This is a genomic window from Kordia sp. (assembly GCF_045105435.1).
Taxonomy (GTDB): Bacteria; Bacteroidota; Bacteroidia; order Flavobacteriales; family Flavobacteriaceae; genus Kordia.
Genome location: NZ_JBGCDL010000263.1, coordinates 1 through 45,026, shown reverse-complemented (window position 1 = coordinate 45,026; position 45,026 = coordinate 1). Strand labels below are relative to the sequence as shown.

At 34.1% G+C, this 45,026-nt stretch carries 38 protein-coding genes; 23 read left to right on the top strand and 15 right to left on the bottom strand.

The features are described 5' to 3' along the window. Positions 1-105: 105 nt before the first annotated feature. Positions 106-498: a hypothetical protein gene (locus tag AB8B65_RS13555; RefSeq protein ID WP_405301646.1), complete on the bottom strand. Its 393-nt coding sequence runs from the start codon at positions 496-498 to the stop codon at positions 106-108. Positions 499-517: 19 nt separating this feature from the next. After that, complete coding sequence (locus AB8B65_RS13550) at positions 518-859, bottom strand: hypothetical protein (protein ID WP_405301645.1); 342 nt, start codon at positions 857-859, stop codon at positions 518-520. A 128-nt stretch (positions 860-987) separates the two neighbouring features. On the opposite strand from AB8B65_RS13550, the gene AB8B65_RS13545 reads away from it, so the two are divergent. Further along, entirely contained in the window at positions 988-1,446 is a 459-nt protein-coding gene (locus tag AB8B65_RS13545) for a nuclear transport factor 2 family protein (protein WP_405301644.1), read from the top strand. A 126-nt stretch (positions 1,447-1,572) separates the two neighbouring features. Here the strand turns inward: AB8B65_RS13545 and AB8B65_RS13540 are convergent, their stop codons facing one another. Both AB8B65_RS13540 and AB8B65_RS13535 read right to left on the bottom strand, forming a co-directional pair. Next, positions 1,573-2,991: an L-serine ammonia-lyase gene (locus AB8B65_RS13540; protein ID WP_405301643.1), complete on the bottom strand. Its 1,419-nt coding sequence runs from the start codon at positions 2,989-2,991 to the stop codon at positions 1,573-1,575. A 186-nt stretch (positions 2,992-3,177) separates the two neighbouring features. Further along, on the bottom strand, positions 3,178-4,059 hold the full coding sequence (locus tag AB8B65_RS13535; protein WP_405301642.1) for a Brp/Blh family beta-carotene 15,15'-dioxygenase: 882 nt from the start codon (positions 4,057-4,059) through the stop codon (positions 3,178-3,180). 100 nt (positions 4,060-4,159) lie between these two features. Here AB8B65_RS13535 and AB8B65_RS13530 point away from each other — a divergent pair, with 100 nt between their 5' ends. After that, positions 4,160-4,891: a bacteriorhodopsin-like gene (locus AB8B65_RS13530; RefSeq protein ID WP_405301641.1), complete on the top strand. Its 732-nt coding sequence runs from the start codon at positions 4,160-4,162 to the stop codon at positions 4,889-4,891. A 281-nt stretch (positions 4,892-5,172) separates the two neighbouring features. Continuing rightward, positions 5,173-7,083 carry a molecular chaperone DnaK gene (gene dnaK / locus AB8B65_RS13525; RefSeq protein ID WP_405301640.1) on the top strand — a complete coding sequence of 637 codons (1,911 nt, stop codon included), beginning with the start codon at positions 5,173-5,175 and terminating at the stop codon, positions 7,081-7,083. Between the two features lie 125 nt (positions 7,084-7,208). On the opposite strand, the gene recQ is transcribed toward dnaK, so the two are convergent. Both recQ and AB8B65_RS13515 read right to left on the bottom strand, forming a co-directional pair. Continuing rightward, entirely contained in the window at positions 7,209-9,314 is a 2,106-nt protein-coding gene (recQ, locus tag AB8B65_RS13520; RefSeq protein WP_405301639.1) for a DNA helicase RecQ, read from the bottom strand. Between the two features lie 358 nt (positions 9,315-9,672). Beyond that, positions 9,673-10,317 (bottom strand): alpha/beta hydrolase, encoded by a 645-nt coding sequence (locus AB8B65_RS13515; protein ID WP_405301638.1) that lies wholly within the window; start codon positions 10,315-10,317, stop codon positions 9,673-9,675. Positions 10,318-10,393: 76 nt separating this feature from the next. Here AB8B65_RS13515 and AB8B65_RS13510 point away from each other — a divergent pair, with 76 nt between their 5' ends. From AB8B65_RS13510 to AB8B65_RS13490, 5 genes are all read left to right on the top strand, one after another. Further along, entirely contained in the window at positions 10,394-10,813 is a 420-nt protein-coding gene (locus AB8B65_RS13510) for a hotdog fold thioesterase (RefSeq protein ID WP_405301637.1), read from the top strand. Positions 10,814-10,824: 11 nt separating this feature from the next. Further along, on the top strand, positions 10,825-11,916 hold the full coding sequence (locus AB8B65_RS13505) for a chorismate-binding protein (protein ID WP_405301635.1): 1,092 nt from the start codon (positions 10,825-10,827) through the stop codon (positions 11,914-11,916). Between the two features lie 34 nt (positions 11,917-11,950). Continuing rightward, positions 11,951-13,699: a 2-succinyl-5-enolpyruvyl-6-hydroxy-3-cyclohexene-1-carboxylic-acid synthase gene (gene menD / locus AB8B65_RS13500; RefSeq protein ID WP_405301633.1), complete on the top strand. Its 1,749-nt coding sequence runs from the start codon at positions 11,951-11,953 to the stop codon at positions 13,697-13,699. Positions 13,700-13,792: 93 nt separating this feature from the next. Beyond that, positions 13,793-14,137: a DUF2853 family protein gene (locus tag AB8B65_RS13495; protein ID WP_405301632.1), complete on the top strand. Its 345-nt coding sequence runs from the start codon at positions 13,793-13,795 to the stop codon at positions 14,135-14,137. 116 nt (positions 14,138-14,253) lie between these two features. After that, positions 14,254-15,084: a S1 RNA-binding domain-containing protein gene (locus tag AB8B65_RS13490; protein ID WP_405301631.1), complete on the top strand. Its 831-nt coding sequence runs from the start codon at positions 14,254-14,256 to the stop codon at positions 15,082-15,084. 80 nt (positions 15,085-15,164) lie between these two features. Here AB8B65_RS13490 and AB8B65_RS13485 read toward each other — a convergent pair whose 3' ends face one another. The 4 genes from AB8B65_RS13485 to AB8B65_RS13470 all read right to left on the bottom strand — a co-directional run bounded on the left by AB8B65_RS13485 (position 15,165) and on the right by AB8B65_RS13470 (position 18,709). Next, a complete protein-coding gene (locus AB8B65_RS13485) occupies positions 15,165-15,335 on the bottom strand; it encodes a hypothetical protein (protein ID WP_405301630.1) in 171 nt (56 codons plus the stop codon). Between the two features lie 172 nt (positions 15,336-15,507). Continuing rightward, positions 15,508-16,239 (bottom strand): LamG domain-containing protein, encoded by a 732-nt coding sequence (locus AB8B65_RS13480; RefSeq protein ID WP_405301628.1) that lies wholly within the window; start codon positions 16,237-16,239, stop codon positions 15,508-15,510. A gap of 72 nt (positions 16,240-16,311) precedes the next feature. After that, positions 16,312-17,556, bottom strand: a complete 1,245-nt coding sequence (locus tag AB8B65_RS13475) for a hypothetical protein (protein ID WP_405301627.1) — start codon at positions 17,554-17,556, stop codon at positions 16,312-16,314. Between the two features lie 31 nt (positions 17,557-17,587). Continuing rightward, complete coding sequence (locus AB8B65_RS13470) at positions 17,588-18,709, bottom strand: C1 family peptidase (RefSeq protein WP_405301626.1); 1,122 nt, start codon at positions 18,707-18,709, stop codon at positions 17,588-17,590. Between the two features lie 92 nt (positions 18,710-18,801). Here AB8B65_RS13470 and AB8B65_RS13465 point away from each other — a divergent pair, with 92 nt between their 5' ends. Both AB8B65_RS13465 and AB8B65_RS13460 read left to right on the top strand, forming a co-directional pair. Further along, positions 18,802-19,641 carry a 1,4-dihydroxy-2-naphthoyl-CoA synthase gene (locus AB8B65_RS13465; protein WP_405301625.1) on the top strand — a complete coding sequence of 280 codons (840 nt, stop codon included), beginning with the start codon at positions 18,802-18,804 and terminating at the stop codon, positions 19,639-19,641. A 234-nt stretch (positions 19,642-19,875) separates the two neighbouring features. Next, positions 19,876-20,478 carry an outer membrane protein gene (locus tag AB8B65_RS13460; protein WP_405301624.1) on the top strand — a complete coding sequence of 201 codons (603 nt, stop codon included), beginning with the start codon at positions 19,876-19,878 and terminating at the stop codon, positions 20,476-20,478. A gap of 163 nt (positions 20,479-20,641) precedes the next feature. On the opposite strand, the gene AB8B65_RS13455 is transcribed toward AB8B65_RS13460, so the two are convergent. Next, on the bottom strand, positions 20,642-21,460 hold the full coding sequence (locus tag AB8B65_RS13455; RefSeq protein WP_405301622.1) for a DUF695 domain-containing protein: 819 nt from the start codon (positions 21,458-21,460) through the stop codon (positions 20,642-20,644). 141 nt (positions 21,461-21,601) lie between these two features. Here AB8B65_RS13455 and menA point away from each other — a divergent pair, with 141 nt between their 5' ends. The 6 genes from menA to AB8B65_RS13425 all read left to right on the top strand — a co-directional run bounded on the left by menA (position 21,602) and on the right by AB8B65_RS13425 (position 26,286). Further along, the gene (gene menA / locus AB8B65_RS13450) at positions 21,602-22,540 is read left to right on the top strand and encodes a 1,4-dihydroxy-2-naphthoate octaprenyltransferase (protein ID WP_405301621.1); all 939 of its coding nucleotides are present in this window, start codon (positions 21,602-21,604) and stop codon (positions 22,538-22,540) included. Positions 22,541-22,648: 108 nt separating this feature from the next. After that, positions 22,649-23,326 (top strand): metal-dependent hydrolase, encoded by a 678-nt coding sequence (locus AB8B65_RS13445; RefSeq protein WP_405301620.1) that lies wholly within the window; start codon positions 22,649-22,651, stop codon positions 23,324-23,326. Between the two features lie 93 nt (positions 23,327-23,419). Further along, positions 23,420-23,758 carry a four helix bundle protein gene (locus AB8B65_RS13440; RefSeq protein WP_405301619.1) on the top strand — a complete coding sequence of 113 codons (339 nt, stop codon included), beginning with the start codon at positions 23,420-23,422 and terminating at the stop codon, positions 23,756-23,758. A 48-nt stretch (positions 23,759-23,806) separates the two neighbouring features. Continuing rightward, the gene (locus AB8B65_RS13435; protein ID WP_405301618.1) at positions 23,807-24,853 is read left to right on the top strand and encodes an o-succinylbenzoate synthase; all 1,047 of its coding nucleotides are present in this window, start codon (positions 23,807-23,809) and stop codon (positions 24,851-24,853) included. 3 nt (positions 24,854-24,856) lie between these two features. Next, positions 24,857-25,795 carry a CPBP family intramembrane glutamic endopeptidase gene (locus tag AB8B65_RS13430; RefSeq protein WP_405301617.1) on the top strand — a complete coding sequence of 313 codons (939 nt, stop codon included), beginning with the start codon at positions 24,857-24,859 and terminating at the stop codon, positions 25,793-25,795. 89 nt (positions 25,796-25,884) lie between these two features. Beyond that, positions 25,885-26,286 (top strand): DUF2500 domain-containing protein, encoded by a 402-nt coding sequence (locus AB8B65_RS13425; protein WP_405301616.1) that lies wholly within the window; start codon positions 25,885-25,887, stop codon positions 26,284-26,286. 1 nt (position 26,287) lies between these two features. Here AB8B65_RS13425 and AB8B65_RS13420 read toward each other — a convergent pair whose 3' ends face one another. The 3 genes from AB8B65_RS13420 to AB8B65_RS13410 all read right to left on the bottom strand — a co-directional run bounded on the left by AB8B65_RS13420 (position 26,288) and on the right by AB8B65_RS13410 (position 32,785). After that, positions 26,288-28,771 (bottom strand): hypothetical protein, encoded by a 2,484-nt coding sequence (locus AB8B65_RS13420; RefSeq protein ID WP_405301615.1) that lies wholly within the window; start codon positions 28,769-28,771, stop codon positions 26,288-26,290. 179 nt (positions 28,772-28,950) lie between these two features. Continuing rightward, positions 28,951-30,879, bottom strand: coding sequence for a hypothetical protein (locus AB8B65_RS13415; protein ID WP_405301614.1), 1,929 nt, complete (start codon positions 30,877-30,879; stop codon positions 28,951-28,953). Positions 30,880-30,889: 10 nt separating this feature from the next. Next, a complete protein-coding gene (locus AB8B65_RS13410) occupies positions 30,890-32,785 on the bottom strand; it encodes a DUF3857 domain-containing protein (RefSeq protein WP_405301613.1) in 1,896 nt (631 codons plus the stop codon). A gap of 166 nt (positions 32,786-32,951) precedes the next feature. Between AB8B65_RS13410 and AB8B65_RS13405 the strand changes: the two genes are divergently transcribed. Together AB8B65_RS13405 and AB8B65_RS13400 are read left to right on the top strand one after the other, a co-directional pair. Then, entirely contained in the window at positions 32,952-34,040 is a 1,089-nt protein-coding gene (locus tag AB8B65_RS13405; RefSeq protein ID WP_405301612.1) for an AMP-binding protein, read from the top strand. Positions 34,041-34,543: 503 nt separating this feature from the next. Then, positions 34,544-36,466, top strand: coding sequence for a von Willebrand factor type A domain-containing protein (locus AB8B65_RS13400; RefSeq protein WP_405301611.1), 1,923 nt, complete (start codon positions 34,544-34,546; stop codon positions 36,464-36,466). 821 nt (positions 36,467-37,287) lie between these two features. Here AB8B65_RS13400 and AB8B65_RS13395 read toward each other — a convergent pair. Next, positions 37,288-38,916: an acyl-CoA carboxylase subunit beta gene (locus tag AB8B65_RS13395; RefSeq protein ID WP_405301610.1), complete on the bottom strand. Its 1,629-nt coding sequence runs from the start codon at positions 38,914-38,916 to the stop codon at positions 37,288-37,290. Positions 38,917-39,097: 181 nt separating this feature from the next. Here AB8B65_RS13395 and AB8B65_RS13390 point away from each other — a divergent pair, with 181 nt between their 5' ends. The 5 genes from AB8B65_RS13390 (at position 39,098) to AB8B65_RS13370 (ending at position 44,867) form a co-directional block, all read left to right on the top strand. Further along, positions 39,098-39,634, top strand: coding sequence for an NADPH-dependent FMN reductase (locus tag AB8B65_RS13390; protein WP_405301609.1), 537 nt, complete (start codon positions 39,098-39,100; stop codon positions 39,632-39,634). A gap of 20 nt (positions 39,635-39,654) precedes the next feature. Further along, a complete protein-coding gene (locus AB8B65_RS13385; RefSeq protein WP_405301607.1) occupies positions 39,655-40,095 on the top strand; it encodes a MarR family winged helix-turn-helix transcriptional regulator in 441 nt (146 codons plus the stop codon). A gap of 700 nt (positions 40,096-40,795) precedes the next feature. Continuing rightward, a complete protein-coding gene (locus AB8B65_RS13380) occupies positions 40,796-41,512 on the top strand; it encodes a pirin family protein (protein ID WP_405301605.1) in 717 nt (238 codons plus the stop codon). 163 nt (positions 41,513-41,675) lie between these two features. Continuing rightward, complete coding sequence (locus AB8B65_RS13375; protein WP_405301604.1) at positions 41,676-42,623, top strand: hypothetical protein; 948 nt, start codon at positions 41,676-41,678, stop codon at positions 42,621-42,623. 219 nt (positions 42,624-42,842) lie between these two features. After that, on the top strand, positions 42,843-44,867 hold the full coding sequence (locus tag AB8B65_RS13370; RefSeq protein WP_405301603.1) for an FAD-dependent oxidoreductase: 2,025 nt from the start codon (positions 42,843-42,845) through the stop codon (positions 44,865-44,867). Positions 44,868-45,026: the final 159 nt, after the last annotated feature.

The following is a 45,026-nucleotide window of genomic DNA, read 5'->3' as shown; positions in this document are numbered from 1 at the left end:
TGAAACTTTTTCTGTTGTGAAAAAGCATCATCTTGATTTTGAGCTGTTAGTGTAAAACTAATACAGAAAAAGAAGAGTAGATATTTGTACATATATTTTTATAATTTAATTAGCATCGATTCGCTTGTAAACAGCCGATCTTTTTAAAATTCCTCTTCTATTCGGATAGAAAAAGAGTAACTTTTTGTCTTTTATTTTTACTGTCCAAGAGAAAAATGATTCTGGATTATCTTTGTTTTCTGTTAGAATGAAAAATTTCCCTTTTCGAATAATGAAACCTTTTGAAACTCTAGGTGTATACTGTTTGTAGTTTTTCCATTCTTTTTTATTGTCAACTTGATAATTTTTACTTGTGTAAGTTGAATCTGAATGAATACTAATTTCTCTAATAGAATATGAATAATCTGGACCGCTACTATGACCGTGCGCCAAATAAGTTCTGTCTTCATTTTGACTGAAACTATGAGTGAAGAACAATAAAAATAGGATTGATAGCATCGATTTCATTCAAAATTAATTACTGAATATATATCACAACTTCATAATAATAGCTTGCATACAACCAAGTAAGAAACATATATGGAAGTGTTCCAAAAACAAAAAATAAATGGCGAAATTGAAAAATATTGAGTTTTCCTTTCAAATAATACTGATTCGCTATTTCGAGTAAAATTCCAACAGAATATAAAATATTAGCCATAATTGCCCATAAAATAATTCCAAAAAAATCTTCCAAGCCAAAAGTATGCGGAATGAAAGTAGCTACTGAGGCAGCGCCGACAATTCCGAGAAGAATATTAAAAACAATCCGTTTCTTTTCCCACCAAGAAATAGTATTTTGTAATGCTAAAGAATCCATATTCATATACTTAATAGAAGTAAAACTAGTTAAATTGCTTGTGAATTGATCTGTTAAAATCTTAAAACTATGGTAAAATTTGACTGATTTTGATTTATTTACGCTAATTTTCTAAAAAATCAATCCACATGAAACCTTATATATTCCTTTTAATTTTAATAGTAAGCTTTCGCTTGAATGCACAAACGGACGACGAAAAAGCGGCAAAACAAGCGGTTATTCAATTCTTTGAAGGCTTTCATAAAAAAGATTCAGTCATGATGCAAGCTGTGGTTCACAAGGATTTAATTCTACAAACTACATTCACTACAAAAAGTGGAGAAGCTGTATTGCGAAATCAACCCGCGGATGGTTTTATAAAAGCGGTTGTCACCAGACCAGACAGTCAAACGTGGAATGAAAAAATTCTTTCCTATAATGTACAAGTTGATGGCAATATGGCAAATGTTTGGACACCGTATGAGTTTTGGCTCAATGGAACGTTTTTACACTGCGGCGTAAATTCGTTTCAATTATTCAAAGACAACGGACAATGGAAAATTATCTATCTAATTGATACGCGACGTAAAAAAGGATGTAAGGAGTAGCGTTTAGATTGGCTTTGCCATATAAACCACTTTGCTGTTAGATTGTTTCAAACACGATTTGGATTTTTGTTTGAAACTTCTTCGATACATTTACAAATCAACAAATCAACAAATCAACAAACAAACCTAACAATCCGCAACATTCACACCAACGGCCAATCCGCCTTCGGAAGTTTCTTTATACTTAGAATTCATGTCTTTTGCAGTTTCCCACATGGTATTGATAACTGTATCCAACGGCACTTTTACATCTTCCGGATTGGTTTCCATAGCTAATTCTGCTGCATTAATTGCTTTAATAGCGCCCATAGAATTTCGTTCAATACACGGAACTTGTACCAAACCGCCAATAGGATCGCAGGTCATTCCCAAATGATGTTCCATGGCAATTTCGGCAGCAATCATCACTTGTTCTGGCGAACCTCCATACAACTCTGTCAATGCGCCAGCTGCCATGGCAGACGAAACACCAATTTCAGCTTGACAACCGCCCATAGCAGCAGAAATTGTTGCGCCTTTTTTGAAAATACTTCCAATCTCACCAGCAACGAGTAAAAAACGTTTGATATGACTAAAATCTGCTTTGTGATTTTCAATCACCAAATAATACATTAAAACGGCAGGAATAACGCCTGCACTACCGTTTGTTGGAGCAGTTACGACACGACCTAAAGAAGCATTTACTTCATTTACAGACAGCGCAAAACAACTTACCCATTTAAAAATTTGACGAAATCGCACGGTAGTTTTCCGAATTGTTTGCAGCCATTCTTCTGGAGAAGAATACGGCAAATCACCTTTTAATTTTTGATGAATATCATACGCTCTGCGTTTCACATTCAGTCCGCCAGGCAAAATACCTTCTGTATGGCAACCTGTATACATACATTCTAACATGGTTTTCCATACGCGACGCAATTCGGCATCAATTTCTTCTGGAAAGCGTAATAAAGTTTCATTCAACAGTACAACTTCAGAAATCTTCTTTTGTTCTTTCTCACAAAAATTAAGTAAATCAGTTGCTTTATTGATTGGAAAAGGAAAAATACGAATTGGATGATCGGTGTCATCGTGCGTTTCATTTTCTTTAATTACAAATCCGCCTCCAATAGAATAAAATGTAGAAGAATGTATCTTATGGTTTACAATGGCATGAAATGTAATTCCGTTTGGATGAAATGGTAAAAAATCACCATTAAAAATAATGTCTTTACTTGGTGTAAATGGAATATCTTTCTCTTGATTAAAAGATAGCATTTGTTTTTCAGTAATAGTTTCTACAATCGTTGGAATACTTTCGGTAGGAACGGTTTCAGGATCGGCACCGTACAAACCTAGGAGCACTGCCAAATCTGTGGCATGTCCTTGTCCTGTTAATGACAACGAACCAAATAAGTCAACCTTAATAGAGGTTACATTATCAAAAAGGTCAGCAGCTTTCAGTTCTTTAATCCAACTTTCGGCAGCACGCCATGGACCTAAAGTATGTGAACTCGATGGACCCACACCAATTTTTAGCATATCAAAAACACTAATATATTCCATAATTAATATAATTACTTCTGTGCGGTAAATATACTTTTATTGTTTGAAATTAGCGAAGATTTATTTTTTTTTCAAACGTTTTCGTAAAATAGTAATGCTGACTGCTATTTTACGCGGTTTTACAAGAGATTGTCAATAGATTTAGTAGTGATTTTACAGCAGAAAATTGCAAAGGTATTTTTCAAGTTATTCCTTCATTCGCTTCATTACCCATGTATGTGGAGCGGTAACAGCAAATAAGATTAAAAATAGAACCGTATTAAAAAGCTGTGTATCTAAAAAATAATAGGCAGTAACCAATCCAACAATACTTAAAACCCAATAAAAAAAGGCGGCTTTAAAATATTTGGTAACTGAATGTTTACTCTCTTTACCAAATAAAAATCGTATTTGATCGGTAATGGAAGGAATACTATGCCAAAACACAAAATAAACAGCAAAGCCAAAAATTAAAGATCCAGTTTTAAACACTAAAAACAAAACGAATAAGTACAGTAACTCTTTAAAGTAATTAATCTTTATCGGAATCTTTTTATAGTTTGAATACACAGGAATTAAAAGAAGAAGAACAGACAAAACGATCAATACATACTGAACTAGTTTCAAGCTTATTTCAGTAGCAGTCAAATTTGAAAGAATATTATTTACATCTTCAATATTTTCGTGAAAGAGTAATGCAAAAATAAACAATCCATAAATTGCATATACAAATCCTCTCAACTTTTTAAATGATACGATCTTTTTTTCTAAATGTTGCTCTCCAAAATGATACGCACTTAGTAAAATAAAAGCAAGCATTGCAATAAAAGGAACAACTGCATAGGTGAGCATGCAAAACAGAATAATCATCAAATAAACAAATAACGACTGCCCAAAGCTATTTTTCTTCACTTTCTTTTTTTGCAGGATATTCAAATCATTTGCGCCATGAATAATTCCTAAACTCAAAACAAAAATATAAGCAATAGTATCTTCAATTACCTCTCCAAACTGAATACTGATCCAGAATAAGAAAAACGTAATAATTATCATAAAATCTTGATAATCTACCTTAAAAAACTGCTTCATATTGTCAAATTTACATTTTTTTTACTTTTGTTTAAGATTTTAAACCAATAGTTAAACAAAAACTAGAAAAATCAATTATTAATTAATCAAATATATAGTTATGAATTATTTATTAAACTTACCTTTTGTTGCTAAAATGGCACCGGACGATTACGTAGGGTTTACATTTTTTGTAGGATGTATGGCTATGATGGCTGCTTCAGTTTTCTTCTTTTTATCAATGAATAATTTCGATAAAAAGTGGCGTACTTCAATCCTAGTGTCAGGACTTATTACATTTATTGCGGCTGTACATTATTGGTATATGCGCGATTATTGGGCTGCCTTTGAGGATTCGCCAACATTTTTCCGTTATGTAGACTGGATTTTAACAGTACCTTTAATGTGTGTTGAATTCTACTTGATCTTAAAAGTTGCAGGAGCTAAAAAATCACTTATGTGGCGTTTAATCCTATTATCTGTTGTCATGTTAGTTACAGGATACTTAGGAGAAGCAGTATACAGAGAGCAAGCTCAAATTTGGGGACTTATTTCTGGTATAGCTTATTTCGTAATTGTGTATGATATTTGGCTTGGTAGTGCAAAAAAATTGGCAGTGGAAGCTGGAGGATATATTTTAAAAGCACACAAAACTTTATGTTGGTTTGTATTGGTAGGTTGGTCAATTTATCCAATTGGATATATGGCAGGAACACCAGGTTGGTATGATGGAATCTTTGGAGGTTTATCATTAGATGTTATATATAACATTGGAGATGCTATTAACAAAATCGGTTTCGGTTTAGTAATTTATACTTTAGCAGTAAATGTGTCTTCTAAAAAAGAAGCATAAAAGTTACGTAAATACAATATATAATAAGGTCTCGAATTTCAATTTAGAAATTCGAGACTTTTTTTATCATACTTTTCAAAGAAGAAATCATGCTAGTGTACATTCCTAATTACAATTTATGACAACCTGTCATTAATTTTTGCCACAATCAGACAGCAATCTGACAAAATTTATTCATTTAAGTGTTGGCATAGTCATTGACTTATTACAGACAAATTAGAAAAGCAAAAAGTTAAAATAAAGTATAACACAACACAATAGATAAAAGTTTAAAATAAGTTATGAGTAAAATTATTGGAATCGATTTAGGAACTACGAACTCATGTGTTTCTGTAATGGAAGGTAACGAGCCAGTAGTAATTGCAAATGCTGAGGGAAGAAGAACAACTCCTTCTGTTATTGCTTTTGTTGAAGGTGGAGAAATTAAAGTTGGAGATCCTGCAAAAAGACAAGCAGTAACCAATCCTACAAAAACAGTTTATTCAATTAAGCGTTTTATGGGGAACAAATTTTCTGAATCTTCAAGAGAAGCAGGACGCGTTCCTTACAAAGTAGTAAAAGGAGACAACGATACACCTAGAGTTGATATTGACGGACGTTTATACACACCACAAGAATTATCAGCAATGATTCTTCAGAAAATGAAGAAAACTGCCGAAGAATTCTTAGGACAAGATGTTACGGAAGCTGTAGTTACCGTTCCTGCATACTTTAATGATGCACAACGTCAAGCAACAAAAGAAGCTGGAGAAATTGCCGGTTTAAAAGTAAGAAGAATTATCAATGAGCCAACTGCTGCGGCATTAGCTTACGGATTAGATAAAAAAGGGCAAGATCAAAAAATTGCTGTTTTTGACTTTGGAGGTGGAACGCATGATGTTTCTGTCTTAGAATTAGGTGATGGAGTTTTTGAAGTATTAGCTACAGACGGAGACACACACTTAGGAGGTGATGATGTTGATGAAAAAATCATTAACTGGTTAGCAGATGAATTCAACAAAGATGAATCAATGGATTTACGTAAAGATCCAATGGCGTTACAACGTTTGAAAGAAGCTGCTGAAAAAGCGAAGATTGAATTATCTAGTTCTTCAGCTACAGAAATCAATTTACCTTATATTACAGCAACTGCAAGCGGACCAAAACACTTAGTGCGTTCATTATCAAGAGCTAAATTTGAGCAATTAATTGACGATTTAGTAAAAAGAACAATCGAACCTTGCCAAACTGCCTTAAAAAATGCAGGTTTATCCACAGGAGATATTGACGAAATTATCTTAGTTGGTGGATCAACACGTATCCCAGCAGTACAAGAAGCAGTAGAAAAATTCTTCGGTAAAAAACCAAGTAAAGGAGTAAACCCAGATGAGGTTGTTGCCGTTGGTGCAGCAATTCAAGGAGGAGTTTTAACTGGAGATGTAAAAGATGTATTATTATTAGACGTTACACCACTTTCATTAGGAATTGAAACAATGGGGAATGTAATGACGAAATTAATTGATGCGAATACTACAATTCCAACAAAAAAATCGCAAGTATTCTCAACTGCAGCAGACAATCAACCATCTGTGGAAATTCACGTATTACAAGGTGAACGTCCAATGGCAGCACACAATAAAACAATTGGTCGTTTTCATTTAGATGGAATTCCACCAGCACAAAGAGGAACTCCTCAAATTGAAGTAACATTCGATATTGATGCGAACGGAATTATCAATGTTTCTGCAAAAGATAAAGGAACAAATAAAGAGCAAAACATTCGTATTGAAGCTTCTTCAGGATTGACAGAAGAAGAAATTGCGAAAATGAAGCAAGAAGCAGAAGCAAATGCAGAAGCGGATAAGCAAGCAAAAGAAACGGCTGATAAGTTAAACAGCGCAGATTCTATGATTTTCCAAACAGAAAAGCAATTGAGCGAATTTGGTGACAAATTATCTGATGATAAGAAGAAGCCAATTGAAGACGCTTTGGAAGAATTAAAGAAAGCGTACGAAAGTAAAGACATCGCTGTAATTGATCCTGCTTTAGAGAAAATCAATGAAGCTTGGAAAGTAGCAAGTGAAGAAATGTACAAAGCACAAGCGGATGCACAAGGTGGCGCAGGACAACCTGGACCAGATGCTTCTGCTGGAGGAGATGATGATAAAGATGGAGAAGACGTACAAGACGTAGACTTCGAAGAAGTCAAGTAGCCTGTCTTGAGCGAAGTCGAATAGATAGACTTCGAAGAAGCCAAGTAATCCTAACAATATATACAAGTAGAAAAGCAGCTCAATTGAGCTGCTTTTTTTATGAATTTAAAGTTTTGAATGAAAAATTATGCTTTTTCTTCTTCTTGTAAAATTGCCAAACCAATTCGGATAACATCATACGAAATGGCTTCCTGAAAATGTTCAAAATAGGGTTTTAAAGCTTCTGGATTTTCGAGTTCACTTTTTGCTTTTCGGATGCTTTCCAAGTCGTGCTTGTCAATAAACTGATGCATATTTATATTTTTTCCAGCATTGTATAGTTTGAAAATATGTGAAAAAATAGTTCCGTTAGCAAGTTTTCGTTCTTGAGCAATTTCTTCAACAGATAAACCTAATTGGTGCAATTCAAATGTTTTTTGTGTCGTATCAACTTTGCGTTTTCGTTTCTTTTCGCTTGTAAAATTGATAATTTCTTTGATAAAATCGTGTCCGTAATTCATCATTTTGGTACGACCAACACCACTAATTCTAATAAATTCTTCGTCAGACATTGGGCGTTCGGCTTCCATTTCACGCAAAGTGGCATCATTAAAAATTTGATACGCAGGAACTTTTTCTTCTTTGGAAATTTTTAAACGCAATTCACGCAAACGCTCAAAGAGTGAGTTTTTAGATGCTTTTGTTTTCTTCTTTTTTGTTTCTTCTATTATTTTTTCGACTTCCACCAAATTCGCTAAATCTACTTTTTTACCTTCAAACAACACATCTTTGGCAAAATCGGTGAGTTTTAGTTTATTATTTTGATGGAACGCAATTTCCAAATATCCCAAATTGATCAATTGCGTAATGTACTGTTTCCAGTCGAGCCAAGCGATATCTTTGGCAATTCCGTAGGTTTTTAATTCTTGATAGCCTTTTTCGTGAATTGTAGCATTTTGTGCGCCACGCAATATGTCAATCACAGTGCCAATAGGTTCTTGTCCTTTAACACGCGCTACGGCAGATAAGGCTTTTTGCGCAATCATAGTTCCATCAAAAAACTGTGGCGGATTCGTGCATACATCACAATTTCCACAATCTTCACTAATTAATTCACCAAAATAACTCAGTAAAATTTTTCGGCGACAACTCAGTGCATCTGCATACTCTTTCATACGATCGAGTTTTGCCAATTGTACTTCTACATTTCCAGAACCTTCGGCAAATTTTTTTAATTGTATCACATCGCTATAACTATGAAAAAGTAAGGTGTTAGATGGCAAACCATCACGTCCGGCACGACCAATTTCTTGGTAATATCCTTCAATGTTTTTTGGTAAGTTGTAGTGAATTACCCAACGTACATTCGATTTGTCAATTCCCATTCCAAAAGCAATCGTAGCACAAATTACTTGTGTAGTATCATTGATGAAACCTTCTTGAATTTTAGTGCGAAACTCATGACCAATTCCTGCATGATAGGCAACCGCATTTATATTGGCAGCTTGTAACTTTTCGGCAACTGTTTCGGTAGCTTTTCGACTCAAACAATAAATAATTCCGCTCTCATTTGGACGTTCGTCTACAAAATTGATAATTTGCTTGACGCGATCGTTTCCAGGACGCACTTCTAGTTTTAAATTCTTTCGATCAAATGACGCAACATGTTGTGTAGCCTGCGAAATATTCAATTGATTGGCAATATCTTGTCGTGTAGCTTTATCGGCTGTAGCAGTTAAAGCAATTAATGGAACGTTCGGAAAACGGTTTTTTAAATAGCCAAGTTTGGTATACGCTGGTCGAAAATCGTGTCCCCAAGAAGAAATACAATGCGCTTCATCAATAGCAATTAAACTGATGGTTTGACTGCTGAAAATATTTTCTAAATACGTTAAACTTTCAGGAGCCGTGTATAGTAACTTAATTTCACCTTTGTCAATTCTCGTATAAATTTCTTGTTGTTCACTTTCGGTTTGACTGCTATTCAAATATGCGGCTGCAATTCCGTTTGTAGTCAATCCGTCCACTTGATCTTTCATCAAAGCAATCAATGGCGAAATGACAATCGTTAATCCTTCTAATAAAATAGCGGGCAGTTGAAAACAAATTGATTTCCCGCCACCTGTGGGCATAATTACTAAATTATCTTCCCCTTCAAAAATTGAGGTGATAATTTTCTCTTGAAGCGGTCTAAAGGTATCGTATCCGAAATATTCTTTTAAAGTTTTTGTAAGTATAGTTGGAGCTATCATAGCTTACAAAGAAAGAAAAAAAAATGTGAGTTTAGAGGTATTAATATGCTTTAGCACATTCTTTTTATTCGTTCAAAATACTGAGAATACAAAGTAATTGAAATTGCAAAAGTGTGTGTGTATTTTATTTTCAAAGATAATGTGTTGATAATGAATGAAATGAAAAACGCATCACTTATAAAAGTCATGCGTTTTTTTAGGTTGGTTGATTATTATAGATGAGACTGAGCTACTTTAGGTTTTTTAGGAAAACTAAAAATAATTGCCCAGTAGTGGATTTCTAATTGTAAAATTATATAAAAAAAATACAAATGAATTACGTGATCGCCTTACTAAAGGTAGGTAAGTCCGTTACATTTTATGACTTTAACAGCATTTCTACTACGTTTCTTGATACTTTGTGAGTGCCTTCGTATGTTTTAAAAATGTAGTTATTACCAAATAGCAATTCCATTTTTTCATGTTCTTGCTGCATGCGTGCTTCGGTAAAATACTCGTCTTGCAATCCTACGATGTTATATATTTTTGTTTTATTTGGGTTGATATAGGCAAAACCTTCCGAAGTTAATTCTGTGGGAATGCTTCCTGCATAAATATACAAGCGATCACACGGAATTTTATAGCGCGAAACCCAACGTAATGCCACTGAAACTCCTTGCGAAAAGCCCAATACATAAAAATTCACATGATCGGGAATTTTTTCTGCATGATAAATGGCGTTCAAATTTGCCATTACATTCGTAATTTCTGTCTGTGTGTTTTCGCGTGTTAGCCAGCTTGCACCAACATGTTTGTATTCGTTTTTTAAATAATATTTAGAAGCTGCTTGTGGCGCAATGATGTAATTTTCTTCGGCATTCAGTTGATCGAAATATTTAATAAAATAACGACTCAAAAAACCAATTCCGTGACATACAAACCAAACATGCTTCGTTTTTTCAGTCAAGACATTCATCGTTGAATACGTATTTGTAATTTGGTATGTAATTTCTTTTTCTTCCATTAGTACATATTATGCTTCGGGTTTCGTATTTTTGCAACTCTAAAAAGTAGTCGATAAATTTTTATAAATATATCAAATGAATTTCAATAAAGAAGCAATTTTAGCGCAACTCAATGCAATTGTCCCAAACACCTTGTTAGAAACCTTAAAAATTTCCTACACCGATGTTGGCGATGACTTTTTAACGGCTAAAATGCCCGTAAACCCAAGTGTGCATCAACCACAAGGTTTATTACACGGTGGCGCAACAGTTGCGCTGGCAGAAACTGTTGGAAGTACCGCTTCTCATTTGTTTATAGACGCTTCAAAATACAAAGTAAAAGGATTGGAAATTTCAGCCAACCATTTAAAAAGTAAAAAAGAAGGTGAAGTATTTGCTACAGCACGATTTATTCACAAAGGAAGAACAACACATCTTTGGGAAATTAGAGTTGTTGATGAAGAAGGCAATTTGATTTCACTGTGTAAATTGACCACAATTGTTTTAGCGAAGTAACTCAAAAAAATATGTTAGCAAAGCTATCAGCACAGTATCAAAAACAACTTCCTTTTGTTGCATACAGAAGCCCAAAAGCTACAGCTGTAAAACTGGTTTTTCAGCATACTAACGAATTGCATACCGTTTCAAATTTTACGGAAAGCGGCTTTGTTTTTGCACCTTTCGATGATACAAAAAGAACAATTCTGATTCCTTTTGATGAGGTGCATTTAGGTTCTTTGAGCAAGTTTGGTGCAAATGAAACGGCTAACGCGTCTATGAAACCATCTGCGGAAGCGGAAAAAAAACACTTGCAATTGGTCAAAAAAGGAGTAGAGTCAATTCGGAACTCTGAAATTGAAAAAATAGTTCTTTCACGCAAAGAAGAAATTGATTCAACAGTAGCTCCAATTATACTATTTGAACGCTTGCGCGAGAAGTATCCAACGGCGTTTGTGTATTTGTGGTACCATCCGAAAGTAGGAATGTGGGCAGGTGCAACTCCAGAAACTTTAATCAAAGCCAACGGAAATACAATTGTTACCATGTCCTTGGCGGGAACTCGGAAATTTGAAGAAAATACAACAGTTGCTTGGAATCAAAAAGAAATTGAAGAACAGCAAATTGTCACAGATTATATTGCAGATCGTTTAAAAAAATGCACAACCAATTTGTCGGTAAGTGAAGCTAAAACCCAGCAAGCAGGCAGTTTGGTGCATTTATGTTCTATAATTTCGGGAAGAATGACTTCACAAGTAAATATTGGCGATATTATTACCACATTACATCCAACACCAGCTATTTGCGGATTCCCGACAGCAGCGGCAAAATCGTTTATTTTACAGGAAGAAAATTACGATCGCACCTTTTACACAGGCTATTTGGGCGAATTGAATGTGAAAGAAGAAACGGCAAGAAACCGAAATCGTAAAAACCAAGAAAACAGTGCGTACAGAACCGTTAGAACATATTCAGAGTTGTACGTAAATCTGCGTTGTATGGAGTTAACTGACACAAAACGAATTCTTTATATTGGTGGCGGAATCACTAAAGATTCTGATCCTGAGTCGGAGTGGCAAGAAACAGTTGCCAAATCGCAAATAATGAAGCGAGTATTATAAAAAATGCGTTGAAAGTCGTATTTTTACTTTTCGAATGATGTACTCAAAAATCCCACTAGCACAAACATTAGTTTCGCTTTGTATTGCCAAAGGTATCCACCATGTTGTGATTTCCCCAGGATCGCGAAATGCGCCGTTAACGTTAAGTTTTTCGCAGCAATCAACGATACATACATATAGTATTGTTGACGAACGCTGTGCCGCTTTTTTCGCTTTAGGAATGGCGCAACAATTGGGCAAACCTGTGGCAGTGATTTGTACGTCAGGTTCGGCAGTTTTAAATTATTATCCCGCAATTGCGGAAGCGTATTACAGCAATGTTCCTGTGGTTGTGATTTCGGCAGACAGACCCGAATATTTGATTGATGTTGGTGATGGACAAACGATTCGACAGAAACATGTGTTTAAAAGTCATATTAATTATGAGGCGAATTTAAAGCAAGATATTACCCATAAAACCACAATTTTAGCAGAAACGCATCAACTTTCTCCAGAAATGGAGCGCGAACTGCAAAAAAATATCCAAGCATATAACGAAAAAGAAATCAATTTGGCATTGAATACAGCTGTTGAAAAAAATGGACCTGTACATATTAATGCGCCATTTGATGAACCTTTGTATGATATGCAAACGGAGCAAACGGTGTTTCCGAAAGTAGATGAACTTGTTGTAAACAATGCGATTGCACAGCAAGAAATAGCGAATGTCGCTTCAATTTGGAGTAATTCCACACGAAAAATGGTGTTGGTTGGTACATTGCCACCAAATACAATTGCGAAGAAATATTTAGAAATTTTAGCGAATGATCCGTCTGTATTGGTTTTTACAGAAACGACTTCTAATTTGCGTGATGACACCTTTTTTAATAAGATTGATCAAATGATTTTGCCTATTGAAAAGAGTGAAGCCATGTTGGAAAAATTTCAGCCAGAAGTATTATTGACTTTGGGCGGAATGATTGTTTCTAAGAAAATTAAGGCAATTCTGCGGAAGCGTCAACCAAAACATCACTGGCATATACATGAAAATAGCGTATTTGACACGTTTTTTTGTTTGGAACATTTCTTTAAGATGAATCCGAATCACTTTTTTGAGTTGTTTTTTGAACAGGCAAATACTGTTAAAAGTTCGTATAAATCGTTTTGGAATGCTATAAAACAAGAGCGTGAAGAAAAGCATGAAATCTATTTAAAGCAAATTAACTTTACAGATTTAAAAGCTTTTGAAGCAATTTTAGGAACATTGCCGAGTTCAATTATTTTGCATTTAGGTAATAGTTCAACGGTTCGTTATGCGCAATTGTTTGAAATTGATGCAAGTATTGAATTGTTTTGCAACAGAGGAACCAGCGGAATTGATGGAAGTACATCTACAGCGATTGGAACTGCTGTCATTGCAGAAAAGCAAACGGTTTTAATTACAGGCGATTTGAGTTTCTTTTACGATAGTAATGCGTTATGGAACAACTATATTCCGAAAAATTTTCGTATTATGCTGGTAAATAATAGCGGAGGCGGAATTTTTAGAATTCTTCCAGGAAATAAAAATACGGAGAATTTTGATACGTATTTTGAAACCATTCATCCGCACACGGCGAAACAATTGGCAGCGATGTATCAGTTTGAATATAGTACAGCTTCTGATAAAATTTCGCTTCAAACTGAATTGCAAACGTTTTATAAAGAAAGTGAAAAACCTAAGATTTTAGAGATTTTTACGCCTCGAATTGAAAATGATGGTGCGTTAATCGATTATTTTAAGTTTTTCAACGAAAATAAATGATAAGAATTTTTCAAAAAGTTAAAATATAGCATAACACTATATTTTTGTACAGATATTATTAATCAACTTTTACAATTAAAAATTAAGACAATTATGAGCAAGAGAGACGAGCTAATTACAAAGTACGTTGCTGATTTAAAAGACAAATGTGGAGTTACTCCAGATATGGATTTATTAACAAAAGTAACTATCGGATGTGGACCTGCAATTTATAACAAAGATGCAGCAACTGTTTCAGGATCAGACGAGACAGAATTAGCAACCGTAAAAAACAATTTCTTAATCAAAAAATTAGGATTAGCTGATAGCGCAGATCTAGACAAAGCCATTGACGCAGTTATGGAAAAGTACGGTCGTTCTAACAGATCAAAATATAGAGCTGTTGTATATTACTTATTAACAGTTCATTTCGGAAAAGAAGCAATCTACAACAAATAAGATTGTATTTTAATACTATTATTAAAATCCCTTTCGAAAACGCCATCTTTGTCACGATGGCGTTTTTTTATTGTAAAACATTAGATAAAACGTACCTTTGACCGAAATTTACCAATATGATTCACTTAGGACAACTTAATACATTAGAAATTTTACGAGAAACGCCACCAGGACTTTTCTTGGGCGATGATGAAGGAAATGAAATTTTGTTGCCAAATAAATACATTCCAACTTCTTTTGAAATAGGAGACAAACTGAGTGTTTTTGCTTATTTAGATAGTCACGAACGTCCCGTTACTACGACGCTAAAACCGTATATGAAAGTCAATGAATTCGGCTTACTTCAAGTAACTGCATTGAGTGATTATGGTGCTTTTTTAGATTGGGGATTGGAAAAAGATTTGTTTGTTCCGTTTAAAGAGCAAGCGCGTGATATGGTTGAGGGAAAATGGTATGTTGTGTATTGTTATTTGGATGAAGAAACAAACCGTTTGGTTGGTTCAAGTAAGACAAATAAGTTTTTGAGTAACGAAGAATTAACTGTAGAACGTTTTGAGGAAGTTGATTTAATGGTGTCTCGTTTTACCGATTTAGGTGTTGAAATGATTATCAATCAAAAACACAAAGGTTTGGTATACCAAGATGAAATTTACAAAGAGTTGAAACTTGGTGCAAAACTGAAAGGTGTTATTTCAAAAATAAGAGATGATAATAAAATAGATATTTCTTTACAACATATTGGTTATAAGAATATTGAGCCGTCTGCGCAAGTAGTGTTGGATGCTTTACAACAAAATGGAGGAAGTTTACCTTTACATGATAAAAGTGATCCCGAAGAAATTAAAAATCGCTTAAAAATGAGTAAAAAGAGCTTTAAGAAAGCGATTGGAAGTTTGTACAAGCAAGAGCAAATTATTATCAAATCTGATGGAATTGAATTGAAATAATATTTTAATGTTACTTCAGATAAAATAATTAAAATGTAAATATATAAATAAGGCGAGTTGAAAAACTCGCCTTTCTTTTTTTAGCATGCAATTACTGAGCAAAATGATGTGTAACCACTTGTTCCGTCGTCACCGTCGCCAGATGGACCATCACAATACCTCCATGTTTTAGGTGGTCTTCCTCCTGATACGTTTGCTAGGTTTCCAATTACGTTTTTACGTAAGTTCAACTTTTTAATTTGTTTTTTCATAATGCATTTTTTAAATTCATAATAACCCAAACTTACAATGGTAAATCATTTAAAAAAAACAGTATAACCTGTGGTTTATGAATTGAATGCAACGGAATTATGATGCTTTAAATTTGACATAAAAAAATGCGCGTTGTACAAACGCGCATTTTTTAAATATATAATAGTCAGTTTATTGCTCGTATAAAAACGATACAAACTCTGTTGATTTTGCTTTGCTATAAATTCGAATATCATCGATACTTCCGCTAAACGGATTTTCTCCAGATCCATCATTTCCAATTAATAATGGTAAGGTAGTTGTAGAAATTTCTCCTTTAATATATTTCATCAACGTAGGTTTTCCGTTAATGTACAAATACATCGTATCTCCTTTTAACGAGCAAGTAATCATATACCAAGTATCTTTCTCATAATCAAACTTTCGCAACTCATGCATAATTCCGTATGGTGCAATTGTAAAAACGATGTCATTCGTTACAACTTCTTCATCTTCTAATGGAGAATATCCAATAGAAATTCCGTAAGCAGCTTTTGTTTTTTGAGAATCTGAAACATTTTTATACAATACTTGTTGTAAATGAGAAGCGTTAGTTTTTACCCACAAATTAATCGTAAACTCGTCGCTGAAGTTTAAATGTTCATTCGCAGGAATGCGAATATGATCGTTAATACCATCAAATTTATAGGCTAAATCAGCGTTGCCAAAACGGTCAGCTGTAGTGCGTACACCTTTTCTGTGTGCGCTTACTTTATAAGCACTTAAATCGTCTGTATTTCCGTCAAGCGGATAGTACGCAACAAGACTTTCTGTAAGATCAAACTGTGGATCGTCTTCGTCAATACTGCAACTGCTAAAGGCTAAAAGCATTGCTAAACAGCTAATTAGATACGTGGTTTTCATGTGAAATCGGTTTTTTGTTGACTGATGATGTTAATGATTGTTTGAGTCACAAAAATGATACCAAACAGCAGATTATTTTGTTTGATGTGTGAATTCGGGAAATTTCTCCAATACATTTTTTTCAAATATTGGAATTGATGGCGGAAAAGGAATTTCTTTATTAAAAAGCGGATGATCGTATATTTTTAATTTTTGAATGTTTGGTAAAAGGAAGAAAACTTGATCATACATCTTGTAATATTCATGCGGATTGTAATCATGGAATTGATATTCTAAAATACTCATTCTATTGTGATACAGAAAACTATTATTATCACTAATCCAGTCTTCAGTTTTAAGTTTACTTAACTTATAAAACTCTTCCAAAATAAAGATCAATTCTGTCGCTTCATCAGATTTCGGAGCTACTTTTCTCAATTGCTCGTATGCTTGAAAAGGGAAAATATAAGTATATGAATCTCTTCTGCCTTTGTAATATCCTTTGAAATTGTGAATCAGTATTTTTTCAAGAATAATGGTGTCTAACGAAACTTTTTTATCTGCCTTAAAAGCCAATCGGACTTTCTCTAGCAACTCAAAAGCTCTTTTTGAACGAAATTCTTTTAGAGCATTTATAGTTTCTTCCGAAAAATGGATATTGTATTTTTCTGTAGCTTTTTTCAGTTCAGTATCTACATATTCAAATTCTTCAGCATGTATAATGTTAAAAGTTTTTTCTGAAAATTTAGTAGGCTTGATGTTCGTTATTGTAAAAAGAAATACTGTAAGTGTACCAATCAAAAAAGTACTTATAATCCACTTCTTAGCAACGAAATGTCGAGAAACTTCTGTCCAAGCAACAAAGAATAAATACAAAGGAATTGTAAAGAAGAGACTTGTGTAATTTATAGGTCTATCTGCTTCCGTAAAAGTTTTACCAAATACAAAAAAACGAATGTAAACTATCGCTGCATATAATACTAAATAAAATATGAATAGCGAATAATTCGATATTCGAAGTGATATATTTTTACAAGAACGCTGATAACGAAATGTTGGTTGCATAAACCAATGACGAATCATCATTGTAACTCCCAAACTAAATGACGTTGCTGCTAAAAAAGGTGTTTCAAAAAAGGATCTGTCTTTTGTTTGTAATGGCAAATCTCCATCCATGGAAATGTTGAATAGATTCATAAAATCTAACAAATAAAAAATAAAAAGATAGAAAACAACAGCGTTAAAAACACCCAATAAAATACCGATCCAAAATTGGAGTTTTCCAATAATAGCGATGGATAAACCTTGTTTAAATTGTATTCTTTTTTGTTGCTTCATGCAATTATATGTATGAAACAAACCATGAATGTTACAGTCCTAATTTTTTACGCAATGCTTTTGGAAGTGCATCTTTATGAACCATTACAGAGATTGTTTTCAGTTTAAAAAAAGCTTCACTCATGTGTACATGTCCATCATTTGGAATGCGTTCAGTATTACTTCCCCATGAGTTTTTTACACGAAAATATTCATTTCCGTTTTGGTCAGTAGCTATTCCTGTAATGTGCATTAAATGATCGTCTGTAGTGGTGTAATTTTCAAATTCATCTTGACGATAATTAGCTGTAATTGTTTTTTCTTTGAGCATTTTTCCTGTAAAACTCTTTCTATCTTTAATCATTTTTTCAGGAATCGTTGCTACTGCATATTTTGCAGAAAATGAAGCTTCCGACACATCGCAATCCAACTCAACAGTATAACCAGTTTTCAAAGCATTTTTAGTAGCTGCAACCAATTCATCTAAAGTAACATTGTAAAAACTTCCGTTAGAAAAGTTATCAGGAATATTTAAAACAAACGATTCATAATACGGTTGATGTGTAAAAGAAGTAATCGTTACATAATCATCCGGATTTAGCTTTGTCATTGCCAAAAATGATTGTGGCGTATATGTTTTTCCTTCAAACTTAAAAGATTCAGTTCGTTTTCCTAAATAAATATCCAACACACTTTCTATAGCAGGTTTCCAGTTTTTAGATAATTTTTTTCCAGGATTTTTAATGTATGCATTTAACATTGCTTTTAAAACCGAAACCATTTCCGCATGATTGTGATTGCTTTGCAACGCTTGTAAACCTGTATATGCGCTGTTAGGAACCAATCCGTTTGCTTTTACCGCATTCATAACATCATGCGCCAATCCGCCTTCGCTAAATTGTGCTTTTCCTTGTCGCATCACATAATTCCAAGCTTTTGTAGGATAGGTGTTTCGTACATTAAACATTTCCGAAATATCAATCTGTTTTCCTGTCAATCGTATGATTTCAGATTCTAAAAAAGAAGAAGCCGAAAAACTCCAACACGTTCCTGTGCGTCCTTGACTTATTACGGGAGTTGCTTCTAAATCTACAGTTGTTTTAAATTCATAATCTTGTGCAAAAGTAGAAAGCGTAAAACAGACTAAAAAAGCGGATAAAAGTATTTTTTTCATGGAAAATGATCGTTTTAAATTACAAGAATTTGAATAAAGAAATCCTTGAAAACTGTGTAAAATGAATTATTTTTACGCAAAATACTAAAAATATGAGTAATCCAGACTGGAAAACGGTAAAAGAGTACGACGATATTACGTATAAGAAAGCGGATGGCGTTGCCAGAATTGCTTTTAACAGACCTGATGTGCGAAATGCATTTCGTCCGCATACTACAAGCGAATTGTTAGATGCTTTTAGAGATGCGCACGAAGATATACATATTGGAGTCGTTTTACTGTCTGCGGAAGGTCCATCGTCTAAAGATGGTGTGTATTCTTTTTGTAGTGGCGGCGATCAAAAAGCACGCGGACATCAAGGATATGTTGGACAAGATGGTTATCACAGATTAAATATTTTAGAAGTACAACGTTTAATTCGTTTCATGCCAAAAGCCGTGATATGTGTAGTGCCAGGTTGGGCAGTTGGTGGCGGACATAGTTTGCATGTGGTTTGCGATTTAACGTTGGCGAGTAAAGAACACGCTATTTTTAAGCAAACAGATGCTGATGTAACGAGTTTTGATGCAGGATATGGTTCGGCGTATTTAGCAAAAATGGTTGGACAGAAGAAAGCACGAGAAATCTTTTTCTTAGGTAGAAACTATTCTGCACAAGAAGCCTATGAAATGGGCATGGTAAATGCCGTAATTCCGCATGACGAATTGGAAAATACTGCGTTTGAATGGGCGCAAGAAATTTTGGCGAAATCACCAATGTCGATTAAAATGTTGAAATTTGCCATGAATTTAACGGATGACGGATTGGTTGGACAACAAGTATTTGCTGGTGAAGCCACTCGTTTAGCCTATATGACCGAAGAAGCCAAAGAAGGACGCGATGCATTCTTGGAAAAACGCAAGCCAAACTTTGATAAAAAGTGGATTCCGTGATTTTAAGTAGTATTGAGAATTGAGTTGTTAGTATTGAGCAGCTATTTCTGTCTACGCAGGAATTTATATCTTACGTGAATAGTCTAATAGAAACTAAATATTCTCCTTTACGTCATGCTGAACTTGATTCAGCATCTCATAAGGTAAAGAAAACTGAAAATTTCGACTGAAAACTAGCGGCTTTCAAATAATTCTATCAGAATATCGTTAGTAACCTATAAATCAATCATAAAAATGAAAAAACTAATCGTTAGTCTGTTTTTACTATGTTTTTACATGGGAATTGGACAAAATACAGATCGAAAATTTGAAATAGGATTGCATTATCCGCTTTCTACAGGTGATAATTTTATGGTATTTGCCTACGATGGTGTTGTTGGTTTAGACTTTAGATATCAATTTGCAGATACAGATTTGATTTCTCCAAAACTGGCATTTTCGGTAGATTATTTTAATTATAATTTTGTAGATGATGTCAATGGTGGCGCTTTTGTGTTGAAACCAAAACTTATTGGTGAATTCAACCTGAAAAGTTTGCCGCAATTAAAACCGTATGTTTCATTAGGTTACAGTATATTTTCAACTTCTTTGAATACAGGAAATACTAATTTCAGTTTTGGAAGTCCTGATCCTATAATTCAGCCAAATGGCGATCGTTTTACAGATTCGCAAAGTGGAATCAATTGGGGATTTGGCGCAGCTTATGATCTTTCGGATACATTTTTTGTTGAGGTTTCTGCCGATTTTATAAAGTTAGATTTGGATGGAAATACGTCTGGAAATCGCTATAATGAGAACATTCACACTGTAAATATGGGCGTTGGAATTCGATTTTGATAGTTAGAAGTGAGTCATTAGTATTGAGTATTGTAACGTTTCAAATGTCGATTCACTCGAAGTGATGTTATCTGGTTTGAAGAATTGAGTTTCTTGAGTCGAAGCAATTCAACATTTAAAATCTAACATTCAACATTTCTAAAAGCAAAGCAAGTCTAAAAAACTACTGTTTTTTCTTAACCACAAACGTTTCCCAACCATCATAGTTTCCATTCATTTCTTTGGCAAGATTGATGAGTTCAGTTGTGAATTTCATTGTATTATCTAACGTCACCGAATTGTCTCTGTAGAATTTTACTTCGTGTGGAAATTTATCATTTTTGACTTTCTTTTTATAATCAATCGTATACGAAAGTTTTTCTACGGCATCTGCAAATAAATTCATTTCATTGATACTAGAAAATGTTGCGAAATGCTCTATTTTTCTGGGTTTAGTTACATCATCTCCGATATTTTTGAGTTGAACTACTGTATCGCGATTCGACATAAAGTTTCTAATTTCATCATTCGGATATAAAAAATTGATGTACAAATCCCACGCAGGATCAGATTTTACATAGACTTCATATTTTTCTCCGCGAAACTTATTTCGAAATAATTTATCAATATGGCGTTCAATATCGGAAGCATCTTTCACATAGTAATATTCAAAACGACTTCCATCAAACATAAATGAACCTACATATTTGCTATCAGAAACAGATTTCATTTTTTCAGAAATCGCATTTTTAATGGCGTACAATTTTTTCAATTTATTCCCAATGGGAAAATCACTTTCTTTCGTGACTCTGTACTTAATCTTCACATAAAAAAGAAAATCATATCCGTTAATTGGCGCTTTTTCAATCAAATCCATTCGCAAATTTGTAGAACTCACGCCTTTTTCTTGTTTGGCTTGATAGGTATTCCAAACTTCCGTTTCTTGCGCGTGCACAAAATGGACTGAAATACATAGTAAAAAGATGCGAAAAGCTAATTGCATAAATTAAAAGATAAAACTTCTTGCAATGTAAGTAAAACTAGGAATTGCGCATAAAATTTAATAGAATATTATGATTAAAAACCGCTCAAGGTCTTTTTCATTATTTTTATAAAAGCGTATATTTACCAAAACTTAGTGTACATGATAAAACCATGGCTTGCTGCTGCCCGATTACGAACTTTACCTTTGTCCATTTCTGGAATTATAGTTGGTTGTTCGTTGGGGAATACTTACAGTAAATTATATCTTACAGACTATTTTAGTTGTTGTTTTGGTTGTCCTCCAGTTTGGAAATCGGTACTTTTTTGGTTATGTATTTTAACGACGATTGGTTTTCAGGTGTTATCAAACTTTGCCAATGATTATGGCGATGGAATTCGTGGTACAGACGATGATAGGGAAGGAGAACAGCGCATGGTTGCTTCGGGAATTATTTCGCCAACCCAAATGAAAAACGCCATGATTATTACGGCAATTATTACACTTTTACTTGCTATTTCGGTAATTTATGTTGCTTTTGGGAGCGAAAATTTTAGCTATTCTATTCTGTTTTTATTCTTAGGAATTACCGCTATTATTGCTGCTGTGAAGTATACAGTTGGTAAAAGTGCGTATGGATATTCGGGTTTGGGCGATATTTTTGTATTTCTTTTCTTTGGATGGTTAAGTGTCGTAGGAAGTTATTTTTTATATACAAAATCATTGAATTTTGAGATTTTTTTGCCTGCAACTGCGATCGGATTGTTAAGTGCAGCCGTATTAAATTTGAATAATATGCGCGATCGTATCAAAGATAAAGCACACGGAAAAAACACCTTAGTTGTAAAAATGGGAAGTCAGAATGCGAAATTATATCATTATGCGCTCATTTTAGGTGCTTTAACGTGTTCTTTAATCTATGTGAACTTTAATAAAAATAGTTCTTATGAAAGTTATATATTTCTAATTGCTTTCATTCCTTTGGTGATGAATATGATTGTGGTTGGAAAAAATATCATTCTCAAAGAATTGGACCCAGAACTTAAAAAAGTTGCCTTGAGTACTTTTTTGTATGCACTACTATTTGCTATTTTTAATTGAAAATACAGAAGATAAGGTAGAACTAATAGAAACTTTATAACTCTTGAAACGCTTGTAAAAACAAAGCGATTTATAAAATTTTACACATTTAAAAAACTAATTATTATTATGACAATAACCTATTTAGGACACGCATCATTACACATAGAATTTGACGAAATCAGCATTATTGTTGATCCGTTTATCAGTGGAAATCCACTCGCAGCTGCTATTGATGTAGACGAATTGGACGCAGATTATATTTTGGTCACTCATGCACATCAAGATCATATTTTAGATGTGGAAAAAATTGCTAAAAATAATGGCGCAATGATTATTTCTAATTATGAAATAGCTGCACATTACAGCAATAAAAAGTTTAATACATTTGGTATGAATCATGGCGGAACGTATAAAACACAGGCGTTTTCGGCTAAATATGTAAATGCTATTCATACATCTTCATTTCCAGATGGTTCGTATGGTGGACAACCAGGAGGATTTGTGTTAACAGTTAAAGGAAAATCAATTTATATTGCCGGAGATACTGCGTTGACGTACGATATGAAACTCATTCCGCTTCAAACAAAACTCGATTTGGCTATTTTGCCTATCGGTGATACGTTTACAATGGGCGTAGAAGATGCAGTGTTAGCAAGTGATTTTGTAGCATGTAATAAAGTATTGGGCTATCATTACGATTCTTTTCCTCCAATAACAATTGATCATGATGAAGCAAAACAAAAATTTTCAAACGAAAAGAAAGAATTGATTCTACTTGAAATTGGTGGCACTTTGAAAGTGTAGTTTTGGGATGTTTGTATATTAGTATATTGGTATTTTAGTAGTATCTAAGGCTATTATTTATAATGATTTAAAAATTAGTTATTAAAATTTAATATGCATCGATTTAAAGAATTAGAAGTGTGGAAATCGAGTAGGATATTTTGTAAATCTATTTATGAAGTTACCGCTGACTTTCCAGATTATGAAAAATTCGGATTGATAAGTCAATTAAGACCTGCAAGTACCTCAATTGCTTCTAATATTGCAGAAGGAGCTTCAAGAAGATCTAATAAGGATTTCTATCGATTTTTAGAAATAGCAATAGGTTCAGTATATCAAATAGAAACACAATTACTCATTGCAACAGATTTGAGTTTTATAAAACTAAAAGATTCAGAAAGTCTTTTAAGTCAACTCGAATCCATTATAAAAATGTTATCACTCAGACGGTAAAAAATACCACAATGCGATACGAACCTACCAAAATACCAGCATACTAGCATGAAAGCAACCTATCACAAACATATTTTAGATTTTAAACGTCCAAGTGGAACATCGCGCGGGATATTGAAACAAAAAGAAACTTGGTTTATTCAGATCGTTTCAGAAGACAAACAAGGAATAGGAGAGTGCGGAATTTTACGAAGTTTGAGTATTGATGATGTGCCCGAATATGAAAAAAAGTTACGTTGGACATGCGACAATATTCAATTAGGAGAAGAAGCTTTGTTACAAGAATTAATAGCGTTTCCGTCAATTCAGTTTGGTGTAGAACAAGCGTTTCGATCTTTAAATGCAACAACACCTTTTTTATTGCATCCATCCGAATTTACGGAAGGAAAAGAAGCAATTGATATCAATGGTTTAATTTGGATGGGCGACGAAACGTTTATGAAATCGCAAATAAAAGACAAACTCGCAGCAGGTTTTTCGTGTATAAAAATGAAAATTGGCGCGATTGATTTTGAAACTGAAATCAAACTATTGCAAAATATTCGCAAAGAATATTCTGTAAACGATATAGAATTACGCGTAGATGCCAATGGAGGATTTACACCAAAAAATGCGTTGGAAAAACTAAAACGCTTGTCCGAATTGGATTTGCATTCTATTGAACAACCTATCAAACAAGGACAATTACAAGAAATGGCACAACTTTGCGAAGTCACACCATTGCCAATTGCACTTGATGAAGAATTGATCGGTGTTTTTCATCCATCTGACAAGAAAAAAGTCCTAGAAACCATTCAGCCACAATTCATTATCTTAAAGCCTAGTTTGGTTGGTGGTTATGCCGGAAGTAACGAATGGATTTCATTAGCAGCCAAACAAAATATTGATTGGTGGATTACCAGTGCGCTGGAAAGTAATATAGGTCTCAATGCCATTGCACAATGGACGCATACATTGCAAAGTAAGTTGCCACAAGGTTTAGGAACTGGCGGTTTATATACTAATAATTTCAATTCGCCACTCATCATACAAAATGGAGCATTGCATTATGATACTAATTTGATGTGGAATGTTCCATACATAAAAAACACTTAAAATATGTTTATACAACAAGCTTACAAAGGAGATAACGCTACTTGGAAAGTTATTATGACAACCATATTGACACTTGCAATTTTTGTTGCAAACATCATTTATGTGTTTTTTGGCGATGTAGATGCTATAAAACAAGCGGAAGAAGCTGCCAAAAGTATAGAGAGTAACAATTTTATGTTTGCACTTAACCTATCGTTCTTTGTTTTTTTACTGTTGATGCTTTTTGGCTTGGTGCTTTATTTGCACAGGCGAAGTTTGGTATCGCTGACAACAGCGCGCAGTAAAATTGATTTAAAACGAATTGCCTTTTCGTTCGGATTGGTATTTTTATTAGGAATTATTGCTTTCGGAGTAGAATGTTACCTGTATCCAGGAATGGTTACATTTGATTTTAAACCTGTAAAATTCATCATTTTAATTGTATTGTGTTTGATTCTTTTTCCGTTTCAAATTGGCTTTGAAGAATATCTTTTTAGAGGATATTTTATGCAGCAAATCGGAATTATCGCAAAAAACAGATGGTTTCCGTTACTAGCAACTTCGGTATTATTTGGTTTAATGCATTCGGCAAATCCTGAAGTAGCTGAAATGGGCGGAATTACAATGATTTTTTACATTGGAACAGGTTTGTTTTTAGGAATTATCACCTTGATGGATGAAGGATTAGAATTGGCTTTAGGATTTCATTTTGCAAACAATTTTTTAGCAGCAACATTGGTTACGGCAGATTATTCTGCGTTACAAACCGATTCTTTATTTAGGTATACTTCTCAAGAAAGCAGCATTTCATTTGCGAGTATTTTAGTTCCGATTTTAATTGCATATCCAATCATTTTGATCATTCTGGCTAAAAAATACAAATGGAATAATTGGAGAGAAAAGTTGCTTGGTCGCGTGCCAAGTGCTTCAGAAACGACTGTTGCGGTTGAAGCGCCATTTTAAATTTTTTAAATTTGCGTGTAACGTTTTAAAGTAATGCATGTCTTACAAAGTGATTTGTATATTTTTCAATAACTAAAAAATAATTTTTTATGAACGATTCTCAATTTGATATGCTTTTTACCATCATGGTCATTGTCATTGTTGTAGGTACAGTTAGTGTGATTTTTAAAAGTATCAATGAAAAATTACTCAATAGCAAAGCTCCTGTGCTAGAAATTCCTGTAAAAGTAGTGGATAAACGCGTGCAAGCACGTAAAGGAAGTGAAGACCATTATAATGTATTTAAAGTTACGTTTGAAGATTTAGATACAAATGAGCGACATACATTCAAGCTTTCTGAATCAAAGTTTGACAAAATTGCACAAGATGATATTGGCTATTTAAACTATCAGCGGAAGCGTTTCCATTCTTTTCAACGTGATAAACTTGCCGCCGAATTTGAACAAGAAGCTACTAAAAAAAGTGACATGCAGTTTAAAATTGAAGAGTAACTCAATGCACATCAAACTGAAATAAATGAGTGCCTAACAATCCATTTCCATTAGTGCCTTCTATCTTTCCTAAAAAGGTAGTTTGCACATCAGATGTATAAAAAGTAACTGTAATTTCTCCCTTTTCATTCGAAATTAAATTTGGTGCCCAAAACAAGGTTTTCCGATTGTCAGGAAACATTTTTTCTTCTTTTGTATCGTACACAGGACTGTAAAATTCTTTTTCAGGATACATACCGCGAATTTTTACAAAACGTTCGTTATTTTGATTTTTACTTTCACTGTTAGAATCATATACTATTGTCCTACCATCATTAAGTCTATATGTTTCGCCATCTACAGGTTTTGGTCCTGAAGGATGATTGACGCAGTTTAAAATGTTAAACTGAAAGCACACATAATCGTCTGAATTTGGAATAAATCTGCCATAAGCACCAAGTTTTCTTTTGCGTCTATTGAAAGTAGAAAGATTCACTTCCTCTAAATAATTTGTTTCTGTAAAACTAAATTTTGAATTATACGAAGATTGCTTTTTTGTATACAACGGAATATCATTCGCTGGAAAAAATTGCAATTGATCTTTTGTAATTTTATCAATTTTTACAAACGGATCATACACTTCAATAATGGTATTTTTATTATTCTCGAACGGAAATAGGATCATTGCAGCACCTTTGGACAAATTGTAAGCAAAAATAGGCAGCTCAAAATTCCCTAGACTATCTACCTGAACTGCATTTACCACTGTCGGATACGCAACTTTAATAGCTTTATTTGGAGCACGTAAAAGCCTTTTATTTTCCAATCGTGTAAATACTTTTCCTTTTATAACCGTATTAAATGTTATTTTCTTCTCGCTAAAAGGAAGTTGTTTTTTGTTCCAAACATAATTTCGCCAACCTTGTGTCAGCATCAACAAATCAAGGTGTTTGGCGCTGTTTTTATTTTTTGGATTAAAATAATAATTTGCATCATACACATGACCTTTCAATTCTGAAAACAGGTAATAATGTGACATCATGCCGTAATCATTAGCTGTATCAGCATACAAATGATCGTGTACACTCATACTAAAATTTGCCACCGCAGGATTTTCATTTTCATCTTTGACTTCAAATTTCATCGTTACTTTGTCTTTTTGAACGAACGAACTTCGAGAAATCTCTTTTAATGTAAGTGTCAGTTTTTTATCAATATTAGTATAAATAAGGCGTTCTGCTAATGGTTGATAATTCTCGTCAAATACAGTTACTTCTGCAATTCCTTGTGGAAATTTGTCCATTGGCAACTTAAATCGAATGCGTTCTTTTTCCAAAGAAGCTGTCGCCATCCAATAGACGAGTCCGCGATTTTGTGCTCGTATGTACACTTTCTTTGGCGGAATATTTTTAGATCGGAATACGCTAAAATGTGCAAATTTTTCATTGCTTCGATCAACTTTTAACGTAATACCTTCGGGCAGAATTGTTGGCAACTCAAAAATCCGCTCTATTTTTGGAGAGGTCAATTGTACCGTATACTTTTGATTCGTTTTTGGTGTAATATCAAACATGCCCATTCCAGCATGTTTTGCAGAAAATGAAGAAATTTTTTTTCCATTCTCATACAAATCTCCTTTTACCTGTACAGGTCTGCCATTTGCGTCTACCGCTTTAAAAGCTACATGACTGGGTAAATTTTCTACCAAACTTCCACCTTCTGGATACATGCCAAATTGAATATCGCCAATATTTTTAAACGGAATTTCAATACGATGATTCACTTCTTTTCCTTCATGCCTTACGCGAAGTGTTATAAAATCAGCCTTTTCACTTTTTTCTGCGGGAAAATTTAGTGCAACTTCACCATTAATATCCGTTTTTACTCTAGTACGCGCCAATCGCTTTTTTCCAGTATACAATTGTGCAACTACAGTTGTGTTTCTAAACGGAACTCTACTTCTTGAAAAAACGGCAATTGTTGCGTTTACAGCTTCGTTTCGCGCATATATTCTCTTTGAAAATTCAGTATCCATCAAAATACTTGGAATGATGCTTTCTTTTAGTTGAAAACGTTTCACTGCTAATATCGTATTTGTTGTGCTTTCTAATGTGTTTTTAGTGTGAATTACCAATCGATACGAACCTACTTCTAAGGTTTCACTTAAAAACAAATGTCCGTGTGCAAAACCATTCGACGCTTCATACTTTTCTCGTAAAATGATATAATCATCTTTTTCATTAATCAATGCTGCGAAAATAATTTTTGTATCGGTAGATAGTTTTAAATCTGTGCCATTTAATAGATACGCTTTAAACCATAAATCTTCTCCGGCTTCATAAATATCTTTATCAGTGTGAATGTAAATGTTCTCTTTAAGTCTTTCAGAAGCAAGATATTCTGGTATTCGTACCAACGAATCATTGGCGACATCATCTAACAATTGTGCATTTGAGAAGCAACAACAGAAAAGGCAGAAATAGCTTAACGTAGTTTTAAAATTCATACTATTGGTAGTATTTAATCGGTTTCAATAAAGATACGAATTTTTACTTTTTTGATATGTATGTTGTGGTGTGTTTGTATGCATTCGTTCCAAAAAAATAATAAAAAAGTCCGCCATAATTGACGGACTTGTAATTTGTTGTGTGATAGATTTTCTTATGAACCTATATGCGTATTAGGTTACTCCTTCGGATTCATCAAAATTGCCGCTTTATTAAAGTCAGAAGCTGCATTGATAACTTCGCGGAAACCTTCATATTCTGCAATATCGTATTCAAATTCCTTGTAAAACTCTTCAATCATGATGGTAAGTTTTGTGCCTTCAAGCTTATAATTAGATTCAAACTTACATTTTTGCTTTCCTTCTTCATCTAACAATTCTTTTTTGATGATTAACGATTCTAAGCCTTCAACTTCGAATTCTTTCGGAATGTTTACAATGATTTCATAATTATAACGATTTGGATATTGCATCTGAATTGGATTGATACGTTTCGTTTCTTGGTACAATTCGCTTTGCGTTCCAATGACTTTTCCAACTTGAAAAATATAACTATCGCCCGCTTCTTCTAATAAAGATTCAGAAGTAATAGTGCTATTTACTAAAAATGGTGTATTGTATTCCAATTGCGCCATTTCCTTGTTTACGGTCTCGTATTTTTTAACGACTTTATCTTCAATTCCTGAACCTGTTAAATAGTCTTCAAATTCCTTGGCAGCTTCATCAGGCACTAAATTCAAATACGCACGGTTGTTCATTGCCCAATGTCCGTAATACTCTTGATTTTGGTCAATTTTCACATATTCCATTTCGTCTTCAAACGAAATATTCATGTTTCGCGCAACGCGACTGTAATCTTGATCTTTCTGTTTAATTTTATAAAAGCTAAACTGCTTTTTGTTATTTACATAGATTCCTGTATTTCCTAAAATATTTGGTGGAATTTCACTCAAACGATAATCCACACGATTTGGCGTAATATAGTTAAACGTCTTTGGAATGTAGATTAAAAATTCGCGCAAAGCACCAGGATTAAAAAATTCAGAATCGAACCTATGTTCATACACATCTGCCGTAATTACAGGCATGTATTCCACTTTTGCAGCTTCTAATAAATGCGAATATACTTTGATGATTCCTAAATCACTTGCCGATTTGTTTTCAATAATATAATCAATATCAGAAAGTTGCGCGTTGTTATTTTGTACAATTGTATAATTTGTTTTTACATAATCGTCAATCAAATACGCTTTGGTAAACTCGTCTGTTTTTTGACCTTTTAGAATCGTTTCTACAATTTTTGCAATTTCAGGATGTACTTTCTCTGGAAACATTCCGTCTGTAATATTCGTCACAACATTGCTCCACAACATGTCGTCCGTGACATTTGTTCCAAGACCAAAACATTGATACGCGATGTATGTTTTATTGGAATCGGGCGTTGCATATTCTTCCTCAATCATAGGAACAATATCTTCTAAAACCAATTGTTTTCCTTGTCTTTTGTTGTACATGCGATCATCAAAATCGGTAAAAGCATTATAGACTTTAGCACGGCCAGGAAGCTTTCCATAAATAAAATCGTATTCCAATTTTTTGATCGGATAACTTTTTTGTAATGTTTCTCTTCCAAAAGCAGAAAATTCTTTTTCTAAGGTATACAAGACTTCAATTTCAGAATCTTTTCCAGCACCTTCAATCGCAAAGATTTTAAAATCACCATATTCTTCAACATTCTTCACTTCTTTAATATTGTCTTTGTTTAGCAAAGTTACCTTTCCGTCGGGCGAAATTGTACGCGCTTTAATGTCCACAATATTGATGACTTCATACATAGAAATGTACACTGTGTTGTGTGTTTTAATACCTTTTTCGTCATGAACACGTGCAATTGTATGTGTAGTTTCAAACTTTTTTACATCTTTTCCAAAAGAAGGAGCCATATATTCTACCACATATTTTTCCATGATGGAAATGGAAGATTCGTTGGCTTCTTTTTCAGTAAGTGTATGCAAGGTTGGCTTTTTTGCCCAATCGTATTCTTTATAAAATTGAGAAAATACTTGTGTTGAACTTAAACACAAAAGGATGACAATAACTGCTCTCATAAATGTTGATTTATTTTTCAATGATGATACTTTTTTTGTAGGCTTTTATTAATTTTTTGATGAAACCATTCCAATCTTCAAAATCTTCTTTTTCTACACGCAATGTGTTTATGTATATGACTTTATGTTGAATAATTTCGCTTTCTTTTTTTTCGTAATGAATGTCAAAACCATACTTTTCCCCTTCGTATTTAATAGGTTTTGGAACAGAAGTTACATTGTAACCACTTGGAATCACAAAGGTTGTTGTATATTCTTTTTGAAACTTATGATCAATTTTTTTGGCATATTTACGCGCTTCAATATCAATTTTTTGTTTTGATAAGGCGCGATCAATGTTGAGGTTTAAAATTGTTTTTGAACCAATTGTTTTGGCATAACTTTCAATCAGTAAATCAAAATCGAGCGTCAAGGTTTCATGTTTAGATTCCAACGGAGAAACCTGAATATTTTGATATTTTGTTTTGTTATTTCCGATTGCCAACGTTGTATTCAAAAATTCTTCTTCGGTAATATCTTTTTTCTTGTAGAGGTAATCTGTGACAAAATCAACGCGTTCATAACCTGTCATCACACGTTTTTCAGAAGCTTTAATTGCGCCATTTTCAAAGGTGATTGTCGTATTAATAATCGTTTTACTTTTTTCTGAAGACTGCACCGGAACTTTTTTCAGTACAAATCTATCTGGCGAAATTCCAATCAAGGCTTCTTTTGTTTGTGTAAATGAACTCGGCATGCCAAAATTGACATAACTATCGGTTCCATCAATAAAAATCGTATCCTTATCAATAACAGTTGCCGTTATCATGTGATTGTCTACCATTGGCGTTGGTACTTCGTCATACAAATATGGACGATCGCGCGTACCAATCCAGGTTCTAAACGATGGAATTCCCACACGATTTAGCATTACATACAATAAATTTGCCATGTCTTTACAATCGCCATAACGGTTTTTGCAAACACTTGCAGCACCGCGTGGAATAAATCCGCCTAAGCCATCTTCAAAGGCAACATACGTAATATTTCCTTGTACCCAATTGTAAATAGCTTTCGCTTTTTCACGATCTGTACTGTACTTTTTTGCAATATCTTCGGCAATTTTATACACGTTTTTCAAGTCATTTTCATCCACTTGTTTCGCTAACGAAGCATACCAACTGTACAAATCCTTTACATTATTTAAAACTGGAATCGTTTTGCCTTTTTCGGTATAATTCTTTATGTGTAAAATAACATGCGGTAAGTGATACAAAGCGGCTTCGGCATTATCTTCCGAAGTGAATTTCGTCACGTTTTCGGAAGTCCAAGTGTATACATTACTATTTTTAGTTTCTTCTTTCTTAAAATCAATTTGAATATTTTCGGTGTGAAATTCCTTAAAGCCAATTTCTACATTCTTAGGAAACTCAATGCGTAAAACGGCTTTTTGTGTTGACGCATAGGTTCCAAAACGGAACAAGCCTAAAAAGTGTGGTTCGTTGATGACTTCCTTATATTTTAACTCGGTAATTGCGCCTTTTGTAACACCAGGAAACGTAAAGTTTTTCGTTTGTTGATCGCTGTAAAAAATACCATCATCAAATTCGTGTTTCGTTTCAATATAATCTACTTTCAAGGTCTTTCCAGAAGCTGGTAAATACGTAGTTGCTTCAATATCTTCTAATTTGGTAAAACTATCAAAATGAAGTGATTCGTTTGCGTAATACAGATTGTTTGCGGTTACATATTCTCCTTTTTCGTGAATGCGCTTCACAATAGTAAAAGCTCCTTTTTTCAAATTGATTTTGATGTCTTCGGAACGTTCTAAAAAACGGAAATCTTCGGAAGCGTTTTTCTGCGCAAAGCAAACATGAATTGCAAAGAATAAAAGCAATACAGGGAATTTCAAATATGATGTCGTCATAAATTACAGTTTAAAATCGTATGGAGAAACCTACTTTAGTAAAACAATTCCTTTTTATAGTTATTGTGTTGAAAAATAGACATGAACCACTAAATTACTAAAAACTACGCAATGAATTAGTGATTTTTCCTCGCGAATCTTTAATTTTATAGAACAATTAACAAAAATGATTCCAAGCTTTAAAAATATTCACCCAAAATTCAAATTAGATGGTATACACTTTGATGGCGAAGGCTTAAAAGAAGTAGCCTATAGTTTTGTAAAAGAAGGAAAACCGTATGAACAAACGATGGGCAATTTTTTAATCGATTGGCTCGATGACAAAGAATATATAGTTGTATTTACTTCTGGATCCACAGGAAAACCAAAGCAAATTCGTTTGAAAAAACAAGCAATGGTACATTCTGCGTTGGCTACAGGCGATTTTTTTGGAATTGAATCTGGCGATAAAGCCTTGCAATGTCTACCTTCAAACTTTATCGCAGGAAAAATGATGTTGGTGCGCGCCATGATTTTAGGACTTTCGTTAGATATTGTCGCGCCAAGCTTAAATCCGTTAGAAAAACTGCAAAAAAACTATGATTTCTGTGCGATGGTTCCGTTGCAAGTTGAAAATTCATTAGCACATTTACACCAAATCAAAACTTTACTTGTTGGTGGTGCGCCAGCTTCTAGTATTTTGATAGCACGTTTGCAAACAGTTTCAACTAAAATATATGCTACATACGGAATGACAGAAACGATTACGCATATTGCGGCAAAACCGTTAAATTATCTCCCGAAAGGTGCAACAGCAATTTATAAAACCTTACCGAATATTCACATCAGTACGGACGATCGAAATTGTTTGGTGATTGATGCGCCACGAATTACCGAAGAAAAAATAAGCACGAATGATGTTGTTAAAATCATCTCAGAAACCGAATTTAATTGGCTAGGACGATTTGACAATGTCATAAATAGTGGCGGAATCAAACTCCATCCAGAGCAAATAGAGGAGAAGCTGAATTCATTTATCAATACACGGTTTTTTGTTGCAGCTATTGCTGATGAAAAACTTGGAAAAAAGCTGATTTTACTTATAGAAGCTACAGAAAAACAACTTGATACTTCGCAGCTTTTACAAACGATTAAACAATCGGAAAAGTTCTCCAAATTCGAAATTCCTAAAGCGATTTACACAGTGCCAGACTTTGTAGAAACCAATACTGGGAAAGTGCAACGCGCTAAGACTGTTGCGTCTTTGAAGGTTTAATTTTTGTTATTCGTTATATTCAACTTCAAGCCGTCAGTTCGAATAGCAAATCTATGATTTGTTGTATCGAGAACAGCTTGGCAAAATCATAGTAAATCTCGATACTAATTTGTTTTACAAATTCACTCGATTTGACGTTAGGGAATCATATTCAGTTTTTCATTTTCATTTTCAGTTTCGATTTCAACTTCAACTTCACAACCCTCAGTTCGAGTAATTTTTGCGCATTGAGCGAAGTCGAAACGCAAGAAAATTGTATCGAGAACAGCTTGGGAAAATCATAGTAAATCTCGATACTAATTTGTTTTACAAGTTCACTCGATTTGACGTTAATGAATCATATTCAGTTTTTCATTTTCATTTTCAACTTCAACTTCTACTTCAACTTCTACTTCTACTTCAACTTCACACGTTCCCTAACTCAAAACGCCACTTCACGCATTTACAGTTTTTTAGCATCGTTTGGATACTTAGTTTCGTGTAAACATTTAAAACAATACGTGATGAAAAAATTCTTAACACTATGCATATTCTTGGTCATTAGCCAGGCATGGGCACAAAAAATAGAAGTCAGCGGACAAATTACTGACGAAGCTGGACTGCCATTGCCAGGCGCATCCATACTTATAAAAGGAACAACGAAAGGTAAAACTGCCGATTTTGATGGAAAATATAAGATGCAAACCAATGTTGGCGCAACTTTAGTATTTTCTTATGTTGGATTTGCTACACAGGAAGTTGTGGTAACACAGGCTACTATGAATGTGCAAATGAAAGGAGATGCAACTTTAGATGAGGTAGTTGTAGTAGCATACGGAATAAAAAAAGAAAATAAGGCAGTAGGTTCAGCCATATCAGTTGTTCAATCTGAAAACGTAAATCAAGTACTACAAGGACAAGCAGCTGGGATTAGAGTTAATACTGGTAGTGGGCAAAATCTAGGAAGTAAAATAGCAATTAGAGGATACGCTTCATTAAGTGGAAATCAATCGTATCACAATCCACAATATCAAACATCAAACGAATCATACAAAGAAATCAACGAAAATACCTTTAAAAGAGCAACATTAACGCCGTTATCTACATTTTCAATTGATGTCGATAGAGCTTCGTATAGTAACGTACGCAGAATGATTAATAACGGAATAGATGTTCCTGCAGATGCTGTAAAAATTGAAGAAATGATCAACTATTTTCAGTACGATTACAAACAACCTAAAGGAAGACATCCATTGGTAATTCACACCGAAGTTGGCGTAACACCGTGGAATAAAGACACTAAATTGTTAAAAATTGCTTTGAAAGGAAAAGAAATTCCTTTAAACAAAATTCCACCATCAAACTTTACATTTTTAATCGATGTTTCGGGTTCTATGTCAGCTCAAAACAAATTACCATTGCTCAAAAAAGCATTCAAATTAATGGTAGATAAAATGCGAAAAGAAGACAAAGTTGCCATTGTAGTTTATGCTGGCGCAGCAGGATTGGTGTTAGAACCAACTTCTGGAGCTGAGAAAGAAAAAATTATGAATGCGTTGAACAATCTATCATCTGGAGGATCAACCGCAGGTGGCGCAGGAATTGAATTGGCATATAAAATTGCTACAGATAATTTCATTAAAAAAGGAAACAATCGTGTGATTATGGCGACTGATGGCGATTTTAATGTAGGAATAAGAAGTAGCAGCGACATGGAAACACTCATTGAAGAAAAACGTGAAACTGGCGTATACTTATCTGTATTAGGTTTTGGAATGGGGAATTATAAAAATGATCGTTTGGAATTGTTAGCTGATAAAGGAAACGGAAATCATGCATATATTGATACAATGCAAGAAGCCTATAAAATATTCGGAAAGGAATTTGGCGGAACATTATATACAATTGCGAAAGATGTAAAATTGCAATTAGAATTCAATCCAAATACAGTACAAGGATATCGTTTAATTGGGTATGAAAATCGTTTGTTGAATGATGAAGATTTTAAAGATGATAAAAAAGACGCAGGCGAATTGGGCGCAGGACATGTGGTTACGGCTTTATATGAAATCATTCCGGTTGGCGTAGAATCTGCTTATTTAAAAGATGTAGATAATTTAAAATATACAAGTCAGAATACAAATAAAAAATCATACTCTGACGAATTACTTACTGTAAAAATTCGCTACAAAAAGCCAAACAAGAACAGAAGCATTCAGTTAAAAGCGGTAGTTGAGAATAAAGTAGCAAAAAATGCATCAACTGATTTTAACTTTACGGCGGCAGTTGCTTTATTTGGAATGCAGTTAAGAAATTCTAACTATAATAACGACTCAAAACTTAAAGATGTAATCGCTTTAGCAGAATTGGGTAGAGGAGAAGACAAAAACGGATACAGAGCAGAATTCATCCGATTGGTAAAAGCAAAACCAACGGCAACTAAGTAAGTATGTCACTTTACTCATCAATACAGCGTGTTTGCTCAATATGGGTTTGAGAATCAAAAGTATCAACGTACTTTTAATATAGAATTAACGAAAGGTTGGTTGTTTAGTTGTTTTGAAAAACCTAGTAAAATTCATACTTGCTAGGTTTTTCTTTTTTTGTTAAAAAATTCATAAAAATTATATAGAATGGCATAGAATTTGTGACTTAGTTAGAAGCGAATCTTTGCTTTCAAAATGAAATAAAGATTAGGTTATTTTAGGTTTTTTAGGGGGAAAAGGTCTGGTAATTAGGTTACTAGGCCTTTTCTTATTTGTTGAGCTTTCAAGTTGGTTTTGAGTTATTAGTATTGAGTATTGAGAGATTTCAATGTAGATTTTGAGGTTTTAAGCAGAAATTATGAAATTAGTAGTAGTTTTTAATGTTAAAAATTTCAAACAACAAAGCCTATAAGTTCATAAATTTAGAAATCTATACCTTGAACAACTGAGGAAGTAAACAACTTTATCAGCAACAAAACAAGCCTAATAATCTAATAGTAAAACCATCTAAAAGCGAGCGATCCATACCCAAAGTTTCAAAACTTGAACTTTTAGGTTGAGGATTTGAAAGCTATCAATTTGTTTGTTAAAGAAGATTTTAACTTTCTTGCAGCATTTTAAAATCAAAACAAAATACGCTTCCTAAAAGAAACAGATTGCCACGTCGCTGTGCTTCACAAAGACGTATCAAACATGTCTAAAATCTAGTAGCGATCTAATAAGGCAAAGTCGATTTAAAAGCAAAACGGTCTAACAATCTAATAAGGCAAAGTCGTTTCTAATCAAACTTGAATCACACCCAAATTAAAAGGTTTCTCAATCGGCGCCTGATTGGCAGCTTCAATTCCCATAGAAATCCAAGTTCGGGTATCTAACGGATTTATAATTGCATCTGTCCATAAACGTGCCGCCGCATAATACGGAGAAATCTGCTTATCGTAACGCGATTTAATGCTGCTGAATAATTCTTCTTCTTTCTCTTTCGTAATTTCTTCGCCTTTCTTCTTTAAGGAAGCTTTCTCGATCTGTAACAATACCTTTGCGGCAGAATTTCCACTCATAACTGCCAATTCAGCACTTGGCCAAGCGGCAATCAATCGCGGATCGTATGCTTTTCCGCACATTGCATAATTTCCTGCTCCGTACGAATTTCCAATCACAATGGTAAACTTAGGAACCACACTATTACTCACGGCATTTACCATTTTGGCACCATCTTTAATAATTCCGCCATGTTCCGATTTGCTTCCAACCATAAATCCTGTTACATCTTGTAAAAATACTAGTGGAATCTTCTTTTGATTACAATTTGCAATAAATCGAGTTGCTTTATCAGCTGAATCTGAATAAATAACACCTCCAAACTGCATTTCTCCCTTTTTAGTTTTTACCAACTTACGTTGATTGGCTACAATTCCAACTGCCCAACCATCAATTCTTGCGTATGCGGTAATAATACTTTTTCCGTATCCTTCTTTATATTCATCAAACTCAGAACCATCAACAATTCGCTTGATGATTTCTTTCATATCATACTGTTCGTGACGTGCTTTTGGTAGAATTCCAAACATATCATCTGGATTTTCAGAAGGTTTTGCTGCTTTAATTCTATTATAACCTGTTGGTGTATAATCACCAATCTTGCTCACAATATTCTGAATGGTCGTTAGTGCATCTTTATCGTCTTTCGATTTATAATCGGTCACGCCAGAAATTTCACAATGTGTTGTGGCACCACCTAAAGTTTCATTGTCAATACTTTCGCCAATAGCGGCTTTCACTAAGTAACTTCCCGCAAGGAAAATACTTCCTGTTTTATCAACTATCAGTGCTTCATCACTCATAATAGGCAAATATGCACCACCAGCAACACAACTTCCCATAACGGCAGCTATTTGGGTAATTCCCATACTACTCATTACAGCGTTATTTCTAAAAATACGTCCAAAATGTTCTTTATCAGGAAAAATTTCGTCTTGCATAGGTAAATACACACCAGCGCTATCTACCAAATAAATAATAGGCAATCTGTTTTCTATAGAAATTTCTTGTGCACGTAAGTTCTTTTTTGCGGTAATAGGAAACCAAGCGCCTGCTTTTACAGTTGCATCATTTGCAACAACAATACATTGTTTTCCTTTCACATAACCAATCTTTACTACAACGCCACCAGAAGGACAACCGCCGTGTGCTGAGTACATTTCATCACCTACAAAAGCACCAATTTCAATCGATGGTTTTTTGCTATCTAGCAGAAAATCAATACGTTCGCGCGCAGTCATTTTCCCTTTAGCGTGCAATTTATCAATGCGTTTCTGTCCGCCACCAAGCGCTACTTTTGCTAGGCGTTTGCGTAAATCTGATGCTAAAAGTTTATTGTGATCTTCGTTTTTATTGAAGTTAATGTCCATGGTTATTAATTTTTCAGTTGCTAAAATACGAAACTAATATCGCTATTGAAAGGAGCAAAGTTTGAAAGTTTTCTTAAAATATCATAAATAATATTACACGGAAATAGTTTCCTTGGAATATAAAAATATTTTTCGTAGGTTTGTATCATCAAATAGAAAAAAAATTAAAAAAATACAACACATGAAAACAATAATAGCCTTTGCCGGAAGTGACAGTAAAACATCAATAAACAAAAAATTAGCAGCGTATACAGCAGGTTTAGTCGAAGATGCAGAAGTAAAAGTGTTAGACTTAAACGATTACGAATTACCATTGTATGGAATTGACAGAGAAAATGAAATCGGAATTCCAGAAAACGCACACGCATTCTTAAAAGAAATCAAAGCTGCTGATGGAATCGTATTGTCTTTAGCAGAACATAACGGAGCGTATGCAACAGTTTTTAAAAATATCTTTGATTGGATGTCACGCATAGACGGAAAATTATGGTCAGATAAACCAATGTTAGTAATGGCAACATCACTAGGAGCTCGCGGTGGACAAACGGTTTTAGACATTGCAAAAGGAAGATTACCATACATGGGTGGAAATATTGTAGGTGATTATTCATTACCAAGTTTCAACGACAATTTTAAAGATGGAAAACTAATTGATGCTGCTTTGCTTGAAAAATTACAAGCTGAGGTTGCTAAATTGAAAGTTGCAATTCATTCTTAAAAAACTAAAATCATCTATTTATGGGAGACATCTCTAAAGACATACAATCAACATTTCCATCGGAAAAAGTGAAAGCTTTAATCAATATCAAATACACAGCAAATTGGATCAATAGTAATGAGAACGAATTCTTTAAACCATTCGGAATCTCACCACAACAATTCAATATCTTGCGCATATTAAGAGGTGCAGGAAAAGCGATCAAAGTTCAGGAAATTAAAGACCGAATGATTGAAAGAGCTCCAAATGCAACGCGTTTAATGGACAAGCTATGCAGTAAAAATTTCATAGAACGCATTCCATGTCCAGACGATAGAAGAGTAGTGCACATTGCAATTACAACTGATGGACTCAACTTACTGGCAGAAATAGATAAACTAGGAGAAAAAAGAAAAATTCTCGACAAGCTAACGGAAGAAGAAGCCAAGCAATTAAGCAATCTCTTGGACAAAGTCCGTTAATAGCTTTTGCACTAATAAAAGGCTCTCTAAAAAGCGCATAAGTCGTCATTTTTGACTTGATACAGTATTTCATAAAGCTGATTTTTAATTGCTATGCGAAACCGTATCGAGTTCGGTTTGATAGAAATATAACTTTTTAGACAGTCTATTTTTAAAAGCAAATATATTCCATGGAAAATAAAAAAGAAAATAACACATCACGGAAGCTTTAAGAGATTACCAACAGGTAAAAATGGGGCATCTCTACTAAAACTTTTAGATATTAGTATTGAGTATTGAGAAGTTTTAAAGCACAATCTATGAGGTCTGAGGCTCTCGAAGACCAAAACGAATTGACAAAAGGAAGTAAAGCAGATTAATAGTAGCAAAGCGGCAAAAATAATTTGGGCGTAACCTTCGCGAAAAATCGAAGGTCGCGCTTTCGAGAGTCGCTCTCTCTGAGGAGCTCCAACAAATCTCTCAATCGCTTACGCTAGTTCAAAGAGTATTTAGATTTAAGAACTGAGTATTGAGAATTTCCAAAACACAATTAGCTGTTTATGAGATGTTTGAAGGTCAAAATAAATCAACAAATAGACAAAAAATAAATAGACAAAAATGAAGTTGAATAGTTTATAAGTTTAGCAGTTTAGTCTTTGAAACAAATAGGAAATAAATAACTTAACACACAACACACAACACACAACACACAACACACAAAATGAAAACAATACTTCACAGAGCAAATACAAGAGGAAAAGCAAATCACGGATGGCTTAAAAGTCATCATAGTTTTAGTTTCGCAAGTTTCCAAGATCCGACAAAAATGGGCTTCGGACAACTCAGAGTCTTAAATGACGATATTGTACAACCAAAAATGGGTTTCGGAACACATCCACATCAAAACATGGAAATCATTTCCATTCCGTTAAGCGGAGCATTATCGCACAAAGATAGTATGGACAACAAACGCGCCATCACAGTTGGAGAAGTGCAAGTCATGTCGGCAGGAACAGGTTTACAGCATTCCGAATTCAATGACAGTAAAACCGATGAAGTTAACTTTTTACAACTATGGATTCAGCCACAAGAATTAGGTGTAGCACCACGTTACGAGCAAAAACAATTTGATCAAAACAAACGTGAAAATAAATTTCAAACAGTCGTTGCGCCAAAAGATAAGGTTATTGATGACGCACTTTGGATTCACCAAGACGCATACATTTCATTAGGAAACTTTGATGCTTCACAAACAGTCAATTTCAAACTAAACAATGCTTCACACGGAATCTACGTATTCTTACTAGAAGGAGAAATTGCAATAAACGACGAAATACTTTCTAAAAAAGATGCGCTAGGTATTTGGGAAACAGAAAATATAGACATCAATATCAAAGAAAATTCAAGAATCTTAGTGGTTGAGGTTCCTATGAATTGATCAAGAGAAAATCAAAAACTTTCACAGAAAGCTGCTTCAAAAAAGATATCCTTTTGAAGCAGCTTTTTTTAGTAATTCCTTTTTATTATTTTGATTATTAATAAGATTATTTTAGTTTTATCAACTCCCAATACATAAACATTCCACATTTAAAACTGAAGTTATGAAATACGTGTACGCGTTGCTATTTTTAATTTTATTATCATCTTGCGGTAACAACTTATCAAGAAGTGAAGCTGAAGATTTGATTAACAAACACAATAAATTTACTGTATTAGGGCAAAAGCCAAGAACTAACAGTCAAGCAAAATATAATGGTACACAACAAGGGTATTGGCAGAAAAATGGAACTATTACACAAAAAGGGAAAACGTATTTCTACAATAAAAATTACAATAATATTACATTAAAAAGACCCGGAAAGGCAGTTGTAACTACTATAGACGGAATTGCTGATGCTGGAAATAATTCAAAAACAAAAGAAGTACAGTTTTCTTGGGAATATGCAAATATTGATGAAGTTGTAAAAAGATTTATCATAAAAGGAGGCACAGGAAAAGCCTTTCTTCGAAAATTTGATGATGGTTGGCGTGTAAATAACATATCTTTTTCATACAAAAATGAAAGCTTCCCATTAACAGCAGCAAATAAAGCCAACATCAAGAATGATATTGAAATTGAAAAGCAAAGACAAATTGAAGAACAAAAAAGGAGAGAAGCAGCATTAGCAAAACGAAAAGCCGAAGAAGAAAAAAGGAATTTACTCATTGCAGCATCAAAAAAAGTAAATAAAACCTTAGGAACCTTTAACGGAATTCATGGTTTTACAGGACGTAAACTAAAAGAAAAAATAACACTGACCGATGTACATATTTATAGAAACTTACCAGGAACAGAAAACAATCTGAATATTTGGTTAGGCGCTATCACACAAAGGCCAACAGCGCATAGATTTAATCAGACCGCTATGGGATGGAATGGTTTTGCGATCAAAGTAAACAACAAAAATATTAAGTTTAAAGAGCAGAATGAAGCAACACGTTTTTACAATATGTTGAACACTGCTATTGATAATTGGAATAAAAAATATCCTGAATTGAAAAAAATATAATAAAGGAAAACTTCTACAAAAAATGCTGTTTTATGAATTTAAAGCAGCATTTTTATTTAAATAAAAACAACTCCAATTTCAACGCAAACAACGAATAATATGCGACACTTCTCAAAAAAGAGTTATATTGCATACTATTATGCACGCATAATAAAATAAGGGTGTTCTTTTTGAAAGAATTGTACTATATTTATGACAACCACAAAACGATCAGTATACATGAAATACAAGCATATTTTTGAACCATTAGATCTCGGATTTACAACACTAAAAAACCGTGTGTTAATGGGTTCCATGCACACAGGCTTGGAAGAAGAAAAAAATGGATTTGAACGTTTGGCAGCTTTCTACGGAGAACGCGCAAAAGGCGGAGTCGGATTGATTGTCACAGGAGGAATGGCACCTAGTGTTCGCGGTTGGTTAACGCCATTTTCATCACGAATGAGCACAAAAAAACATGCCAAAAAGCACAAAGTAATCACTGAAGCAGTACATAAAAATGGTGGAAAAATATGCATGCAAATTCTACATGCAGGTCGTTACGGATATCATCCGTTAAATGTTGCACCTTCGGCAATTCAATCGCCAATAACCCCATTTAAACCGAAAAAATTAAGCGGAAATAGTGTCAAAAAAACAATCAAAAGTTTTGCGAAATCTGCGGCATTGGCTCAAATAGCTGGGTACGATGGAGTCGAAATTATGGGTTCGGAAGGATACTTAATCAACCAATTTACAGCCGAACGTACCAATATACGTTCTGATAAATGGGGAGGAAATTACGCCAATCGCATGAAATTTGCAGTAGAAACTGTAAAAGGAGTTCGCGAAGCTGTTGGAAAAGAATTCATCATTATATATCGTTTGTCTATGCTCGATTTGGTAGATAAAGGAAGTAGTTGGGAAGAAGTAGTACAACTCGGAAAAGCGATTGAAAAAGCTGGCGCAACTATCATAAATACAGGAATTGGTTGGCATGAATCTAGAATTCCTACGATTGCAACTTCGGTTCCAAGAGCAGCATTTACGTGGATTACGGAACGCATGAAAAAAGAAGTGAGTGTGCCACTTATCACTTCAAACAGAATTAACATGCCAAGTGTTGCTGAAAAAATACTAGCAGACGGACATGCAGATATGATTTCAATGGCGCGACCATTTTTGGCTGATGCCGAATGGGTAAACAAAGCTGCCGAAGAAAAAGACGAAGAAATTAATACGTGTATTGCATGTAATCAAGCATGTTTAGATCACATATTCAAGAAAAAAATAGCTAGCTGTTTGGTAAATCCAAGAGCTTGTCACGAAACAGAATTCGATTACAAACCAGCAAGTATCAAAAAGAAAATTGCAGTTATTGGAGCTGGACCAGCAGGATTGGCAGCAGCGACCATTGCTGCACAACGCGGACATGAAGTCACACTTTTTGACGATCATACAGAAGTTGGAGGACAATTCAATATTGCAAAACAAATTCCAGGAAAAGAAGAATTTTATGAAACTGTTCGTTATTTCAACAAACAAATTGAATTGCACAATGTCGAATTGCAATTAGGTAAACGCGTTACTGCGGATGAACTTTCGCAAAGGAGTTTTGAAGAAATCATTCTGGCAACAGGAATCAAACCAAGAGTTCCAAAAATTGAAGGTATTGAAAACAAAAAAGTACTCAGTTACTTAGATGTTTTAAAGCATAAAAAACCTGTTGGAAAACGTGTAGCTGTTATTGGCGCAGGCGGAATTGGTTTTGATGTTTCGGAATACTTATCACATGAAGGCGAATCTACCTCGCAAAATATTGATGCTTGGTTGCAAGAATGGGGAATTGATAAAACATTGGAAGCACGTGGCGGAATTGAAAACATGCAACCGAACTTTCACGGTTCGCCAAGAGAAATTTTCATGTTCAAACGAAGCAAAGGGAAATTTGGAGGTAACTTAGGAAAAACCACAGGTTGGATTCATAGAGCGAACTTAAAAAAGAAAAAAGTAAACTTTATTGGAGAAGTTCAGTATACAAAAATTGACGACACAGGATTGCATTACACGCAAAATGAAGAAGCCAAAGTATTGGAAGTTGATAACATTGTCATTTGTGCAGGACAAACACCTTTAAAAGAATTGTTAGATCCTTTACAAGCCAAAGGAATGACGGTACACGTAATTGGTGGCGCAGACATTGCAGCAGAATTAGACGCAAAACGTGCTATTGACCAAGGAAGCAGATTGGCTGCTGAGTTATAGAAATATAAAATTAACACATACACAAAACTCGCAATATTCTAATGAACGTTGCGGGTTTTCTTTTTTTAATTCTTAACTTTAAGCATATATTTTTCACTTCTCAAAAATGATTTTTTTATGAAGAAAAACATACAAGTTACATTCATACTTGCCATGCTA

Excerpts from the sequence above, each read along its gene's own strand:
- AB8B65_RS13555 (WP_405301646.1), bottom strand. The coding sequence starts at position 498 with ATGCTATCAATCCTATTTTTATTGTTCTTCACTCATAGTTTCAGTCAA.
- AB8B65_RS13550 (WP_405301645.1), bottom strand. The coding sequence starts at position 859 with ATGGATTCTTTAGCATTACAAAATACTATTTCTTGGTGGGAAAAGAAA.
- AB8B65_RS13545 (WP_405301644.1), top strand. The coding sequence starts at position 988 with ATGAAACCTTATATATTCCTTTTAATTTTAATAGTAAGCTTTCGCTTG.
- AB8B65_RS13540 (WP_405301643.1), bottom strand. The coding sequence starts at position 2,991 with ATGGAATATATTAGTGTTTTTGATATGCTAAAAATTGGTGTGGGTCCA.
- AB8B65_RS13535 (WP_405301642.1), bottom strand. The coding sequence starts at position 4,059 with ATGAAGCAGTTTTTTAAGGTAGATTATCAAGATTTTATGATAATTATT.
- AB8B65_RS13530 (WP_405301641.1), top strand. The coding sequence starts at position 4,160 with ATGAATTATTTATTAAACTTACCTTTTGTTGCTAAAATGGCACCGGAC.
- dnaK (WP_405301640.1), top strand. The coding sequence starts at position 5,173 with ATGAGTAAAATTATTGGAATCGATTTAGGAACTACGAACTCATGTGTT.
- recQ (WP_405301639.1), bottom strand. The coding sequence starts at position 9,314 with ATGATAGCTCCAACTATACTTACAAAAACTTTAAAAGAATATTTCGGA.
- AB8B65_RS13515 (WP_405301638.1), bottom strand. The coding sequence starts at position 10,317 with ATGGAAGAAAAAGAAATTACATACCAAATTACAAATACGTATTCAACG.
- AB8B65_RS13510 (WP_405301637.1), top strand. The coding sequence starts at position 10,394 with ATGAATTTCAATAAAGAAGCAATTTTAGCGCAACTCAATGCAATTGTC.
- AB8B65_RS13505 (WP_405301635.1), top strand. The coding sequence starts at position 10,825 with ATGTTAGCAAAGCTATCAGCACAGTATCAAAAACAACTTCCTTTTGTT.
- menD (WP_405301633.1), top strand. The coding sequence starts at position 11,951 with ATGATGTACTCAAAAATCCCACTAGCACAAACATTAGTTTCGCTTTGT.
- AB8B65_RS13495 (WP_405301632.1), top strand. The coding sequence starts at position 13,793 with ATGAGCAAGAGAGACGAGCTAATTACAAAGTACGTTGCTGATTTAAAA.
- AB8B65_RS13490 (WP_405301631.1), top strand. The coding sequence starts at position 14,254 with ATGATTCACTTAGGACAACTTAATACATTAGAAATTTTACGAGAAACG.
- AB8B65_RS13485 (WP_405301630.1), bottom strand. The coding sequence starts at position 15,335 with ATGAAAAAACAAATTAAAAAGTTGAACTTACGTAAAAACGTAATTGGA.
- AB8B65_RS13480 (WP_405301628.1), bottom strand. The coding sequence starts at position 16,239 with ATGAAAACCACGTATCTAATTAGCTGTTTAGCAATGCTTTTAGCCTTT.
- AB8B65_RS13475 (WP_405301627.1), bottom strand. The coding sequence starts at position 17,556 with ATGAAGCAACAAAAAAGAATACAATTTAAACAAGGTTTATCCATCGCT.
- AB8B65_RS13470 (WP_405301626.1), bottom strand. The coding sequence starts at position 18,709 with ATGAAAAAAATACTTTTATCCGCTTTTTTAGTCTGTTTTACGCTTTCT.
- AB8B65_RS13465 (WP_405301625.1), top strand. The coding sequence starts at position 18,802 with ATGAGTAATCCAGACTGGAAAACGGTAAAAGAGTACGACGATATTACG.
- AB8B65_RS13460 (WP_405301624.1), top strand. The coding sequence starts at position 19,876 with ATGAAAAAACTAATCGTTAGTCTGTTTTTACTATGTTTTTACATGGGA.
- AB8B65_RS13455 (WP_405301622.1), bottom strand. The coding sequence starts at position 21,460 with ATGCAATTAGCTTTTCGCATCTTTTTACTATGTATTTCAGTCCATTTT.
- menA (WP_405301621.1), top strand. The coding sequence starts at position 21,602 with ATGATAAAACCATGGCTTGCTGCTGCCCGATTACGAACTTTACCTTTG.
- AB8B65_RS13445 (WP_405301620.1), top strand. The coding sequence starts at position 22,649 with ATGACAATAACCTATTTAGGACACGCATCATTACACATAGAATTTGAC.
- AB8B65_RS13440 (WP_405301619.1), top strand. The coding sequence starts at position 23,420 with ATGCATCGATTTAAAGAATTAGAAGTGTGGAAATCGAGTAGGATATTT.
- AB8B65_RS13435 (WP_405301618.1), top strand. The coding sequence starts at position 23,807 with ATGAAAGCAACCTATCACAAACATATTTTAGATTTTAAACGTCCAAGT.
- AB8B65_RS13430 (WP_405301617.1), top strand. The coding sequence starts at position 24,857 with ATGTTTATACAACAAGCTTACAAAGGAGATAACGCTACTTGGAAAGTT.
- AB8B65_RS13425 (WP_405301616.1), top strand. The coding sequence starts at position 25,885 with ATGAACGATTCTCAATTTGATATGCTTTTTACCATCATGGTCATTGTC.
- AB8B65_RS13420 (WP_405301615.1), bottom strand. The coding sequence starts at position 28,771 with ATGAATTTTAAAACTACGTTAAGCTATTTCTGCCTTTTCTGTTGTTGC.
- AB8B65_RS13415 (WP_405301614.1), bottom strand. The coding sequence starts at position 30,879 with ATGAGAGCAGTTATTGTCATCCTTTTGTGTTTAAGTTCAACACAAGTA.
- AB8B65_RS13410 (WP_405301613.1), bottom strand. The coding sequence starts at position 32,785 with ATGACGACATCATATTTGAAATTCCCTGTATTGCTTTTATTCTTTGCA.
- AB8B65_RS13405 (WP_405301612.1), top strand. The coding sequence starts at position 32,952 with ATGATTCCAAGCTTTAAAAATATTCACCCAAAATTCAAATTAGATGGT.
- AB8B65_RS13400 (WP_405301611.1), top strand. The coding sequence starts at position 34,544 with ATGAAAAAATTCTTAACACTATGCATATTCTTGGTCATTAGCCAGGCA.
- AB8B65_RS13395 (WP_405301610.1), bottom strand. The coding sequence starts at position 38,916 with ATGGACATTAACTTCAATAAAAACGAAGATCACAATAAACTTTTAGCA.
- AB8B65_RS13390 (WP_405301609.1), top strand. The coding sequence starts at position 39,098 with ATGAAAACAATAATAGCCTTTGCCGGAAGTGACAGTAAAACATCAATA.
- AB8B65_RS13385 (WP_405301607.1), top strand. The coding sequence starts at position 39,655 with ATGGGAGACATCTCTAAAGACATACAATCAACATTTCCATCGGAAAAA.
- AB8B65_RS13380 (WP_405301605.1), top strand. The coding sequence starts at position 40,796 with ATGAAAACAATACTTCACAGAGCAAATACAAGAGGAAAAGCAAATCAC.
- AB8B65_RS13375 (WP_405301604.1), top strand. The coding sequence starts at position 41,676 with ATGAAATACGTGTACGCGTTGCTATTTTTAATTTTATTATCATCTTGC.
- AB8B65_RS13370 (WP_405301603.1), top strand. The coding sequence starts at position 42,843 with ATGAAATACAAGCATATTTTTGAACCATTAGATCTCGGATTTACAACA.